This window comes from Roseomonas alba (assembly GCF_019430885.1).
Classification (GTDB): Bacteria; Pseudomonadota; Alphaproteobacteria; order Acetobacterales; family Acetobacteraceae; genus Neoroseomonas; species Neoroseomonas alba.
Genome location: NZ_JAHYBZ010000001.1, coordinates 794,134 through 849,608, shown reverse-complemented (window position 1 = coordinate 849,608; position 55,475 = coordinate 794,134). Strand labels below are relative to the sequence as shown.

Genomic DNA, 55,475 nt, shown 5'->3' with positions numbered 1-55,475 from the left:
GCGGATGGTCCGGTCGATCATGAAGGCGGCCTCGTCCAGCCGCGTCACCGTATGGTGCTCGATGCCCATGGAATCGAGGATCGGGCGCATGGTGCGGCAGACGATCGCCTGGCCCGGATTGAACTCGCCCATCGTGCCGCGTTCGGAGACGACCATCAGCACCGGCACCTGGAAAGCGACGGGCAGCGAGGCGAGCGCATTCGGCAGCGTGGCGAAGCCCGAGGTCTGCATCATGACGATGCCGCGCGTCCCGGCCATGTAGGCGCCGGTCACGATGCCGACGGCCTCTTCCTCACGCGCGCAGGGGAAGGTGGTGAAGTAGGGATCGGCGTGGCAGCCGTCGATCAGCGGACGCAGAACGTTGTCGGGAACATAGGTGACCAGGCGGACATCGTTGTCCTTCAGCGCCTGACGGAAAATGCCGTGCCAAGTCGTGGGTGGCGCATCGGTCGCGCTCGTCATCGGGTGGATATCTCCTCGCTGCGCTGGCCGGTATCGCACCACGAGATGCACCCGCCAAGACCGGCGCCCACCCGACAACCTGTGCCCGCGGTCACAGCGTCCGATGCGGTAGTGCAACAGCATCGCCCGGCACGCCCTGGAAGCCGGGGCGAACGATCCATCATGATTCGTTACGACTTGTTGCGATGCATCACGGAGCTTGTTACCGTTTCCGTAACGGTAGCGGCTCAGGCGGCGATCCGCGACCTGTCGGTTTGCGCCAGGGAAACCGCGCCGTGGTCCCGGCCCCCGGGGCCCATGTGCGCCAGCAGGAGAATGTTGGCATGGCTACGCGCGTGTATCTCGGCGACCTGCGCTACAATACCGGTGGTGTATTGGCGAATGACTGCATGCCACTCGGCGTCGCCTACATGAAGGCGGTGATGGACCGGGACAATGCAGACACGGTCAGCCGTCTCTTCGTCTATCCGGACCGGCTGATGCAAGCGCTGCGGGATGACCCGCCCGACGTGCTGATGCTGTCCAACTATGTGTGGAACGAGGCCCTGTCGCGCGCCTTCTTCCGCCTGGCCAAGCAGGCCAATCCGAACGTGCTGACGGTGATGGGCGGGCCCAACATCCCGATCGAGCCCGATCGGCAGATCGCCTATGTCGACCAGTATCCCGAGATCGACGTCTACATCACCGGCGAGGCGGATTTCGCCGCCGCCCAGCTCGTCTCGGTGTTCCAGGATTGCGGGCTCGACCACAAGGTGTGGGGCAAGCGCGGGATGGAGAGCACCATCTGGCGCAACCCGGAAGGCCAGCTCGTGCGCAGCGCGACCAAGCCGCGCCACCGCGAGGTGAACGAGATCCCCTCCCCCTGGCTCACCGGCATCCAGGACGAGTTCTTCGACGGGCGCCTCGCGCCGATGATCGAGACCAACCGCGGCTGCCCCTTCACCTGCACCTTCTGCGCCCAGGGCACGTCCTGGTACACGAAGGTGCATAATTTCGACGTCGAGCGGATGAAGGAGGAAATCCACTACATCGCCCGGCGCATCAAGGAACGCTCGCCCAAGATGGGCACGCTGCGCATCGCCGATTCCAACTACGGCATGTTCGAGCGCGACATCGACATCTCCGGCTATATCGGCCAGATGCAGCGCGACTATGGCTGGCCGACCTTCATCGATGCCACCACCGGCAAGAACAGGCCCGAGCGCATCATCAAGTCGGTCGAGCAGGTCTCCGGCGCGCTGGTGCTCTACCAGGCGGTGCAGTCGCTGGATGAGAATGTGCTGCGCAAGATCAAGCGCGACACCATCAAGCTCGACGCCTACAAGGCGCTGGAAGTCCATATGCGCGGGCGCGGGCTGAAGTCGATCTCCGACCTCATCCTCGGCTTGCCGGGCGAATCGCTGGAGACGCATCTGCACGGGCTGACCACCCTGCTCGATTCCAACATCGACCAGATGCACAACTTCCAGGCGATGATGCTCAAGGGCTCCGAGATGGAGAAGCTCGAGAGCCGCGAGACCTTCAAGTTCGATACGCGCTTCCGCGTGCTGCCGCGCAATTTCGGCGTCTTCGAGGACCGCAAGGTGTTCGATGTCGAGGAGATCATCGTCGCCACCGACACCCTGCCCTTCGAGGACTACATCACCTGCCGCAAATACCACCTAATCTCCAGCGTGTTCTGGAACGACGGGTGGTTCGCGCATGTGGTGGCGTTCTGCCGCGCGCACGGCATCACCAACGCCGAATGGTGGAAGGCGATGCTGCCGGCGCTGGAGGAAGGCGACGAGACGGTGCGAGGCTTCCTTGACGCCTTCGTCGGCGAGACCAAGGGTGAGCTGTTTCCCACGCGCGACGCCTGCATCGACTTCTATGCGCAGGAGGAGAACTTCCAGAAGCTCGGCCGTGGGGATATCGGCGACAACCTGATGTACCGGTATCGTGCCATCGCCTCCTTCTTCATCTGGGACGCGGTGTGCGACGCGGCCATGAAGGCATCGCGCGCGCTGCTGGACGCGAAGGGCGTGCCGGCGACCATCCCGGATTTCGACCGCTTCTGGGCCGACTTCCACAGCTTCATCCGCCTGATCCACGCCACGGGGCTGACGGAGGAGGAGATCCTCGCGCCCACCGAGGCGGTGCTGCACTACGACTTCCCGGCCTGGATCGCGTCGGGCGACTGGACTGGCCCGGCGGCGTTCCGGCTGGAGGAGCCGCAGCTCTACCGGTTCGAGCTCACCGAGGAAGGCGAGCGCGAGATGCGCATGTCACTGGCGACCTGGACGACGCATATCCGCGGGCTGTCGAAGCTGGTCACGCGCATCCGGGTGGAATCCCAGGTGCGACAGTGCCTGCCGGCGGACGGGTCGGCCGGGATGACGCGACGGGCGGGTGTGATCGCGGCGGAATGAGGTCGCTGGGGGCCGCCCCATATGGGTGCAGATGAGGCCCTGACGGCGGGAGCGCGCTGGGGCTTTGCCCCTTCCCCGATCCCTGTCCCAGCAAAGGCCGAGGGGCCTTTGCAACCCTCGATTTGGCGCCTGGCATCCCGGCCGGAATGCGTGCCGGGACTCGCTCTCGCGCCCGAAGCGCAGGGCTCGGCCTCGTGCGGCCGTCCTGCCATGAACCAGGTGCCGGTGATCCAGACCATCCGTGGCCTGGGAGCCCATCGACGTTGCCCTGCAACGTCAATGGGGCCCCAGGCGGGGTGAGGTTTGAAGCGGGCTCGTTCACCCCAGAGGGCTTCGGCCTCCCCAGCGGCACCGCACCGGGCAACGGACACCGCCCGCGAGACTTGCAAGAGGAGCGAAGCCCCCCTCCTCCAAGTCGCGCTGTCATATCGGGCAGACCCCGCTCGCGCAGGCCAGATGCGCCATGTCCAGCGCCTCATGCAGCGCGGGATCGCGGATCGCGGCGACGATCGCCTGGAACTCTTCCTCGGTGACTTCCTCCTCGGGCAGGTATTCGTAGCCGAGGGCCGCGTCCGGCGCCGACGGCAGCACCGCGCAGCAGCGCACATGCGGCTGATGCGTCAGCAGCATGTCGCGGAAGGCCTCCAGATCGTGCCGGTCGGTATAGACCTTCAGCGTGTAAGAGATCTGGTTCCCCCGCTCCGCCCCGATCCAGTGGCGTTCCATCAGGGCGAGCCAGCGATACTGGTCTTCCGGGCTCGCTTCCGGCGCGGTCTTCAGCCGGTCGCCGACGCCCAGGCGCTGGATCAGCGGCAGGGTCGGGAAGCCGACGATCGACATGCCGGGGAAGGAGCGCAGCGCCCGCACCGGATAGCCGCGCGCCTCGTAATCCGCGAGCAGCGGGTCGGAATCCGACAGCCAGTTGCCGGACTCGCCCTTGGTGCCCTTGAACTGCACCCAGCGCAGATACTGGCGGCGGGCCGGCAGGTGCGCGCCCTCGGTCAGGCCGAACAGCTTCGAGGTCGTGCCCGCCGGCTTCACCGTCGTCACCGTGAAGGGCCGCACCCGGCCGAGTTCCTCGGCATAGGCGTCCGCCTCGTCCTTCGCGGCCTCGGAGAAGCGGGCCAGCGCCTCCCAGAACGGTGCGGATCTGTCCTCGTCCAGCAGATCGTCGAAGCCGAGGCCGAACCGCGCCCAGGCCCATTCATGCAGACCGGTCGGGCCGATCCCCATGCGGTTGGTGCGCCGCACCTCCTCGCCATAGAGCGCATCCATGGAATTCGCCCGCATCAGGAAACGCACGCCAAGGCGCACGGCGTCCTCGACGCGGTTATCCCATTCCGCCGCCATGGCATCGGGCATGATGCCGGGCAGCACGCTCGCCGGATCGACCGGGCAGGCCAGCAGCGGCGCGAAATCGGCGATGACGCAATAGCCGCCGGTCACGTGCAGCACGATCTCGCCGCAGGGATTGGTCGTGCAGGGGAAATGCGCCTCGGCCGCGCGCGCCGACAGATCCGCGAGAAGTGCGGCGGCCTGGTCCACCTGGTAGCGCTGCGACCGGACGTCGCGACCGTCATGGTGCACGGGCTTTTCCCGCGCGCGGCCGGTGCGGTGGTCCTCCAGCATGTCGCCATTGATGAAGCCGGGCTCGCCATTGACGAAGGCGCAACGGGTGACTTCCTCGAAGACCTCCAGCGCGCGGCGGTCCTCGGCGCGCGCGGACCCGGCGCGGGCAGCCTGCACGCCGCGCCAGAAGGCGGCATCGACCATCACCGAGTTGTTCGCCGTCCACAGCCCGCCCTCGGACTTCGCCCGGATGAAGCGGATGATGCCCGGGTCGCGCCAGTTCTTCGTCGCCATGCGCGCGGCACGACGGGCGCCGCCGACCTGCACTTCCACCGACAGGAAGTGATCGACCAGCATCGCCTGTTCCCAGGCATCCGGCAGGCGGCCGTCGCGCGCGGGTTCGATGACATCACGCCGGATCGCCATCACCGCGCGCATCAGCGACAGCGGGCCCGAGGCCGGCCGACCCTGCATGCCGCCGATCGGCGCCCCACGCGGGCGGATGGCCGAGAAATCGAGCAGCAGCGTCCGGTCCTCGGCCCCTGCGAAGGCGAGGCTCTCAATGGTCTCGATCGCCTTGGCCCAACCTTCGCGGCTGTCCTCGATGATCACGCGGATCGCGTCGGCGGGGGCCGCATCCGTCCATTCGCGGTCGATGAAGGCGCGGATGGCGGCCTCGTCGGTGTCGGCCTCGGCCGCGCCCCAGGGCAGCAGGCCGAATTCGGTGCCGAAGCGGTGCAGCGCCGCGCGGTCGTGCGGAAAATCGGCATGGTCGCGCGACAGGCGCAGCAGCACGCGCGGCGCGCGCGCCCAATCCACCGCCATCAGCGCGTCGTCATAGGCCCGGCCGACGCCCGATCCGTTCAGCAGCAGGTAGAACTTGGTGAAGGAGGCGATGGCCGTCGCGCAATTGGTGAAGACCTCCATGTTGCGGCTGGCCTGCTGCGCATCGCCATGCTGGAGGTGCCGGCCGGAGGTGATCAGCGCGCCCGTGGCGATCGCGTTGCGCAGCCGGTCGCGCTCGATGCGATCCCGCGGCGAGAGCGCCCGGCCCAGCAGCGACATGTTGCCTTCGGAAACGCGGTCGGCGACGCGGCCGAAGCATTCGGCATCGTCCGGGCGGAACACGGTGCGGCGCGCAACGGCGAGTCCCATGCCGGCATCGAGCGGGCGCGGCGGCAGTTTCTCCTCCCCGAAGGCTCCCCCGGGCAAAGGCCGCACCATCCCGTTCGGCGCCCGAAGGGCACCGGCCTGCATACCGTCCATTGCATCTGTCCCCGTCAGGAGGGCGCCCCCTCGCGCCGCCCCGGTGTTGCGACACGCTATCAGTGATTCGCCGTCCACGTCACTACATATGGTGTCTGGCAGGCCAAGCCGCCACTAGAACTGGTTCACCTGTTGCGAATCGTGGTTCCCGGCCGGCTCCCGCCCGATGCCGGCGAAAAGCCCAGGCAGCCCCTGCCTTTGCCGCGCCGCGGCCGCTGTGGTGACCCCGCAGGCGGCCGGCCCGGCATGGACAACCATCGATCGCGGCCCGAATCTGGAGGCGCCGCCGCTGCGGATGCCGGATGGCGCGGGAGCAGGATGAAGACGTCGATGCCGCATGCCGCGCCACGCGCCGGGAAGACGATCGGCCTTGCGCTGGGCAGCGGCTCCGCGCGGGGCCTCGCGCATATCGGCGTGCTGCGCGCCCTGCACGAAGCCAGGATCCCGGTCGACGTCGTCGCCGGCACCAGCATCGGCGCGCTGATCGGCGCGGTCTATGCGGCAGGGAAGCTCGACAGCCTGGCGGCCACCTTCCAGTCCTTCGACCGCCGGCGCGTCGCCTCCTTCTTCGATGTCGTGCTGCCGAAATCGGGCCTACTCGACGGGGCGCGCATCAGCGAACTGGTCCGCAGTCATGTGCCCTCCGAAACCATCGCGGCGCTGCCGAAACCCTTCGCCGCCGTCGCCACCGATGTCGCCAGCGGCGAGGAAGTCGTCATCAGCAGCGGCGACGTGATCGACGCCGTGCGCGCCAGCATCTCGGTGCCCGGCATCCTCACGCCGGTCCGCTGGAACGGCCGTATCCTCGTCGATGGCGGGCTCGTGAACCCCGTTCCGGTCACGGCCGCGCGCGCCCTGGGCGCCGAGGCCGTCATCGCCGTGGACCTCAACCACGGCATCGTGGAGGGCAAGAACCTCAAGCCCATCCTGATGCGGGAGCCCTCGGCGGCGGAACCTGGCGCCTGGCCCGGCTGGGCACAGACCCTGCGCCAGGCGATCCAGGACCTCGCCGCGCGGCTCCAGGCGCCCGATGCCCCTCCTCGCGATCAGGCCGCGCGCCGACCACCGTGCGAGGAACCGATGCCCAACATCTTCGAGGTGCTCCTCGCCTCCATCAACATCATGGAAAGCCGCATCACCGAGGGCCGTCTGACCCTCGACCGCCCGGACCTCGTGATCCAGCCGCCGCTCGGCCATATCCGCTTCCTCGACTTCGACCGCGTCGAGGAGATCATCGAGATCGGCTACCACAGCGCGGTCCGGTCCCTCGCGGCCTTTGCCGCCGACGGTTCGCTGCGCGCGCCGTAGCCGGAATCGGTCCGGCCGCGGTCGCGGGGTTTCGCCCGGCAGCGGCCCGGTCCATCATTGGCTGCTTACCTCCCTTGGGATCTGCGACCATGGCCTTGCGCTGCGACCTCATCATCCGCGATGCGACGATCTTCGACGGCACGGGCGGCCCGCGCCGCCGCGGCGATGTGGGCGTGACCGGCGACCGGATCGTCGGCGTGGGCGACCTCGGCGGCGCGACCGCCGACCGCGAGGTGATGGCGAACGGCAAGGCCCTCGCCCCCGGCTTCATTGACGCCCATACCCATGACGACCGCGCGGTGATGTGCGGGCCCGAATGCATGACCTGCAAGATCAGCCAGGGTGTCACCACCGTGGTCGTCGGCAATTGCGGCGTCTCGCTCTCGCCGGCCACCTTCAAGCGCGTCCCGCCGCCCCCGCTCGACCTGATCGGCGAGGATGGCTGGTGGCGTTTCGACAGCTTCGGCGACTACGCGCATGAGCTGAAGAAGCGCGGTTCCGAGGTGAACACCTACGCCCTGGTCGGCCACCAGACGCTGCGCGTGGAGGCCATGGACGGCGACGTGATGCGCACCGCCAAGGATTCCGAGATCGAGCACATGCGCCTGCGGGTGAAGAACTCGCTGGCGGAAGGCGCCTCGGGCTTCTCCACCGGCCTGTACTACCCGCCCAACATGCATGCGACGACCGAGGAGGTCATCGCCGTCGCCGAGCCGCTGCGCACCTTCAACGGCCTCTATGTCACGCATATGCGCGACGAAGCCGACCGCGTCCTCGCCTCGATCGAGGAGACCGCGAAGATCGGCAAGCGCGTCGGCGTGCCGGTCTGGGTCAGCCACCACAAATGCTCGATGCCGGAGAATTACGGCCGCTCGACCCAGACCCTGCCGCTGATCGAGATCTACAACCAGACGCAGGACATGTATTTCGACATGTACCCCTATCCGGCCGGCTCCACCGTGCTGATGCCGGACCGGCTGCGCGACGACCTCAAGGTGATGATCACCTGGTCGATCCCGCATCCGGAAATGTCGGGCAAGTATCTCTCGGACATCGCGCGCGGCTGGAACACCGACATCCGCCAGGCCGCCCAGCGCCTGCTGCCCGCCGGCCAGGTGACCTGGCAGATGGATGAGGAAGACGTCCGCCGCATCATGGCCCATCCGATGTCGGTGATCGGTTCGGATGGCATCCCGCACGACGCGCATCCGCATCCGCGCCTGTGGGGCACCTTCCCCCGCGTGCTCGGCCACTATTCGCGCGAGCTGCGCCTGTTCAACCTCGAGACCGCCATCCACAAGATGACCGGCCGCACCGCGAACCTCTTCGGCATGATCGACCGCGGCGAGATCCGCGAAGGCGCCTATGCCGACCTCGTGCTGTTCGACCCCGACACCGTCATCGACAAGGCAACCTTCGAGGAGCCGAAGCAGGCCGCCGAGGGCATCGAGGAAGTCTGGGCGAACGGTGTGCCGGTCTTCGTGGCCGGCAAGGGCGCGACGGGCGAGAAGCCGGGCCGGCTGGTCACGCGCAACCGCGTCTGAGGCCCTTCGCTGCCGTGGGTTGCGCCGTCACGGCGACGGGCAGCGCAACCCCCCTCGGATCACGCGAATGTGAGCTTATTCATGCATCATCCCGCCAGCGGCATGGGTTGATGCAGGCGAAGTTATACGTCTCCATGCTACCCAGCGTTGTTCGGCGCCGCGCCCTGCTCCACCGGCAGGGCGTTGTTTTTTCACCGACTTTGCCGAGGGAAGAGAATGGCGGGCGAAATCGACGACGGGGCCAAGGGGGGGATCTACGGGGGCACCTTCGATTCCAGCGGCCTCGATGCGAACATCCGCGCGGTCATGGTGGACCTGCGCTGGACGACAAGCTTCGGGGGCGACGAGGCAGCCACGGTCATCAGCTACGCGTTCCCCACCACGACCGACGCCTACCTCAACACGCCGGGCGGCTATCCGGTCGACGGCGGCAGCGACGAGGATGACGACGACGGCGACGATCCCTTCGCGGGCTTCACGCCGCTCACCGACATCCAGGTCGATGCGGTCCGCAGCGCCTTCGGCCTCGTGTCGCTCTACACGAACCTCACCTTCCAGGAGCTCGATTCGAGCGAGGCGGCGAATGCCACCTTCCGCTTCGGGAATTTCACGGGAACCGGCTCCTTCTCCGGGTTTCCGCCGAATGCCGGCAGCTATTCGCCGCAGGACTACCGCACTGCCGCTGACACCTGGCTCGGCGGCAACGGCAATCCGCCGACCGCCACCTATTTCGGTACCGATCACTTCAACACCATCATGCATGAGATGGGTCATGCCTTCGGCCTGAAGCACGGCCACGACCCGAGCCTGAGCGGCGCGCTGTCGGACGACCGGAACGACAACGAGTTCGCGGTCATGACCTACGCCAGCTACTTCGGCGCCGATACCGAAGGGGCGACCGAGGCCTGGGTCGGCTCCGCGCCGCAGAGCTACATGATGTACGACATCGCCGCGCTGCAGGCCTATTACGGGGCCAATTTCAGCAAGGTCGGCACCGCGGCGGTCTACACCTGGGACGCCCTGACGGGGCAGCAGTACATCAATGGCGAGGCCGCCCCGTTCACCGGCGCCAGCGAGACCGGGAAGATCTTCTCCACGGTCTGGACCCAGGGAGCGACGGCTACCTACGACCTCAGCAACTTCGCCGACGACCAGTTCGCCGACCTCAGGCCCGGCCAATGGCTCCGCTTCTCCTCCGCCCAGATCGCGGATCTCAACGACGCGGCCCCGGAAGGCACGCCGGAATTCCAGGCGCAGGGCAACATCTACAACGCGCTGCTCTACAACGGCGACACGCGCTCCCTGGTCAGCAACCTCATCACCGGCAGCGGCAATGACCGGCTGATCGGCAATGATGCCGACAACCTGCTCAGCGCCGGGGCGGGCATCGACACGATCGAAGGTGGTATCGGCAACGACACGATCAGCGGCGGCGCCGGGGAAGATGTCATCACCTTCGGTGCAGGGCGCAGCCTGCTACGCGACACGCTGGCCGACCTCGACGGCGATCGGGTGCTCGATCTGGGCTTCGACAATGCGGTGCAGATCCTCGGCATCCGTGCGGCACGCGACAGCGTCCTTGTCACTACGGATGCGGACGGCGTGGCCATCGGCCTCGACGGCGGCAGCTTCCACCTGGCCGGCGATTTTGCGGGCGGCGACTTCGTCACCGCGATGCGTGGCCTCGGCGACGATGCCTTCACGCATCTCAGCTTCATCCCCTACCTGCCGGCGTTGTCGGAGGAAGTGACGGTCGATGCCGGCGCGATCAATGGCATCGCGGATGACATGCTCCTGCAGGGCGACGGCCTGGCGAGCTTCACGGTCACGCTGGACGGCGCCGTCACCGGCTATCGCAACACCATCGGCAGCTATCGCATCGCCCCCGATGGCACGATCTCCGACGTCTCGATCCTGTTCGGCAATGCGTCGGATGATGCGATGGCCGGCTCCACATCCTTCCTCGGCACCCCGCTCGCGGGCGAGAGCATCGCCTTCTTCCTCATCCAGGATGGCGATCGGGCCTATGGCGCGCTGCCGGACGACCTGTCCTTCCGCTGGGCGGATGACGACACGGGCTGGGTGCTGCACAGCGCCAGCGCGGGCGACCTGGCGGATGCGGCGATCTTCCATTCCATCGCCGCCTTCAACCCGGATGCCGCGACCCACGTGCTCTCGGGCCTGGCCCCCGGCAGCGACGGCCTGTGGATCGGATTTGAGGACGAGGTGAGCGGCGCCAGCGACAACGACTTCCAGGACGTCGTACTCACCATCCGGGAATACGACGCGCTGGTCACCTGACGCGCCCGCATCAGCAGGCTTCGGCGCTGAAGACGCGGGAGGGGGCGACGAACTCCTCCTGCGCCGCGACCGTCAGGATCTCCCGCGACCCCGCCTCGGCCGTCCGCCGCAGCAGCCCGAAGATGGACGACGCGGCCGCCGACAGCGCCGCATCCGCCCCGCCGCGCAGCCGGTGGAACAGGAACAGCGCGGCGATCGCATCGCCGGCCCCATTCACCGAGACCGGCAGCATCGGCGTGGCCAGCCGCCAGAAGCGCCCGCCCTCCCCGGCCAGCATGCCGATCTCGCCCTCCGGCGTATCGTTCAGGCGCAGGGAGGTCACCAGCACGCAGCGCGGCCCGCGCGCCTGCAACGCGGTCACCGCCGCCTTGGCCTGGTCGAGCGTCGTCACCGCGCGGCCGGTCAGCCATTCCAGTTCGAACTGGTTCGGCGTGATGATGTCGGCCGCCGGCAGGGCCTCGTCGCGCAGGAATTCCGGGATGCCCGGGCGGACGAAGATGCCGCGCCCGACATCCCCGATCACCGGATCGCAGCACCACAGCGCCGCCGGATTCGCCGCCTTCACGCGCCGCGCGGCCTCCAGGATCGCCGCCCCGATCTCGGCCGAGCCCATATAGCCCGACAGCACCGCGTCACAGCGCGGCAGCACGCCGCGCTCCTCGATGCCACTCACGCAATCGTGGATCAGTTCCGCGCCGAAGACCTGGCCGCGCCAGGCGCCATAGCCCGTGTGATTCGAGAACTGCACGGTGTGGATGCCCCACACCTCCGCCCCCAGGCGCTGCAACGGGAAGATCGCGCTGGCATTGCCGACATGCCCATAGGCGACCCAGGACTGGATGGAGAGGATCGAGGTCATGGCCTCCGCCGCATGTGAATGGCGCGGACGCTAGAGCATTTTTCGGTCAAACGGCACCAGCCCGCCCCTCCATCCGGCCGCCCCGCGACAGCATCCCGGATAGGGGTGGCCGACTGCGGCCGATCCGGCGCGAGCGAAGAATGCTCCGCGCAGATCCCGTCCGGATGAAATCGCCTGGCCGATCGGTTGGTGCGCGCAACATGCTTCACAGCGCCGCCCGGCCCGGTCATGCTGCGCGCGAACCTCCGGGACCAACCCGGAAACACCCTTGAGGGAGGGACCCATGACCGCGACCCTGTCGCGCCGCGAGGCGCTTGTTGCCGGATTCGGCGGCGTGCTGCTGCCGGCCACGCTCTCGGCGCAGCCGGCCCAGAAGCCTGCTGAGCTGAAGATCGGCGTGACCACCTTCCTCTCCGGTCCTGCCTCGGTGTTCGGCGTGCCGTCGCGCAAGGCCTGCGAGATGCTGGTGGACCAGATCAACGCCGCCGGCGGCATCGCCGGCGTGCCGGTCCGCGCGACCTTCGTGGACGAGGCCCCGGGCACCGACCATCTGGTGGGCGAGATGCGCCGCCTCGTGCAGTCCGAGGGCGTGAACGTCCTGCTGCAGTCGATCTCCTCCGGCTCCTGCCTCGCCTGCACGCCGCTGTCGCGCGAGCTCAACAAGGTGATGCTGCTGTGGGATTGCGGCACCCAGCGGATCTTCGAGGAGAACCGCTATGAATACGCCTTCCGCACCCAGGGCTACGGCACGCCCGAGGTGCTTGCCCCGCTGCTGTACCTGCTGAAGCACAAGCCCGACTTCCGCACCGTCGCGGTGATCAACCAGGACTACGCCTGGGGCCGCGATTCGTGGGAGCTGTGGAAGGCCGGCATGGACGCGCTGAAGCCCGGCGTGCGCGTGGTGGCCGAGATGTTCCCCCGCTTCGGCTCCACCGACTTCTCGACCGAAATCACCCGCCTGCTCGCCCTGCGCCCGGATGTGATCCTGTCCACCTCCTGGGGCGGGGAACTGGTCACGCTGATCCGCCAGGCGACCGAACGGCGCCTGTTCGAACGCTCGACCTTCGTGCTGCCGGTCGCCGAAGCCTCGCTGCCGACGCTCGGCCGCACCATGCCGGAAGGGCACATCATCGGCACGCGCGGCGATCACTGGAACAACCACCCCGCGCCGGCGAACCCCGAGCTGTTCCGCAGCTTCGTCAACGCCTATCGCCAGCGCAACAACGAGTACCCGATCTACCCCTGCCACCACATGGCCCAGGCGATGTGGGCGCTGAAGGCCGGCGTGGAAAAGGCGGTCGCGGCGAAGAACGGCGGCTGGCCGTCCGATGCCGAACTCGCCCATGCCTTCCGCGGCCTGACCTTCCCGACCCCTACCTCGACCATCACGCTGCGCGAGGATGGCCAGGGTCTCGAGGACCAGATCGTCGGCCTGTCCACCTTCAACGCCGACTTCGGCTTCTCCGTGCCGAAGGACATGATGCTCTACAAGGGCGAGACGGTCTCCGCCCCGGTCGGGCAGAAGAGCACCGACTGGCTGAAGACTCTGAAGCCCGACTTCGTCGCCTCCGCCGGCCGCTCGATCTGAGGCGGCGCGCGCCATGGCCGAGTGGTTCCAGGACAATGGCCTTCTGCTCGGCCTGGCCGTGCTGGACGGGCTCTCCTCCGCAGGGCTGATCTTCCTCGTCGCGGTGGGGCTCAACCTGGTCTTCGGGGTACTGCGCATCGTCAATGTCGCGCATGGCTCCCTCTATGCGATCGGGGCCTATGCGGCGGCCTCGATCGGCATTTTCCTCACGGGTCTCGGCCTGCCGAACTGGGCCTCGATCCCGACGCTGGTGCTCTCGGCGGCGCTGGTCGGCGCGATCCTCGGCCCGCTGATCGAACGCTTCCTGCTGCGCCGGATCTACGCGCAGGAGGAAGTGGTGCAGCTTCTCGTCACCTTCGCGCTCTTCATGATCCTCGAGGATGTGCAGAAGCTGGTCTGGGGCGTGCAGCCGATCCACCACGACACGCCGATGACGATGCTCGGGACCATCGACATCCCCTTCGGCCAGGACTTCATCCCCTTCACCAACTATCAGCTCTTCGTGCTGCCGGGCTTCGCGGTGGTGACGCTGCTCGGCCTCGCCTGGTTCCTGCGCCGCACCCTGACCGGGCGCGTCATCGTCGCCGTGACCACGGATCGCGAAGCCGCCACGGCGATGGGCATCGACGCGGCGAAGGTGTTCCTGCTGACCTTCACCTTCGGCGCGATGCTCGCCGCCCTCGGCGGGGCGCTGTCCTCGCCCACCGCGGCGCTGGTGCCGGGCATCGGCGCGCAGACCATCGTGCTGTCCTTTGCGGTCGTCGCGACTGCGGGGCTCGGGCAGATCGAGGGCGCGGCGCTCACCTCCCTGATGATGGGCATGGGCCGGTCCGTCGCCGTCTATTTCGAACCGGAATTCGAGGTCGTGGTCCCCTACATCATCATGGTGCTGGTGCTGCTGGTCCGTCCGCAGGGGCTGTTCGGCGTGACGGAGACGCGCCGGGTATGAGGAAGATCGAACCTTTCCTTGCGCTGCTGCTGGCGGCCGCGATGATCGCGGCCGCGGTGATGGCGCCCTGGCTGCGCTTCGTGCTCACCATCGCGCTCGCCAAGGGCATCGCGGTGCTCGGCATCCTGCTGCTGCTGCGCGCGGGCCAGGTCTCCTTCGGCCATGCCCTCTACATCGCCTTCGGCGCCTATGTGGTGGCCTTCCTCGCCCCGCAGGTGAATGACGCGGTGCTGCTGCTGGCGATCGCCGCGGCCGGGGCGGGGATGCTCGGCCTGGTCATCGGCCTGTTCGTCACGCGCTACCGGCAGATCTTCTTCGGCATGCTGAACCTCGCCATGGCCATGGTGTTCTATTCTCTGCTGGAGAAGCTCTACGCCATCACCAAGGGCAGCGACGGCATCCGGGTCGAGGCCATGCCCATCGCCGGCCAGCGCCTGGACCTCGCCACCTTCGAATGGACGATCTTCGGCATCGCCCTCGGCCTCGCCTTCGTCCTGGGGCTGTTGCTGCGCCTGTATCTCGCCTCCCCGATGGGCGAGGCGCTCGCCGGCATCAAGACGCGCGAGACGCGCCTCGAATTCATGGGCGTGCCGGCCCGCGGCGTCCTCCTCGCGGCCTATGTCATGTCGGCGGTGCTGGGGGGGATCGGCGGCGCGATCATCGCCATGACCTCGCGTCACGTCACGCCGCTACTCGCCTACTGGACCTCCTCCGGCGAGCTTGTCTTCATCGCCATCCTGGGCGGGGCGGGCGGCGTGCTCGGACCCTTCCTGGGGGCTGCCGCCTATGAGCTGGTGCGCGTCTATGCCGCCGCCTCCTTCGCCGATGCCTGGCAGATGATCCTTGGTGCGGTGCTTCTGCTGGTCATCCTCTTCGCCCCGGGCGGGTTGTGGGGCATGGCCGCGCGGGCCATTGGCGGGGGGCGTGGACGATGAGCGAGGTCCTCCTCCAGGCCAGCGGCCTGCGTCTCGCCTTCGGCGGTGTCCGGGCGGCGGATGGCATCGACCTCGCCGTGATGCGGGGCGAGTTCCTCGCCATCATCGGTCCCAACGGCGCCGGCAAGACCACCTTCATCAACATGACGACCGGCTATCTCCGCCCCAATGCCGGCGACATCGCCTATGAGGGCAGCCGCATCACCGGCCTGTCGCCGCGCGCCATCGTCAAGCGCGGCATCGCCCGGTCCTTCCAGCTACCGCAGCTCTTCACCGAGCATACGGTCGAGCAGAACATCGCCCTGGCCGTCGCCTCGCGCGACGGCATCTGGTCGCCGCTGACCCCACTGCTGCGCCCGCGCTACCGGGAGGAAGCGCGCGACCTGCTCGACCGCTTCGGCCTCGCCGGCATTGCGGCGACCCGCGCCGATGCGCTGAACGAAGGCGCGCGCAAGCTCGCCGACATCGCCATGGCGGTGGCGCTCAAGCCCCGCCTGCTGCTGATGGATGAGCCAACCTCCGGCGTCGCGGCGTCCGAGAAGATGGCGATCGTCGAGACGCTGGTGAACGTGCTGCGCGACGCGAAGGTCACCGCTGTCTTCGTTGAACACGACATGGACGTGGTCGAACGCTTCGCCGACCGCGTCGCGGTCTGGAGCCAGGGGCGCATCGCCGCCCTCGGCCCGCCGCAGCAGGTCCTCGCCGACCCCGCCGTGCAGCGCGACGTCATCGGGATCGAACGCCATGCTTGACCTTTCCGGCGTCTCCGTCGCCATCGCCGGCGTGCCGGTGCTGCGCAACGTCTCGCTTCACGTCCCCGCCGGCGGTCGTGTCGCGCTCATCGGCCGCAACGGGGCGGGCAAGACCACGACGCTGCGCACCCTGATGGGCCTGGTTCCCGCCAGCACCGGCCAAGTGATGATCGACGGGGAGGACGAGACCCGCCTGCCCCCGCACCACCGCCCCCGGCACGGCATCGGCTATGCCCCGGAGGAGCGCCGCCTCTTCGGCTCCTTCACCGTCGAGGACAACATGCTGTTGCCCGCGCAGGTGCTGAAGCTCGACCAGGCCGAGATCAGCCGCCGCCTCGAACGCGTCTATGCCCTGCTGCCGGAGCTGAAGGACCTGGCCCCGCGCAAGGCCGCCGGCCTGTCCGGCGGCCAGGGCAAGATGGTCGCCCTCGGCCGGGCGCTCATGGTCGGCACCCGTGCGGTGCTGCTGGACGAGCCCTTCCAGGGCCTCGCCCCGGCGCTGGCGCTACGGTATGCGGATGCGCTGAAACGCCTGCGCGCCGCCCTGCCCGACGTCGCCATCCTGATCACGGAATCCAACCCGGAGCTGCTCCGCCCCCTGGTCGAACAGACCTATGTGATCGAGCGGGGGGAGATCGCGGCGGACTGAGAGGCCGCCGCGGAAGTCCGGCACGGGCCCGTGCCGGACGTTCCATGCGGGCTCCGAGTTGCGTCCGCGCCGCCGCTCCCCTATACGCCCCCTTCCCTGCCCGCCGGTCGGCATCGTCGGGCGTTTCTGCATGAGTGTCGCCCCATGAAGCCCGATATCCATCCGGACTACCACGAGATCACGATCATCATGACCGACGGGACCGAGTACAAGACTCGCTCCTGCATGGGCAAGGCCGGCGACACGCTGCGCCTGGACATCGATCCGAAGTCGCATCCGGCCTGGACCGGCCAGCAGCGCGTGATCGACACCGGCGGCCAGATCGCGAAGTTCAACAAGAAGTTCGCCGGCATCGGCCTCGGCGCCCGCAAGAAGGGCTGACCCTTCCATGCCCCTGGGCGGCGAGGAGGTCGCGACCGACCCCGCCCAGGTGGCCCGCCTCTGGGAGGCGAATGCGCCCGCCTGGATCGCGCTGTCGCGCGCCGGCTGGGACCTCTACCGCGACCACGTCAACACGCCGGCCTTCCTGCGCATCCTGCCGCGGGTCGAAGGCCTGCGCGGCCTCGACATCGGCTGTGGTGAGGCGACCAACACCCGCGCCGTAGCCGACCGCGGCGCGCACATGACCGCGCTCGATGTGGCGCCTTCCTTCCTTGCTGCCGCCGCGGCGACCGAGGCCGCCGACCCGCGCGGCATCCGCTTCGTGAACGGCAGCGCCCTGTCCCTGCCTTTCCCGGACGGCGCCTTCGACTTCGCCACCGCCTTCATGTGCCTGATGGACGTCCCGCGCCCCGAACAGGCGCTGGCCGAGGCCGCCCGCATCCTCCGCCCCGGCGGCTTCCTGCAATTCTCCATTCTGCACCCGAGCTTCATGGGCCCCGGCCGCCGTGTCCTGCGCGACGCCACCGGCCACGCCTATGCCATCGAGTTGCGCGAGGCCGCCCTGCCCGACGGTGCGGTCGAACGCTGGCGCTTCTCCGGCGCCCCGCCGGCCCTGCGCGACGCCTGGCAGCCCTTCCAGGTCCCGCGCTTCGACCGGTCGCTCGCCTGGTGGCTGAACGCCGTGGCCGGCAGCGGCCTGCGGCTGGAAGCGGCCGAGGAGCCGGTCGCGGATCCGGAGACCGCAGAACGCGTGCCGGCGGTCGCCGACACCCGGATCGCGCCGCTGTTCCTGATCCTGCGCGCCCGGAAATGACGGCACAGGCGGGCACGCCCACCATCCTCGACACCGCGCGCGGCCCGATCGAGGCCGTCGTCAGCGGCGAAGGCCCGGCCCTGCTCGCGATCCATGGCGGCATGGGCGGGCATGACCAGTCCGGCCTCCTGGCGCGCGCCCTGCTCGCCGACGCGTCCGGCCATCGCGTGGTCGCGGTGTCGCGTCCCGGCTATCTCGGCTCGCCACTCCCGGTCGGCGAGAGCGCCGAGGACCAGGCCGACGCCCTCGCCGCCCTGCTCGACCGGCTCGGCATCGCCTCCGCCGCCGTCGCCGCGGTCTCCGCCGGCGGGCCCTCCGCGCTGCATTTCGCGATCCGTCACCCGGAACGCTGCCGCGCCCTGATCCTTGTCTCGGCCTGCACGGGCCGCCTGGAGACGCCACCCGCCATCCTCTCGCGGCTGCGCATGATGGCCCGGCTCGCCCGGCTGCCTCTCCTGCCGCCACTGCTGCGCTGGCGCACTCGCCGCAACCCCGCGGCCGCGGCCGCCCGGGCCATCCCTGACCCCGGCCTACGGGCGCGCACCATGGCCGACCCGACCGCCGGTCCGCTGTTCCGCGCCCTTCAGGCCGGCGTCTTCGACCACCTGGCGGACCGCCTGCCCGGCACGATCAACGACATCACCCGCTTCGGCACGCTCGCCCCCATTCCCTTCGACCGGGTCGCTGCCCCGACCCTCGTCATCCACGGGCGCGCCGACGACATCGTGCCGCCCTCCCATGGCGACGCCGCCGCACGGGGCATCCCCGGCGCCGAGCACCTCGCCATCGACGGCGCCGGCCATGTCGCCCTCTTCACCCATCTCGCGCCGATCCGCGAAAAGGCCGCCCGCCTCCTCGCCGCCGCCCCCACTTGAACGGCACGGCGCCGCCACCCAACTCCTCGAAGCCGGCGGCGCCCCAGAGGGCCGCCGGCGCGGAACGGCAGGGTCGCCCGATCGGGGGCCCAATGAGTCCGGATCCGCCCCGCAACGAACCTTGCTACCGCAGGAGGTTCTCGTATGAACGCGATCGACTTCTCCCCCCTGTTCCGGTCCGCCATCGGCTTCGACCGCCTCGCGCGCCTGATGGACAATGCGCGCAACGTCTCCGACGCGACCGGCTACCCCCCCTACAACATCGAGAAGACCGGCGATGACAGCTACGTGCTGACCATGGCTGTGGCGGGCTTCTCCGAGGCCGATATCGAGATCACGGCCCAGGAGAACACCCTCACCGTCGCCGGCCGCCCGCAGCCGCAGACCGAGGACCGCACGCGGTTCCTGCACCGCGGCATCGCCGGCCGCGCCTTCGAACGCCGATTCGTCCTCGCCGATCACATCGTGGTCGAGGGCGCAGACCTCGCGAACGGCCTGCTCCATGTGCAGCTGAAGCGCGTGGTGCCGGAATCCCTGAAGCCGCGCCGCATCACGGTCCAGGCGGGGCGCCCGGCGATCGAGGCGCAGGCGGAGACCGCTCAGGCGGCCTGACGCCGAAGGAAAGGCCGGGGGAGGAACACCTCCCCCGGACCCCCTCCGTTTTCTGTCTGTCAGCCTGTCAGGCTGACCCGACGCGGTCGTCCATCCAGGCTATGTGCCGCAGAAGGTGGCCGTGACACGTTCCTCGGGGCGCGCGGGCTGCGCGTAGCGCTCCCGACCCGGCTGCTCCTCGAAGGGGCGCTGGATCACCGCCAGCAACGCCTCGAAGGGGCCGAGATCGTCGCGGGATACCGCGGCCGCCAGCGCCTCCTCCACCAGGTGATTGCGCGGGATGTAGAGCGGATTGACCGCCCGCATCGCCAGCCCCCGCCCCGCCGGCTCCCGCGCCAGCCGCAGGCGCCATCCCGGCGCCCAGCCATCATAGGCCGCCGGATCCGCGAACAGTGCCCGCACCACACCATCCGCCGCGACATCATCCGCCGCATCCGCCAGCCGCCGGAAGGTCAGGGTGAAATCCGCCTTGCCATCCGCCATGCGCAGCAGCAGGTCCTGCAGCAGCTCCTCATCGCCGTCTTCCGCCGGCCCCAATCCGATCTTGCGCAGCAGTCCGTCCCGCCACGCTGCCCCGAACCGCGCAGCATAGGTCGACAGCGCGCCCTGCGCTGCCTCGATCGCGGCATTCTCGTCGGCATCGATCAACGGCAGCAGGCATTCCGCCAGCCGCGCCAGGTTCCAATGCGCGATCGCCGGCTGGTTGCCGTAGGCGTATCGACCCTGCTGGTCGATCGAGGAAAACACCGTCTCCGGGTGATACGCCTCCATGAAGGCACAGGGCCCGTAGTCGATGGTCTCGCCCGACACCGCACAGTTGTCGGTGTTCATCACCCCATGGATGAAGCCCACCAGCATCCAGCGCGCGATCAGCTCCGCCTGCCGCGCCGCGACGCCTTCGAGGAAGGCGAGCGCCGGATTGGCTGCCTCCCCCGCCGCCGGGTCATGCCGCGCGATCGCCGTGTCCAGCAGCACGCGCAGCGCATCATGGTCACGCCGTGCCGCGAAATACTGGAAGGTCCCGACGCGGATATGGCTGGCAGCCACACGCGTCAGCACCGCCCCGGGCAGCGCCCCTTCGCGGAACACGAAATCCCCCGTCGCCACCGCCGCGAGCGACCGCGTCGTCGGAATCCCGAAGGCCGCCATCGCCTCGCTGATCAGATACTCCCGCAGCACCGGCCCGACGGCCGCCCGCCCATCGCCCCGGCGCGAGAAGGGCGTCGGCCCCGACCCCTTCAACTGGATGTCGCGCCGCGCCCCATCCGGCGTCACGACCTCCCCGAGCAGGATGGCGCGCCCGTCGCCCAGGCTGGGGTTGAAATGCCCGAACTGGTGCCCGGCATAGGCCTGGGCGATGGGTTCGGCCCCCGGCGGCACCAGGTTGCCGGACAACATCGCAACCCCGGCCTCGCTGGCGAGCCAGTCCGGATCGAGCCCCAGCTCCTCCGCCAGCGCCCGGTTCAGCCGCAGCAGCCGTGGCGCGCTGACCGGGGTCGGCGGCAGCCGAGCGAACAGCCGCTCCGGCAGCCGGGCATAGCTGTTGTCGAAAACGGGGCGGATGCCGGCCTCGGCCAGCGGGACCATCGTATCCATGCTGTCCACATCGCCCCACCGCACTCCGCCGACAAGGGACCGGCGGCGGATTTGGGGCGTGCCGGACCTCTTCCCGAAGCGCACAACCGAGAGGCGCCTTGCCCCTGCCGGACCGGCCCCACCATGGGCCTCCCCTTCACGGTGCCTGGCGACGTGAATAGGGGCCCGCATAGGCCGCAAGACCTGTGGAAACCTCGACATGGCGCCTCGCGCCCCCCGCAGAATGACGCCGAGACCCGCCTCTGCGCACGAAGCGGGCTCGGCGGGAGCGGAATGCCTGTCGTGCCGGGCGCCAAAAGACCGCGGTCCAGGTGCTCCAAGCACCTGGCGGGGCGGCCTGGAGGGGCGGAGCCCCTCCAACTACGACAGCGGCGGTACGGGAGCCCTCTCGGCCTCCGGCAGCGCCATTGGAGGGCAACAGAATCCCTCTCCGCCCCTACCCGTCACGGCTTGCGGAAGAACGCCTCCGCCGCCGCCCGATGGTCGTTCCGCGCCCCGATGGCGGCCTCGGCCCGGGTGATTTCGTCCTTCAGCTCGGCGATGTAGTCCTGGAGCTGTGCCACGTCCCATCCGTCGAAGCGCGGCTTTTCCAGTGCCTGCCGCCGGCGCGGCAGTTCCTCGTCATGGATCGCGGGCATTGCGCTTCCTTTCCCATCAAGGCTTTGACCCTGCCACGGCGCCTCATTATACGAAGCGCCACATTTGTCGCGGGGGTTCGCTCCTGCCGCCCCTCCGGCCATCCGAGGTCCACCCATGCCCCAGCCGCTCATGCCGAAGGCCACTGCCGTTTGGCTGATCGACAAGACGTCGCTCTCCTTCGAGCAGATCGCCGATTTCGTCGGCATGCATCCGCTTGAGATCCAGGCTATCGCGGATGGTGAGGTGGCGCAGGGTATCGTCGGCTTCGATCCGGTCGCCTCCGGCCAGTTGACGCGGGAGGAGATCCTGCGCTGCGAGGCCGATCCCAATGCCCGCCTGCACCTGCTGGAAAGTTCCATCGTCCTGCCGAAGCAGCGTGCGAAGGGCGGCCGCTACACGCCGGTGTCCAAGCGCAATGACCGGCCGGACGGGATCGCCTTCCTGCTGCGCAACTACCCGATGCTGCCGGATGCCGTGGTGGCGAAGCTGCTTGGCACCACGAAGGACACCATCGCCAAGGTCCGCGACAAGACCCATTGGAACACCGCGAACATCAAGCCGCGCGACCCGGTGATCCTGGGGCTGTGCAGCCAGGGCGACCTGAATGCCGCCATCCAGGCCGCCGGCGGTAGCCTGACGCCGCCCCCACCGACCGAGGATGCGGCCTGAGACTGCAGCGCGTTGGGCAGTGCTGGCCACGCAGTCGGATCGCGGCACCGCCGCGATCCGGGAGCGCAAGGCGCGACCGCGCCCAGACCGACACGCGTCCTGGGCGCGCCCGGGCGGGGCGCGAAGGCAAGCGGCCCGGATGGGCCGCCCCCGCCGTCTGAGGGTCTAGGGAAAACTCAATGCGGCTTGCCCGACCGCAGACGTTGCATCTCTTCCTTCAGCCGGAGTTTCTCGAGCTTCAGGCGGGACAGTTCCATGTGGTTGGGCCGGGGCCTGTTGTCCTCATCGACGATCCGGCGTTCCAGCGCCGCGTGGCGCTGCTCGAGGGAAGCGATCCGGGCATTCATGGGCATGCTTGACGCGTCCTCTTCTCCATGGCCGAGCACGGCAGGTGACCGCGTGTCGGGCCGAGGGGCGCAGATCCGGGAATGGCCTGTCGCGCCCCGGCCCGATCATGTTAAGGGCGATGGTGGTGGGATTGCACCTTCAACTTCGTTCCGGGGCCGCCGGCCATGATTGCCGACCGTGACGCGATGCTGCGCCGCCTGCATGAACTGCGCAGCGAGCACCGCGACCTCGATACCGTCATCGCGCGACTGGACGGGTCGCCGGTGGATCAGTTGCAGTTGCAGCGGCTGAAGAAGCGCAAGCTGAAGCTGAAGGACGAGATCGCCTGGCTCGAAGGCCGCCTTGTCCCCGATATTATCGCGTAATTGTGCCCTGGACGCCGGGCGCCGCGGATCACCGCGGCAAGGCTTCGCGCCGTCCGCTGCCCGATCGGCAGCGACTGCCGGCAGGGATGCCTGCGCGCGCCGTGCGCGCGGTCCCGGGGCGTCCGCACGGGGCCGATGCCCCCTTCGACTGACGGTGAAGTGAATGACAGGTGACACGCCCCCGGCACCGCTGGTCGGGATCATCATGGGCAGCCGTTCCGATTGGGAGACGATGCGCCACGCCGCCGAGACGCTGGAAAGGCTCGGCGTGCCGCATGAGACGCGGGTGGTCTCCGCCCACCGCACGCCGGACCGGCTGGTGGCCTATGCGAAGGCGGCGGCAGGGCGCGGCCTCAAGGTCATCATCGCCGGCGCCGGCGGGGCGGCGCATCTGCCGGGCATGGCCGCGTCCATGACGGCACTGCCGGTGCTCGGCGTGCCGGTCGAAAGCCATGCGCTCAAGGGCATGGATTCCCTGCTTTCGATCGTCCAGATGCCCGGCGGCGTTCCGGTCGGGACGCTCGCCATCGGCAAGCCGGGCGCGATCAATGCCGGGCTGCTCGCCGGTGCCATTCTCGCCCTGTCGGACCCGGCGCTGGCGCAACGGCTCGAGGCCTGGCGCACGACCCAGACCGACGCCGTGCCGGACGCCCCGGCATGAGTGCCTTCCCCCTCCCCCCGGGATCGATCATCGGCATTCTCGGCGGCGGCCAGCTTGGCCGGATGTCCGCGCTGGCCGCGGCACGACTCGGCTATGCCTGCCACGTCTATGCGCCCGAGGCCGATTCGCCCGGCATGCAGGTCGCCGCGCACCGCACCGTGGCGGCCTATGAGGATCGCGAGGCGCTGGCCCGCTTCGCCGCCTCCGTCGCCGTCGTCACCTTCGAGTTCGAGAACGTCCCCGCCGCGGCGCTCGAGGCATTGGCCGGCCTGGTCCTCTGCCGCCCCGGCCTCGCCGCGCTCGCCACCTGCCAGGACCGCGCGGCGGAGAAGGCCTTCCTGGACCGCATCGGCGTGCCTGTTGCGCCCTGGCGGCTGGTCGAGTCGGAGGAGGATCTCCACGCCGCCGTCGCCGCACTCGGACTGCCCGCGGTGCTGAAGACGACGCGCCTCGGCTATGACGGCCGCGGCCAGGCCGTGCTGCGGGAGGCCTCGGACCTCGCCCCCGCCTTTGCGCGACTCGCACCCAAGCCGCTGATCCTCGAAGCCTTCGTGCCCTTCGCCGCCGAGGTCTCGGCCATCGCCGCACGCGGTGAGGACGGCACCATCGCCGTCTTCGACGCGGCCGAGAACCGCCACGCGCACCATATCCTCGACCTCTCCTTCGCACCGGCGCGCGTCCCCGCCGCCGTGGCGGAGGCGGCGATCTCCCATGTCGCCGCGGTTGCCGAGGGACTCGAACTCATCGGTCTCGTGGCACTCGAGATGTTCCTCCTTCCCGATGGCCGCCTTCTGGGCAACGAGATCGCCCCGCGCCCGCACAATTCCGGCCATTGGACGATGGATGCCTGCGCCGCGTCGCAATTCGAGCAGCACATCCGCGCCGTCGCCGGCCTGCCCCTGGCGAGCCCGGAACGCCATCACGACGCGGTCATGCGCAACCTCATCGGCCCCGAGGGACTCGCCGCCTGGCCGCGCCTGCTGCGCATGAAGGGCGTGGTCCCGCATCTCTACGGCAAGGCCGAGGCCCGCGCCGGACGCAAGATGGGTCATGCAAACCGCCTTCTGGCTCATGGCAGCCTGGCCGCGCTGTCGGATGAGGCCGCCCTCTCCGGCTTGTGACCGATTTGCCACCCCTGACCGTGGCAAAGCCGCAACACCGGACAGCGTTCCTGTGGCGAGCCCTGGCGCGGGCCGCACAGAGTGCTAAAAAGCAACCGTGTCGAGCCGGTTGCGCCACAGGCGGTCGGACTTCGAACAGATCTTCCGGCCCCGAAGGGCCCCGAGCAGGAGAATACCAATGAGCCTGAAGAAGGCGCTTCTTGCCGCGACGCTGCTGTCGCTGCCGATGGCCGCGACCGCGAACGCGCAGAGCTGGGATCCGCGGGTGCAGGGCATCTACATCGGTGCCGGCCTCGGGACCAACTATCTCGACACCGCCGATGGTGACCGCACCTCGATCTCCTTCGAGTGGGGCTGGGCCGGCGTTCTCTCGGTCGGCTACGGCTTCGGCAACGGCCTGCGCATCGAACTCGAGGGCAACTACCGCAACAACGACGTCGACACCATCAAGGTGAACGGCGTGAACACGCCGCGCGCCGGTGGCACCGCCACCACCTGGGGCCTGATGGTCAACGCGCTGTATGACTTCAACCTCGGCCCGGTGCTCCCCTATGTCGGCGTCGGCGCCGGCTATGCCTGGCACGACTACGACAGCGTCGGCTTCCGTCAGAACTCGGGCGGCAACTCCGGCACGGTGAATGTCGGCGGCACCAACGGCGCCTTCGCCTACCAGGCGATCCTCGGTCTCGCCTTCCCGATCCAGGCCGTTCCGGGCCTGGCGCTGACCGCCGAAGGCCGCTTCTTCGGCACGGCGAACGAGGACATCGACGGCCGCGCCAACGGCAACTTCTCGGTCAACGGGCAGGCCTACAATGCTCGTGAATCGGTGAAGTTCCCGGCTGACAACTACAACTGGTCGCTGCTGTTCGGCGTCCGCTACAACTTCGGCCGCACCGCCGCCCCGGTGGCCGCGCCCGTGGTTGCCCCGCCGCCGGCCCGCACCTTCCTGGTGTTCTTCGACTGGAACCGCGACAACCTGACCGACCGCGCCCGCCAGATCATCGCGGAAGCGGCGCAGGCCTCGCGCACCCAGCAGGTCACCCGCCTCGAGGTCAACGGCTACACCGACACCTCGGGTTCGGCGCAGTACAACATGGGCCTGTCGATCCGCCGCGCGAACAACGTGGCTGCCGAGCTGGTTCGCCTGGGCATCCCCCGCAACCAGATCGTCGCCCGCGGCTTCGGCGAGACCAACCTGCTGGTCCCGACCCCGGACAACACCCGCGAGCCGCAGAACCGCCGCGTGGAAATCATCCTCCGCTGATCACCGCATCAGCGTCGGAGACCGGAAGGGGGCGCCGCAAGGCGCCCCCTTCTGCATTGAAGCATCCCAAATGATCAGCCAGTGTCCGTCGCGATTCATGCGGTATAGTCGAACCATGCCTGCCGCCTCTCCCCGTCTGCGCCGTCGCCTTCCCGGCACGGCCCTCGCCTTCGCCTTGCTGGCCGCGCCTTTCGCCGCACAGGCCCAGTTCGTCGAGGGCCCCTATGTTGCCGGAGGCGCCGGCTTCAACCTTCTTCCCAATACGGGACTCGGCCTCGACTCGACGGCCGTGACCGGCCTCGCCGCCGCCGGCTACGGCAACCAGGCGACGGTCGGCTTCCAGCCCGGATTCGCGGGGGTGCTCAGTCTCGGCTGGGGCTTCGGCAACGGGCTCCGCGCAGAGATCGAAGGCAATTACCGCACCAACGACACGGACGGTGCCACGGGTGTTGCCGGCTGGTGGGCCGATGGCGGCATCAGCGGCCGTCAGGAGAGTTGGGGGGTCATGGGCAATGTGCTGGTCGATCTGATCCAGATCGGCCCGGTCATGCCCTATGTCGGCGTCGGGGCCGGCTACATGGTCACCGACTGGTCCAGCATACGCGGCTACAGCCAGAACGGCGCCCTCCGCATGACCGTCGACGACAGCGACGGCCAGTTCGCCTACCAGGGCATCGCCGGCCTCGCCTTCCCGCTGGAATTCCTGCCGGGCTTGGCGGTGACCGCCGAATACCGCTTCGTCGGCACGCTCCAGCCGCGACTGCAGGTTCGATTCGACAATCCCAACACGGGCGCCACCGTGGCCCGTGGCACGGTCGAGCCCGATTCCTACCAGCAGTCGCTGATGCTCGGCCTGCGCTATGCCTTCAACGCGCCATCGGCCCCCGCAGCGCCGCCCCCCGCCGCCGCCCCCGTGCAGCAGCGCAGCTTCATCGTCTTCTTCGACTGGAACAGCGCCACGCTGACCGAACGCGCCCGTCAGATCATCGCCGAAGCAGCCCAGCAGGTCCGCGCCCAGCGCAGCACCCGCATCGAGGTCGCCGGCCACGCCGATCGCACCGGCACCGTGCAGTACAACCAGGCCCTGTCGCGCCGCCGCGCGGACATCGTCGCCGCCGAGCTGGTGCGCCTGGGCGTCGCGCAGCAGGACATCGTGATCACCGCGCTCGGCGAAAGCCAGCCGCTGGTGCCGACGCCCGAGAATGTCCGCGAACCGCAGAACCGGCGGGTCGAGATCATCCTACGCTGAAGGTCGGGCGTCTTCCCGAACGGCGGAACCGGGAGAGGCTTTGCCCCTCTCGGATTCTCCCCAGCAAAGGCTGAAGGGCCTCCGCCCACCTCAGCCGAGAGCATTTCCGACGAACTTCCGTTCACCTGCAATGCTCTCGGTGTCTGTTCTTGCGGGCATCTTCACCTGTCCGGATGGCTTCATCCGGACAGGACCTGCTTGAGCGCCCTGCACTATTGCCAGAATGGCGCCGAAGGCCGGCAGTGCGCCTGAAGGGCGTTTGGAGCGGGCTCGTTCACCCCAGGGGGTTTCGGCCTACCGCGCGCCACCGCAGCCACGACCCGACCGGGCAACGGACACCGCACCCGAGACATACAACAGGGGCAGTACCTCTCTCCAATCGCCTGCGTCGAAAGAGCCCCCAACGAAAAAGGGCGGCCCGTTCCCGGACCGCCCCTCTCGTCTCAGCCTGGGCGCGATCAGCGGCCGCGGCGGGCCGCCGTGCGTGTCGCGCCGCGGGCCGGCGCCGCCGAGCAGTCCGGCACCGAGTAGCTCTGGATGATGTTGCGCTGCACGGCGAAGGTCGCGAGTTCCGTCGCCTGCAGCGTCACCACCTGCTGGAACAGCGGCTGGGCATCGCGGCAGAAGAAGGAGCCGGCGCGCATCGCATCCTCGGAATGCTCGTTCGCCATGACCGTGTTGTACTGGTCAAGGCGCCCGCCGCGCGACGCGCCGCCATAGGAGCGCTGGAAGTGCGTCGCCGCGATGCGGTCTGCCGCCGACAGGTCACTGCCGAAGCGGCGGAGGAAGTTGTTGTACCCCTCCGGCGCGTTGTAGACGGTCCGGCACTGCAGCGCCGCCACCATCAGGTAGGACCGCAGGGCGCGCATCTCGAGCGCGCTCCGCTCCTCCGGACGCAGGCAGGCATCGGCCATCGCCGGCCCGGCGATCAGGGCGCCGCACAGCGCGGCAACGACGGTCTTCGTCCTAGTCTTCATCATGGGCGCGGCGCGCTCCCTCGGTTGCATCGGGGTGGACCGCCCCGGCAACGCGCACCCCGATTCCCCCGGGCACGCGGCGAAGCGGTTCCTGCCTGCGTTCCATAGCGAGGACGACGCGCGGAGACTACGGAAAAATTGTTTCAATCGCCTGTTGTTGCAGGGATTTGCGGGGTGCACTGCATGTGGCGCCGCAGCTTACGCCGCTTCGGCCTTCTTGCGCGGTCGCCGGCAGCGCTGCACCCGCGCCAGATCGGCCAGGCGACGGTCCAGGAAGGCCAGGGTCGGGCCGATATCCTCGCTCTCGTCATGCAGGAAGAAGGCCAGCGTCGCGGCCAGGATCGCGGCGAGCGTCGCCCGCCGCGTGTAGCGGGACAGATCGTCCGAGACATCCCCCGCCGCCACCCAGATCGCATCTGCCGTCCGCGCCGCGCCGCGCAGCGCGGCGGGCGCGTTCCACGGCAGAGCCAGCAGCGCCGCCGCCTGGCGTGCCGCCTCCTTGTGCGGCGCGATCAGTGCCAGCCGCGCCGCCACGAGTGCCCGCACCCGCGCCGATACGCGCAGGGCCGAGACATCCCCGGCCGCCGCGACCATCTCCCGATCCGTCAGGTCCCGCCACGCCGCAATGGCCGAAAGGACGCCGCGGGGGAACAGGAAGCTCGCCTCCTCCTCCGGCAGCCCGGCCGCGTGCAGGCCGGCGGCGATGGTTCGCGCGGTCCAGCCCGTGGCCGGCACCAGGGGCAGCATCGCCCGGATGGCCGCGTCGCGCCCGGCGCGGTCGCTCTCGTTCAGGGCTTCCATCATGCCTCCTTCGCCGCCGCGCGCGCATTCGCCGCGCGCGACAGCTCCTCGGTGAAACCGAACAGGGACAGATCCTCCATGCGCATCGGGTAGAGGATGCCGTCGAGATGATCCGTCTCGTGCTGCATCACCCGTGCGACCAAGCCGGCAGCCTCACCCTCGATCGGCCTTCCGTCGATGTCGACGCCACGGAAGCGCAGCCGGCTGGCCCGCCGCACCGCCCCGCGCAGGCCGGGGATGGACAGGCAGCCCTCCCAGGCCGTCTCCGTCTCCTCCCCCACCTGCTCGAGTTCGGGGTTGATCAGGGCGGACACGCCGCCCGCCCCGGTGCGCCAGACGAACAGCCGCAGCGGCACATGCACCTGCGGCGCGGCGAGGCCGATCCCCCCCGCATCCTCCATCGTCTGCGCCATGTCGGCGACGAGGCGCCGGATCTCCGGGGCGGTCGGGTCGTCCACCTCCTCGGCGGGGGTGAGGAGGATCGGGTGGCCCATGCGGGCGATCTTGAGGAGGGCCATGGCGTCTCGGGGCTCGAAAAATGCGCTGCGATACTGCATATAGGGCCTTCGGCGCGTGCGGGAGGTCTTCCGGCGCGCCTTCGAATCGTGGTAAGCATCCTGCAACCGACGCAGACCGGGTGTCCGGTCGCGTCGATTGTCCATTGCCTTTCTTTCAATCCCAACGCGCAGGAGGTTGCGCCGCGTGCAAGTCGTCGTTCGTGACAACAATATCGATCAGGCGCTCAAGGCGCTGAAGAAGAAGCTCCAGCGGGAAGGTGTGTTCCGCGAGATGAAGCTTCGCCGGCACTATGAGAAGCCCTCCGAGCGCCGTGCGCGCGAGGCCGCCGAGGCCGTCCGCCGCGCCCGCAAGGTGGAGCGCAAGCGCCTGGAGCGCGAGGGCTTCTGAAGCCCCGCCATCCGCCCGGAAAGGCGGATCGCAGCCGGAAACCGCGGCACGGCGCCCCCGTGATCCGCGGTTTTTTGCTGTCCATCGTCCTGCTGGCCGGGGCTTGTCTGCCCGCCGCCGCCCAGCAATCCGCCCTGCTCCCCTTCCTGGTGCAGAGCATCTGCCTCGACGCCGCCGGGCGCCCGGAGCCCGGCCTGCTCCCCTTCGAGCCCGGCTGCACGCGCCGCGCGCCCCAGCGCCAGGATGCGCCCATGCCCTATCGCCGCCATGACTGGCCGGCGGCGCAGCAGGCGCGCAGCATCCCGCAGGGCTATCAGGCCTCGGACGCCGTGCTGGGCAGCCTGCTCGGCGTGCCGGCGGCCGTGCAGACTTTCGATTTCGGCGCCGGCGAGAATCGCCGCTTCGGCACCCACGACCGCGGCCGCGGCGATGGCGGGCAGGTCATCCCCCTCGGCCCCGGCCCGTCCTTCATCGCCATGACCGAGGATGCCGGCGGTGGCGTCCAATGGTTCCTCTCCCCCGATTGCCGCAGCGGCGGGCGCGGCTGGCAGGGCTGGCTGCTTGCCGGCCCCGGCGCCGGTGACGCCTGGACTACCCGCGTCATGCGCCTGCGCATCGCGCCCTCCCCCCAGGCCTGCCCGACCGCATTCGACGCCAGCCTGACCCGCTTCCGCCGCACCCGGCTCGCCCTGCCCTGGCGCGAGGCCGCGACCGGCCAGACCGGCAGCATCACCGTCGATGCCATCGTCTCCGAGCATTATGGCGGCGCCGACATCGCAACGGCCCATCACTTGGAACGTTTCGTGCTCGCCCGTGACCTCGGCATGGTGCGCTGGGAGAGGTGGGAGAATGCGGCCGTCACCCGCGACGCCGAGCTGCCGCGACAGGCCGAGAGGCTACGGCAGCAGCAGCGCTGCCCAGCACTGTCCGTCAGCACGGCGCCCGGACCTGGCTGGTTCCTGCGGGACTGCCGATTCTGGACGAATTTCGTGCGTGCCGCCCCTGGGCAGCCACTGGCGGCCCTGCCCTGGCCGCCACGGGATCTGCGCTGAACGCCCTGGCACGCGCCTTGCGATGCCCGCGGCATGACCCGCACCCTCACCCTCCCCGCCCGCCCCGAGCCTGTCACCGTCCGCGTGGACGAAACGGCGCTCATCATCGTCGACATGCAGAACGCCTATTGCTCGAAGGGCGGCTATATCGACCTGGTCGGCTTCGACGTCTCGGGCGCCGCCCCGGTGATCGAGGAGGCCGCCCGCATCGCCGAGGCGTGCCGCGCCGCCGGCATCCCGGTGATCTACCTGCAGAACGGCTTCTCCCCCGACCAGCGGGAAGCCCCCGAGACCGCCCCCGTCTTCCACAAGTCGAATGCGCTGAAGTTCATGCGCGCGAACGAGGCCTATGCCGGCAAGCTGATCACCCACGGCACCTGGGACCATGAGATCGTCCCGGAGCTGACGCCCCAGCCCGGCGACATCGTGGTGCCCAAGTCGCGCTATTCGGGCTTCGCCGGCACGGGTCTGGAGCAGATCCTCGCCGCGCGGCGCATCCGCACGCTGCTGATCTGCGGCGTGGCCACCAATGTCTGCGTCGAGAGCACCATTCGCGACGCTTATCACCGCGAGTTCTTCCCCGTGATGCTGGCGGACGCGACCATGGCGGCGGGCCCCGGCCAGCAGCAGGCGACCGAGTTCAACGTGGAAAAGTTCTTCGGCTGGCTGTCGAGCGGCGCCGAGCTGCGCGCCAGCCTGATGAGCAACGACGCCTGATCAGCCGAGCAGGCGTATCGCCTCCCGCACCAGGTTCGATCCGGCGAGCAGGGTGATCACCACGCCGACGACGCCCATCAGCGGGCGCGCCGGCATGTGGCGCGTGGCGAGCGCGGCGAAGGGCGCCGCGATCGCGCCCCCGATGACGAGGCCGAGCACGATCGGCCAGACGTCGAGGCCGATGGTGCTCAGGAAGGCGGTGGTGACCGCGGCGGTGACGAAGAACTCGGCGGCGTTGGACGACCCGATGGCGAATTTCGGATCGAGCCCCCGGCCGATCAGCGTGGAGGTGACGAGCGGCCCCCATCCCCCTCCTCCGACGGCGTCGAGGAAGCCACCGCCGAAGCCGATCCGCACCGCATCCTGGTCCGTGCGCCCGGCATCGGCGCCACGGTTGAACAGGGCACGGCGCAGGATGAGCAGCCCCATGAACACCAGATAGGCGCTGACGGCCGGCTTCAGCCAGGCCATGGGCAGGTGGCCCGCAATCAGCGCGCCGATGACCCCGCCCGCGATGCCCGGCAGCGCGAGGCGCAGCACCAGTCGCGGCAACACATGGCCGAGCCGCCAATGCGCCAGGCCGGAAAGCCCCGTGGTCGCCACTTCCGCCGCATGCACGCCGGCCGAGGCCATCGCCGGCGTCACGCCATGGGTCAGCATGACGGTCGTGGCGGTCAGCCCATAAGCCATGCCGATCGCGCCATCGACAAGCTGCGCTAGGAAGCCGACAGCCGAGTAGAACAGAACCTCCTGCAGCAGATGCGCCTCCATAAGTTGCATGATCCACTATCCATGGACTGCGACGGTGGCGACGCTTCTCCCTCCTTCAACTACCCTTCGCACGGCATGCAACGCAACATTGCCGACGCGGCGGCCCGCATCATGAAACGACGACGGCCGGCACAGGGGCCGGCCGTCGCGCAGAACGGGGGTATCATACCGACGAGCCTTGCTGATGACCTCGTCATCGGCAAGGCGGACGGTATGGCGCGCGGGGTTGGTGGGGCGGCCGCGCGCAAATCCACAAGACTCTGATACCGAGTCAGCCGAAAGGCTGGCTGGTATCAGGCGGCTATCTCTGCAGCGACTGCACGATCTCCTGGGTCACCTTCTTGGCGTCGCCGAACAGCATCATGGTGTTCGGGCGGTAGAACAGTTCGTTCTCCACGCCGGCATAGCCGCTCGCCATGCCGCGCTTGACGAAGAACACCGTCTTCGCGCGCTCCACATCCAGGATCGGCATGCCGTAGATCGCCGAGGACTTGTCCGTCTTCGCCGCCGGGTTGGTCACGTCATTGGCCCCGATCACGAAGGCCACATCCGCATCGGCGAATTCCGGATTGATCTCCTCGAGTTCGAAGACCTCATCATAGGGCACGTTGGCCTCGGCCAGCAGCACGTTCATGTGGCCGGGCATGCGGCCGGCGACGGGGTGGATGGCGTATTTGATCTCCGCCCCTTCCTTCTTCAGCAGGTCGGCCATCTCGCGCAGCACCTGCTGCGCCTGGGCGACCGCCATGCCGTAGCCGGGGACGATGATGATCTTCTGCGCGTTCTTCATCATGTAGGCGGCATCTTCCGGCGACCCGGCCTTGACCGGCGGCCGGTCCGTATCGCCGCCGCCCGCAGCGGCCGCCCCGCTCTCGGACCCGAACCCGCCCAGCAGCACGTTGATGATGCTGCGGTTCATCCCCTTGCACATGATGTAGGACAGGATGGCGCCCGAGGCGCCGACCAGCGCGCCGGTGATGATCAGCAGCAGGTTGCCGATGGTGAAGCCGATGCCCGCCGCCGCCCAGCCGGAATAGCTGTTCAGCATGGACACCACGACCGGCATGTCCGCCCCGCCGATGGGGATGATCAGCAGGAAGCCGAGCGCGAAGGACAGCAGCGCGATCAGCCAGAACAGCACGCCCGACCCGGTCGCGACGAAGGTGATGATCAGCACCAGCAGCAGGATGCCGAGCGCGAGGTTCAGCCAATGCTGACCCTGGAAGGTGATCGGCGCCCCCGACATCTTCCCCGCCAGCTTCGCGAAGGCGATGACCGACCCCGAGAACGTCACCGCACCGATCGCGACGCCGAGCGACATTTCGATCAAGGACTGGGTGTGGATGTGCTCATGCGTGCCGATGCCGAAGGACATCGGCGCATAGAAGGCCCCGGCGGCCACGAACACGGCGGCCATGCCGACCAGCGAGTGGAAGGCTGCGACGAGCTGCGGCAGCGCCGTCATCTGGATGCGCTGCGCGACGACGGTGCCGATGGTCCCGCCGATGGCGAGGCCCACGATGATCAGCGCGATGCCGCCGAAGCTCATCCCGTGGTGGGCCAGCGTCGCCAGGATGGCGATGCCCATCCCCACCATGCCGAAGGTATTCCCCTGGCGGCTGGTCTCCGGGTGGCTCAGCCCGCGCAGGGCGAGGATGAAGAGGACCGAGGCGACCAGATAGGCGAGGGTCGAAAGTGTCTCACCCATCGGCTCAGCTCCCCTTCTTCTTGAACATGGCGAGCATGCGCCGCGTCACCATGAAGCCGCCGAAGATGTTCACCGCGGCAAGCGTCACGGCGATGAAGCCGAAGATCCGCGCGATCGTCGTATCCGCCGTGCCGGCGGCGAGCATCGCGCCCACCACGATCACCGAGGAAATGGCGTTGGTGACGCCCATCAGCGGCGAATGCAGCGCCGGGGTGACGTTCCACACCACGTGGTAGCCGACGAAGCAGGCGAGCAGGAAGATCGTCAGCAGATAGAGGAAGGGCTCGGCCGCCGCGGCGACCGGGGCCACGGCCTCGGCGGCGATCCGCGCCTGCGCGGCCAGTTCCAGCGCGCGCTGCGCCGCGGCCTGCGCCTGGTTGGCGAGTTCGGTTGCGTTCATCGTCCCTGCCCCCTTATGCCGCCGACTTCATCGACGGATGCACCACGGCGCCGCCGCGGGTGAGTGTGACGCCCTTCACGATGTCGTCCTCCTCCGGCAGCTTCGGCGCCTTCGCCTCCTTGTCCCAGAAGGTGGACAGGAAGGTGAGCAGGTTGCGCGCATAGAGTGCCGAGGCCGCCGCCGGCAGCCGCCCCGCCCAGTTGGTGAAGCCGAGGATCTTCACCCCGTTCTCGGTCACGATCATCTCGCCCGGCCGCGTCAGCGCGCAATTGCCGCCGGCATCCGAGGCAATGTCCACGATCACCGATCCCGGCTTCATCGACGCGACCATGGCCGCGGTGACCAGCGTCGGCGCCTTGCGGCCCTGCACCAGGGCGGTGCAGACCACGACATCCTGCTTGGCGATGTGGGCGGCCACCACCTCGGCCTGCTTCGCATAGAACTCGGCCGAGAGCTGCTTGGCGTAGCCGCCCGCCGTCTGGGCCGCCTTGCTCTCCTCATCCTCGTAGCCGACGAAGGACGCGCCGAGGGACTTGATCTCCTCCTTCGCCGCCGGCCGCACATCGGTCGCGGAGACTCGCCCGCCGAGGCGCCGCGCCGTCGCGATGGCCTGCAGCCCGGCGACGCCCGCGCCCATGATGAAGGCATTGGCGGCGGGCACCGTGCCGGCCGCCGTCATCATCATCGGAAAGCCCTTGTCGTAGGCGGCCGCGCCCTCGATCACCGCGCGGTAGCCCGCGAGATTGGCCTGGGAGGACAGCACGTCCATCGACTGCGCCCGGGTGATGCGCGGTGCGAGCTCCATGGCGCAGGCATCGAGGCCGAGCCTCGCATAGGTGCCGGCCATCGCCGGATCGGCGCCCAGCGTGCCGATCAGCAGCGCCCCGCGCGGGATCAGCGCGAGCTCGTCCACCGCGTCTTCCCCGGTGCCGAGAGGTGCGCGGACCTTGAACACGATGCCGGCGCCGGACAGCACCGTCGCGGCGTCCGCCCCGATCGCGGCCCCGGCCTCGGCATAGGCGGCATCGGTGAAGCCGGAGGCCAGGCCCGCCCCGGCCTCCACCGCGACATCGAGGCCCATGGCGATGAGTTTCTTCACCGTCTCAGGCGTTGCCGCGACGCGGGTCTCTCCGCTCCGCCGTTCCTTCAGGACCGCAAGCTTCATGCGGGAGGTCTCCCTGCGCCCAATTCCGTCCCTGCGACCTACAGGGGGCGGTGCAGGGTGTCCAGCGCAACCGGAAGACGTTTTCCGCCCTGCGCTGCCTGGTTCCGCGCACCGCTCGGTGCCCATCCCCGTGGTCCGTCGCAGCCCGAAACCCTGTGGAGTGGAGCAGCCCCGGGATGGCGTCAGCCCGCCGCGCGACGTGCCCCGCCGCCCCCGACGAGAGCCAGGAACGGCGCTCTTGACGCCGGAATCCCGCACCCGTAACCGTATGTATCAGCCGCCGCCACCACCTCGTATCGGAAGCGCGCGCCTGCGTGCGGATGTTGGGAGCATCATGACAGTGTCCCGTGCCGTGCATGCGGTCGCGTGCGCGTTGCCGTTTCTCCTCGGCCTTGGAGCCGTGGGCCTGCATGCCTCGCTCGGCCGGCCGATCTGGATCGATGAATTCACGCATTTCGCCTACGCGGCCGAGCCCACGACGCGCGAAGCCTGGTCCCTTTTCCTGGCAACGGCCGACAACATCCAGCACGGCCAGACCGGGATCTACATCATCCTGAATTATTGGACGCTGAACTATCTCGGGCTCGACGCGACGCTGCTGCGCCTGCCGTCGATCCTGTCCGGCGTGTTCCTGTTCTCCTCAGCCATCATGCTGTTCCGGGTCCTCGGCTTCTCGGTCCTGTGGCAGATCGTCGTGGTCGCTGCCCTGACCGGCCAGCATCTCCTCATGTATCTTCTGGGCGAAGCGCGCCCCTATGCTCCGATCCCGGCCGCCTCGGCCGGCCTGCTGCTCTACTACGTCGCGAGGCCGCAGCATCCGGAAAGCTGGGGCATGCTCCTCTTCGGCATCTTCACGGCCGTCTTCGGTACGACCATGCATGTCTACTTCGCAGTCTATTGGCCGGTCGTGTGCCTCGTCGCCTATGTCCATCATCGGGCGGTGACACATGAGGCGTTCAGCCTGCGCTCCCTGATCCGCTTCGCCAATCCCGGCCTGGTGGCCCTCGGCGCCGGCCTGTATCTGCTGCTCGGCGCGCTCACCTGGCTGCGGGGCCAGCCCAATCTCGGCCTGGACCCCTTCGAATGGCTTCGCCAGCAGGGCCCGCTGGCGAATTTCACCAATTACAGCCACACGCAGTTCCTCGACGGCAGCTATGCCATCGCCGCCATCTTCACCGCCGCCGCGATGGGCGCGCTGCTGCTGCCGGCGGGCCTGCGCGGCAGCGCGGCGCGGCTGCAGGCCCCGGCCCTGCTCGTCCTGCTGTCCCTCCTCCTCTCGGTCCTGATCGGCTGGATCTCCTATATGGCGGATTACTGGATCCTGCCGCGGCAATGGGTCGGCTCGATCGCGCTGGTCGCCATCGGCGTCGTCTGGTTCTGGGCCGAAGCGGCACGTCTCTGGGCCCGCCTGACGCCGCTGCTGGGATGGGCGCTCTGCGGCATCGCCGCCCTGATCGTGTCGAGCCAGGCGCTGAACATCATCGGAGTCCGGCTGGCCGAGCTGCGGACCCGCCTCGCCGAAGCCCCCGCAGTGCCGCCGCCGGAAGCCTGCGAGCCCCCGGGTGCGCTCGATCTTGCGAACATGTCCAACGAGGACCGGAACGCGGTGATGGTCGATCTCGCGAACCGGAACATCGCCTGCGGCGGGCCGATCTGGGTCGTCTTCCGCGGCTACTACACGAGCCAGCTGGCCTATTGGGCGCGGTAGCGCCAGATGGCCCTGGCACGTCCACTGTAGAGGTGGAGGGACGCCGCCTCTCCAAACACCACCCCGCCAAAGGCCGAAGGGCCTTTGCAAACCTCCACATGGCGCCGTGCGCCACGGGAGGCATGAAACACCATGGCCCGCTCCCGCGCCCGAAACGCCCCGGGGCTCGAAGCACAACCTTCCCGTCCGGCGCCAACGGACTGCGGTCCAGGGGATCCAATCCCCTGGCGGGGTGGTTCGGAGGGGCAGAGCCCCTCCGATCTTCGCCCGCGGAAGCAAGCCGATCATCAACGGATGACGCGCCATGCCGCTGCTCCCACGGACATCGTCACGCGCCCAGAGCAGATCCTATCCGGATGAACTCATCTGGACGGGTGAAGATGCTCGCAAAAACAAATGCCTAGAGCATTGCAGCTGAACGGAAGTTCGCCGGAAATGCTCTAGGCTCCCGCCGGCACGCCCGCCTCGACCAGTGCCGCCGTCTGCCGCTCCGCGAGCTTCACCGCGTCGAAATCAGCGACCAGCTCGTGGAACAGATCGTGCCAGTTGAGCTTCGCGCCGAGCCGCAGGAACACCGACCCCAGCCCGATCGCCGCGCGGTCCATCAGCGGGAATTCGCGCGGCACGCGCACGCCGCCGGTCCGCTTCAGGCCGGCATGGACCTCCTCGGCGATCTTGCGGCCGTAGTTCGGATCATCCGTCACCTGGATCGGCCGCACCCGCGCATCGAGCAGCGGCTCGTAGAGGAAGCGCGCCCAGGTGTTCAGCACTTCCATCGTCTCGCGCTTCAGGTCGCGGAAGCCCCAGATGCGGTAGGCCTCGGCGGCCTTGTCGAAATCATCATCGCGCATCGCCTCGTAGAGCATGATGACGCCGCCGATGAAGGGTGCGGGGAAGACGCGGATCACCCCGAAATCGAGCAGGTTGATCCCGAACCCGTCATTCTCCGGGCAGTCGCCGCGGACCTGGTAGTTCCCCAGATGCGGGTCGCCATGAATGACGCCGTAGCGATACAGCGGCAGATACCAGGCACGGAACAGCGCGCGGGCATAGGCGTTGCGCTCCTCCTGCGGCGGGTTCTCGTCGATGCGCGCCTGGATGGCATGGCCATCGAGCCAGGTCATGGTCAGCAGCCGCTTGGTGCAGAAGCCCTCCACCGGGGTCGGGACGCGCACGCCGGGTGCATCCTTCAGCATCAGCCCATAGAGGCGCTGCTGTGCCGCTTCCCGCGTGTAGTCCAGTTCCTCCCGCAGCCGGTCGGACAGTTCGATATAGGCTTCGTCGTTCTCGAGCGTCGGGTCCATGCGGCGGTACAGCGCCATGGCGATCTTGAGCTGCCGCAGATCGGCCTCCACGACCGACGCCATGTCCGGATATTGCAGCTTGCACGCGACGCGCGTGCCGTCGGGCAGCACGGCGCGATGCACCTGACCGAGGGACGCCGCAGCAGCCGCCTCACGCTCAAAGGACGCGAACCTCGCTTCCCAGGCCGGACCGAGTTCGCTCGCCATGCGCCGCCGCACGAAAGGCCAGCCCATGGGCGGAGCATTGGCCTGCAGCGTTGCCAATTCCTTCGCATATTCGGGCGGCAGAGCGTCCGGCACGGTGGACAGGAACTGCGCCACCTTCATCATCGGGCCCTTGAGCCCGCCGAGGATGGCCTTCAGATCCTCCGCATGCGCGGCCTTGTCGGTCTTCATGCCGAACAGGCGCTGGCCGGCGACGCGCGCGGCGATGCCGCCCACCGCGCTCGAGGTGCGCAGCATGCGCCGCGCCTCCCCGAACAGCGTGCTGCCGTCCTTGTCAGCCATCGGCGCGTTCGATCTCGTCGATGAAGCCGCTGATCACGTCGAGGCCCTTGTTCCAGAACGCCGGATCGGCGGCATTCAGCCCGAAGGGCGCCAGCAGCTCCTTGTGACGCTTCGTCCCGCCGGCGCGCAGCATGTCGAGGTACTTCGCCTCGAAATCCGGCACCGACCCGTCGCGATACACGCCGTACAGCGCGTTCACCAGGCAATCCCCGAAGGCGTAGGCATAGACATAGAAGGGCGTGTGGATGAAGTGCGGGATATAGGCCCAGTAGACCGCGTAATCCGGGGTGAACTCGAAGGCCGGGCCTAGGCTTTCCGTCTGCACCTGCATCCACAGCTCGCCGATGCGCTCCGACGACACCTCGCCCTTGCGGCGCTCGTCATGCAGCAGCGTCTCGAAGCGGTAGAAGGCGATCTGCCGGACCACCGTATTCAGCATGTCTTCGACCTTGCCGGCCAGCATGGTGCGGCGAGCCCTGGGGTCGGTCTCGGCATCCAGCACGGCGCGGAAGGTCAGCATCTCGCCGAAGACGGAGGCGGTCTCGGCCAGCGTCAGCGGCGTCGAGGACAGCAGGTAGCCCTGCGCGCCGGCCAGGATCTGGTGCACGCCATGCCCCAGCTCATGCGCCAACGTCATCACGTCGCGCTGCTTGCCGTGGTAGTTCAGCAGCAGATAGGGATGCGCGGACGGCACGGTCGGGTGCGCGAAGGCCCCGCTCGCCTTGCCCGGCCGCAGCGCGGCGTCGATCCAGGGCTTGTCGAAGAAGCGCTTGCCGATCGCCGACAGCTCCGGGCTGAAGGCGGCGTAGGAGGTCAGCACGCGCTCCACCGCCTCGGGCCAGGGGATGCGGCGATCATCCTCGTCCGGCAGCGGGGCGTTGCGGTCCCAGTGCTGCATCTTCGGCAGACCGAGCCACTTCGCCTTCATCAGATAGTAGCGATGCGACAGCCGCGCATAGTTCGAGGTCACCGCACTCACCAGCGCGTCCACCACCTCGTCCTCGACCATGTTCGCGCGGTTTCGATACGATCCCGGGCGCGGATAGTGGCGCCACTTGTCGTCGATCTCCTTGTCCTTCGCGAGGGTGTTGGTGACCAGGCTGAACAGCCGCACCCGCTCCCCGAAGGCCGCGGAGACGCCCTTCGCCGCCGCCGCCCGCACATCCCGGTCGCGGTCGGACAGGCGGTTCAGCGCGGCGGAGACGGTCAGTTCCTCCCCATCCACCGGCACCTTCATGTTCGCGATGGTCTCGTCGAACAGGCGGTTCCAGGCGGAGGCCCCGGCGACCTCCTTCTCATGCAGCAGCTTCTCGACCTCGTCGGAGAGCTGGTGCGGGCGGAAGACGCGCAGATCGCGCAGCCAGGACTGCCAATGGGCCAGCGCCGCCGAGCCCTTCACCTTCGTCTCGAGCGCCGCATCCTCAAGTCGGTTGATCTCAAGGGTGAAGAACAACATGCGGGAGGAGATGGTGGTCACCCGCTCCTGCATCGTCTGGTAGAAGCGGCCATTCTCCGGGTTCTGCGCATCCGAGCTGAATAGCAGCCCGGCATAGGACGTCACCCGGCCGAGCCGCTCCCACAGCACTTCGTATTCCGCGATGGCGGCGGCGAGCGCGTCGCCGGTCAGGCCACCGAGCTTGCCGGCGAGCCGTGCCTCGAAGGCGGCGGCATCGGCCTCGGTGCGGTCGAGATCGGCCGCGAGCTTCGGATCGTCCGGCCCGGCATAGAGGTCGGAGAGGTCCCAGACAGGCAGCGGCGCCTCGGCGGCACCGGCATCCAGGGGGGCGAAGGCGGGGGTGGGGAGAGTGCGCATGATCACGCCCCCCATATAGGCGCCCCCATCGTAATGTGCGAACCACATCCCGATGTGACGGGAAACCGCGGGAGAGACGCAATCCGATGAGCCCATCGCCGGGACGCTGGCCGACGCTGCCGGCGATGATGCTGCAACTGGCCGCCGAAACCCCCGATCGTCCCCTGTTCCGCCACTGGAAGGGCGGCGCTTGGCACTCCCTGCGCTGGGGCGATTTCGCCGTGCAGGTCGCCTCCGTGGCGGCCTTCCTGCGGGCACGCGGCATCGGCCCCGGCGACCGCGTCATGCTGGTCAGCGAGAACCGGCCGGAATTCCCGGTCGCCGACACGGCCATCATGGCCATGGGCGGCGTGACCGTGCCGACCTACACCACCAACCTGCCCTCCGACCATGCGCATATCCTGCGCGACTCCGGGGCGCGGGTGGCGATCGTCTCGACCCGGAAGCTGGCCGAGAAGGTGCTCGCCGGCGCGGAACTGGCGAACGGCCTCGACCTGCTGATCTGCTGCGAGGATGCGCCCTCGGCGCCCGGCCTCGTCACCCATCACTGGGAGGAGGCGCTGGGGACCCCGGGAGACCCCGCCATGCTGGCCGCCGAGGCCGAGAATGCCCCGCGAGAGAGCCTCGCCTGCCTGATCTACACCTCCGGCACCGGGGGCGTGCCCAAGGGGGTGATGCTGCCGCATCGTGCGCTGCTGTCGAACCGGGACGGGGTGGCGCCGCTCGCGGAGCGGCTCGGCTTCGCGGGCAAGCCGTATCTCTCCTTCCTGCCGCTGTCGCATTCCTACGAGCATACCGTGGGCGGCTTCCTGCTGCCCTCGGTGGGGATGGAGGTGGTCTATTCCCGCGGCGCCGATCGGCTGGCGCATGAACTCGCCGAGATCCAGCCCGCCGTGCTGACCGCCGTGCCCCGCCTGTTCGAGGTGCTGCGCGGCCGCATCCTGCTGGGGCTCGAAAAGGAACCTCCGTTCAAGCGGAAACTGTTCGACCGGACGCTGGCCCTGGGCCTGCGGAAGATGGACGGGCCGAAGCTCGGCCTGCTGGAACGGCTGGAAGATGCCGTGCTGGACCGCCTGGTGCGGCAGAAATCGCGCGACCGCTTCGGCGGCAAGCTGCTCGCCATGGTCTCGGGCGGCGCGCGGCTCGACCCGGAGCTGTCCGGCTTCTTCCTCGCCCTCGGCCTGCCGGTGCTGCAGGGCTATGGCCAGACCGAGGCCGGGCCGGTCATCAGCGTCAACGTCCCCTGGGCCAATGACCGCCACACGGTCGGCCGCCCCCTCAAGGGCGTCGAATGCCGCATCGCCGAGGATGGCGAGGTGCTGGTGCGCGGCGAACTCGTCATGACCGGCTACTGGGGCAATGCCGAGGCCACCGCCGCCGCGCTGACGCCCCTGCCCGGCGACCCCGACCCCTGGCTGCACACCGGCGACATCGGCGCGCTGGAGAACGGCTTCCTGCGCATCACCGACCGCAAGAAGGATTTCATCAAGACGCTGGGCGGCGACATGGTCAGCCCCGCCAAGATCGAATCCCTGCTGATGGCCGAACCGGAGATCCACCACGCCGTCGTCGCCGGCGAAGGCAAGCCCGCCCTCGTCGCCCTGATCGTCCCGGCCGAAGGCATGGCGGCGAAGATCGGCGATGCGGTGCGGCGGGTGAACGGCAAGCTCTCGACCATCGAGCGCATCCGCCACTTCGCACCCACCGAGCCCTTCACCATCGAGAACGGCCTGCTGACGCCGACCATGAAGGTGAAGCGCCGCGCCGCGATCGAGGCCCGCCAGGCCGAGGTGGAGGCCATGTACACGGCCTAGCCTCCCCCCCCCTGGACGCCCGCGCCGCGCGGCGCGAGGCTCCGGGCATGAGGACATCGCCAGACATCGCGCTCGCCGACCTGCTCGCCCTGGGCGGCGTGCCGCCATCTGAGACCAGCCTGACCGGGGCCGACCCGGTGCAGCCCTCGACCTTCGCCGTGGGCACATCGGCGGTCGCGTCCATCGCCGCTTCCGCCGTCGCGGCGGCGGCCGTCCATCAGGCGCGCGGCGGGCCGGCGCAACGCGTGGCCGTCGACATGGCCCATGCCCTGACCGAATTCCATTCCGAGCGCCATCTGCGCGTCGATGGGCAGGAGGTGCATGAGGGCTGGGACCGCATCGCCGGCCTGTATCGCTGCGGCGACGGCCGCTGGCTGCGGCTGCACACGAATTTCCCGCATCACCGCGACGCGGTGCTCAAGCGCTTCGGCTGCACCTATGACCGTGAGTCGGTGACCGCCGCCCTGCAGTCCTGGCGCGCCGAGGACGCCGAGACGGCGGTGAACGAGGCGGGCGGGGTCGGCACCATGACCCGCAGCCTGGAAGAATGGGCCGCGCACCCGCATGGCCAGGCGATCGCTGCCCTGCCGCCGGTCATCCTGGAACGCATCGGGGATGCGCCGCCGACGCCACTGCCGCCGCTGGCCGCGCGGCCGTTGGCCGGCATCCGCGTGCTGGACCTGACGCGGGTGATCGCCGGGCCGGTCGCGGGGCGGACGCTCGCCGCCCATGGCGCCGATGTCCTGCACATCACCTCGCCGCACCTGCCCTCGCTGCCGCCGCTGGTGATGGATACGGGGCGGGGCAAACGGTGCGCCTCGCTCGACCTGCGCGATCCGGCGCAGCAGGAGACGCTGCGCGGCCTCATCGCCGGCGCGGATGTGTTCCTGCAAGGCTATCGCCCCGGTGGGATTTCCGGGCTCGGCTTCGGGCCGGAGGCGCTGGCCGCGCTGAAACCCGGCTTGGTCTGCGTGTCGCTGTCCGCCTTCGGCCATGTCGGGCCGTGGTCGGGGCGGCGGGGCTTCGATTCCCTTACCCAGAACGCCGACGGCATCAACGATGCCGAACGCATCGCCGCCGGAGAGGACAAGCCGCGTCCCCTGCCCTGCCAGGCGTTGGACCACGCCTCGGGCTATCTGCTGGCCTATGGCGCCATGGCCGCGCTGCTGCGGCGGGCGACCGAGGGCGGGTCGTGGCTGGTGCGCGTGTCGCTCGCGAGCACCGGGGAATGGATCAAGCGCCTCGGCCGGGTAGAGAACGGGCTGGCCGCCCCCGGCATCGACGACGCCGCGCCGTTCCTCGAGGAGTCCGACAGCGGCTTCGGGCGGATGACCGCGGTGCGCCATGCCGCGATCCTGTCCGGAACGCCGGCGCGCTGGGCGCTGCCGTCGATGCCGCTCGGCAGCCATCCGGCAGCCTGGGCCGGGTGACGTGACCCAGGCCACGCGGCCATGAGCGGCGCGCGCGACGCCGCAGGCGAGGCGATCGGGCGGCTCGTGCCGGCGGTGCTGGATGCGCTCGCGGTGCTGGAACACGCGGCGCGGCGGGTGGACCCGGAGACGCTGGGGGCATTGGCCGAGGCGGTGCGCCAGCGGGAGTCGCCCCTCGGCCCGGCGTTGGCTGCATCGCAGGCGTTGGACTGGCCCGAGGGGCTGCTGCCGGTCCGCGACAGCCTGCACGGTGCGGCCGAAGCGGCGATGCGCGGGATCGGGACGCTGGGCGGGGTGATGGAGACGCCCGACCCGCTGCGTGCCGTCTCCCGCGCCCTGCGGGAGTACGGGCCGGCCTGCGAGGCGCTGTATCCCCTCGCCGCCTTCCTGACGCCGGTGAACCGGTTCTTCCTGACCGAGGCGGCACAGCAGGATGCGGCGCTGGTCGTGGCGCTGTCTCGTCCCGGGCGCGAGGGCACGGGGACGATGGCGCTCGGCGGCCCGCCGGGAACGCGGGGCGGGGCGTCGCTTTATGTGCCCGAGACGTACGATACGGCGCTGCCGTCGCCGCTGATCGTCGCGCTGCATGGCGGCAGCGGCGACGGGCGGCGCTTCCTCTGGACCTGGCTGCGGGATGCGCGGTCGCGCGGCTGCATCCTGCTGGCGCCGACGGCGATCGGGCGCACCTGGTCCTTGCAGGAGCCCGATCTCGATGGGACGAACATCGCGCGGCTGATGGCGCAGGTGGCGGAGGGATGGTCCGTCGATGCGTCGCGCATCCTGCTGACGGGCATGAGCGATGGCGGCACCTTCGCCTATCTGCACGGCCTGTCGGCCGGAGCGCGCTTCACGCATGTGGCGCCGGTCGCCGCGGCGTTCCATCCGATCATGGTGACGCTTGCCGATCCACTGCGCTTGCGTGGCCTGCCACTGTTCATCCTGCATGGCGCGCAGGACTGGATGTTTCCCTGCGAGAGTGCGCAGCGTGCCGCGCAGATGCTCGCCGCTGGTGGCGCCGCGGTGCGCCACGAGGAAATCGAGGACCTCGCCCACACCTGGCCGCGCGAGATGAACGCCGCGCTGCTGGACTGGTTCCTGCCCTGCCCCTGATGGGCGATCGCTTCGCGTCGGTGCGCCCTGGTGACAGACAGAAAACGGAGGGGGTCCGGGGGAGGTGTTCCTCCCCCGGCCTTTGCCGTCAGTTCACGCTGATTCCCCGATCCCGGATGATCCCCGCCCAGCGCGCGCTTTCCGCCGCGATGCGTTCCGCGAAGTTGGTCCGCGTGTTCGGCAGGTAGATCAGCCCCTGCTCGGCGAGGAAGCTCTGCATCTCCGGCGTGGTCGCGACCTGCGTATAGACGTCGTAGAGCCTGTCGAGGATCGCTGTGGGCGTCCGCGCCGGCGCGATGACCGCGTACCAGCTTGCGACCGCGAAGCCCGGATGCCCGGATTCCGCCAGCGTCGGCACATCGGGCAGTTGCGGCACGCGGTCCGGCGTGGTCACCGCGAGGGCACGAACCCGTCCATCTCGGATGGCGGGCAGGATGGTGGGCAGTGTTTCGAACATGGCCTGGATGTCGCCGCCGAGCAGGGCGATCATGCTGTCGCCGGTGCCGCGATAGGGGATGTGCTCGATCTGCATCCGCTCGCCGGCGATGATCAGTTCGAAGGTCAGGTGCTGCGGCGAGCCGACGCCGATCGAGCCGTAGTTCATGCGCCCGGACGCCGACCGCACGCGCGCGGCGAATTCGGCGAGGGTGTTCACCGGCAGGCTGGCCGGCACGACGAGAACCAGGGGCGAGGCGGCGAACATCATCACCGGCGCGATGTCCTTCGCGACGTCGTAGGGCATGTCGCGGGTCAGGTGCGGCGCGATGGTGAGCGGGCCGAGATTGCCCATGCCGATGGTGTAGCCGTCGGGGTTGGCGCGGGCGACTTCGGCCACGCCGATGCGGCCGCCGGCGCCGGCCTTGAAGTCGTTGACGATGGTCTGGCCGAGGATCGGCCCGACCTTGTCGTTGAAGGCGCGGGCGAGCAGGTCGTTCAACCCGCCCGGCGGCCAGGGCACGACGAAGCGGATGGGGCGGGTCGGCCAGGACGCCTGGGCGGCGGCCGGGGCGGCGGCGAGCGCGGCCAGGGCCGGCAGGGCGCGTCTGGTGATCCTGGGCGTATTCATGCGGAGATCCTTGTTCCCGGAAGGCCGGCGGAAGGTTCCGTTCCGGGATGACACGGTCAACCGCCCGTGGCGATCAATCGGGCAAGGTGGCGGTGTCGAGGGCGAGCCGATCGCCCATCCAAAGGGCATGTTGCTCATGATCCAGCCTTTGCCGGCCAGTCTCCGGGTGCAGCAGGATGCTCAGCCCTTCGCGGTTCAGGGCGAGGAAGGGCGCCAGGGTGGGAAACAGCGCCGGCGGGAAGGCCACCTGGTACATGGCCCGGCTGTGCGGACCGACCGGGACATCGTGCCAGCGGCCCAGCACCGCCTCGGGGTAAGCTTGCGCGATCGCCTCCCGTAAGCGCTCGGCGGCGGGGCGGGACGCGGGATCGTAGTAGATGTGGGCATGCCAGCCGGTGATGGTGTCGGGGGCAGCCAGCATGGGGAGTCTCCTCTCGTGTTGGGCGGAAGATTGGAGGGGCTCTGCCCCTCCAAACCACCCCGCCAAAGGCCACAGGGCCTTTGGAAGCCATTACCTGGCGCCGGGCAGCGCAGGAATCCCATTCCCCTCCCAACGCGTTTCGGGCGCAAGAGCGGGCTTCGGCAGTCGCCGTGCCGAACGCGCCAAGCGCGAAGTCGAGGTTTGCAAAGGCCCTTCGGCCTTTGCTGGGATGAGTTCGAGAGGGGCAAAGCCCCTCTCGATCCGACACGGCCATCTATGGTGTGCCATAGCCGAGGCCGCCGATGGCGGAACGGACTGCCGCAAGCGATTGACGCTGCGGCCTCGCCTCGGCACGACTGACGCCGCGTTGCATGGGATGACCGGCGAGATGACAGACAGAACCCTCTGTGCGGAAGCAACTGTGAAGCACGGGGGACACGGGTCGTGACCGGCATCGCGGAGGAAAGCCTCTCCCTCCCCGGCCTCGACGCCGCGGCCGAGATCCTCGTCGACCGCTGGGGCATCCCGCACATCTACGCCGCGACCCAGCGCGACGCCTTCTTCCTCCAGGGCTTCAACGCCGCGCGCGACCGGCTGTGGCAGATCGACCTGTGGCGCAAGCGCGGGCTGGGGCTGATGGCGGGCGACTACGGCGCGGCCTTCGTCGAGCGCGACCGCGCCGCGCGGCTGCTGCTCTACCGCGGCGACATGGCAGCCGAATGGGCCTGCTACGGCCCGGATGCCGAGGCGCGGACCACCGCCTTCGTTGCCGGCATCAACGCCTATGTCGATCTGGTGGCGCGCGAGCCCGACCGCCTGCCGCTGGAGTTCCGCGCGACCGGCACGACGCCGGCGCGCTGGGCGCCGGAGGACGTGGTCCGCTGCCGGTCCCACGCCCGAGTCCGCAATGCGGATTCCGAGGTGACACGCAGCGCCATCGTCGCGCGCTTCGGCGTCGAGACCGATCGCCTGCATCGCGACCTGCAACCCGAATGGACCTTGCAGGTACCGGACGGCATCGCCCCGCACGTCATCCCGCCCGAGGTGATGCGCACCTACCTGATGGGCTGCGAGCCGCATCCGCTCGACACCACCGACCCGGCGGAGAAGCTGGCCTTCACCAGCGAATGGGGCAGCAACAACTGGGCGCTGTCGCCCGCGCGCACGACGACCGGCCGGCCGATCCTGGCGAGCGATCCGCATCGCGTCCATGACCAGCCCTCGCTGCGCTACGTCACGCATCTCTCGGCGCCGGGCCTCGACGTGATCGGCGCCGGCGAGCCGGCCATCCCGGGCGTGAGCCTGGGGCACAATGACCGCCTCGCCTTCTCGCTGACCATCCATCCCTCCGACCAGGAGGACCTCTACGTCTATGAGCTGAACGAGGCCGATCCCGACCTCTATCGCTATGGCGAGGGCTGGGAGCGGATGCGCGTCGTCACCGAGACCATTCCCGTGCGTGGCGGGGAGGACGCCACGGTGGAGCTGCGCTTCACCCGCCACGGCCCCGTGCTCCATGTCGATGCCGCGAACCGCCGCGCCTATGCTCTGCGCAGCGTGTGGTGGGAGCCGGGCACGGCCGCCTACATGGCGAGCCTCGCCTATCTGACCGCGACGACCGTGGCGGAGTATCGCACCGCGCTGGAAGGCTGGGGCGCGCCCTCGACCAACCATGTCGTCGCGACCGTCGATGGGCACATCGCCTGGCAGGCGGCGGCGAAGGTGCCGGTGCGGCCGAACTGGGACGGGCTGATGCCGGTCTCGGGCGACGGGCGCTACGAATGGGCGGGGACGATCCAGGCCTCGACCCTGCCCTCCCTCACCGATCCGGCGAGCGGCTGGGTGGGGTCCGCCAACCAAATGAACCTGCCGCCCGATTTCGACCATCGCCACCACAAGACCGGCTTCGAATGGACCGATGGCGCGCGCTTCTCGCGCCTGTCGGAATCGCTGAACGCCGACAGGCGCTGGTCGGTGGAGGAGACGCTGAAGCTCCAGACCGACGTGCTGAGCGTGCCGGCGCGCCGGCTCTGCGCGCTGCTCGCGACGGCGACCGGCAGCATGGCGGCGGAGGCGCGCGCCTTCCTCGTCGGCTGGGACCATCGGCTGGAGGCGACCAGCGGCCCCGCCGCGCTGTTCGAGATCTGGTACACCAATCACCTGATCCCCGCCGTGCCGAAGGCGCTGGGGCCGGAGGGCCTGAACCGCCTGATCACCGTGCCCGACACCGCGCTCTACGTGGACCTGCTGGAGAGCGCGGACGATCCGGGCCTCGGTCCCGATCCGAAGGCCGCGCGCGACGCGCTGCTGCTGACCACCCTCGCCGCAGCGTGGGAGGAGGCCGTAAAGCGCATGGGTGCGGACACCGCCCATTGGTCCTGGGGCCGCATCCACCAGGGCTATTTCAGCCACCCGCTGTCGCGCCTGGCGCCGCCCGAGATTGCCGCGAAACTCGATGTCGGCCCGGCGCCCAAGGGCGGGTCGAACCTCACCATCAACAACAACGGCTATCGCGGCAGCGACTTCCGCGTCATGTCCGGCGTGTCCTGGCGCATGGTGCTGGATGTCGGCAACTGGGATGGGAGCTGGACGATCAACTCGCCCGGGCAATCCGGCGATCCGGCCAGCCCGCATTACCGCGACCTTTTCCCGCTCTGGGCGAAGGATGAATACGTGCCGATGCTCTACAGCCGCGCCGCGGTGGAAGGGGCGGCCGAACGCCGCATCCACCTGCTGCCCGGCTGACAGCCCGTTCGGACATGGGCCATGCGGCGCATGTCCGTATCCGGCACCGGCCCTTCCAAACGGTCTCTGATCAGGTGCCGAGCAGCCTCGGCACCTCCTTGCGCAGATGCGCGACGAAGCGCGTCACCAGGGCCGAGCTCGGCGCCGACCGCGCCCGGATCAGCAGCGTCTTCATCTCGATGCGCGGCTTCAGCGGCCGCGCCACCAGCCCCGGCAGCGGCAATGTGTTGAGCAGGAACGGCTCGACCAGCGCGATCCCCGCCCCGTGGTACGCGAGCGCCATGCCGGTCATGGACATGCTGACCTGCACGCTGATGCGCGGCACCACCCCCGCATCGGACAGCGCCCGATCCACATAGCCGCGCAGCGGCGCGCGCGAGAGGAAGGTCGTGATCGACATGCCGTCGAGCTGGCCGATCGCCACCTCCTCCTGCGCCGCGAGCGGATGATCCTCCCGCATCACGCAGGCGACACCGGATGAGACGAGCACTTCCGTCTCCACCTCCGGATGGACGACAGGTTCCAGCCCGACGCCGAGTTCCACCTCCCGGCTGACTACGCGGTCGAGCAGCTCGGGCGAGGTGAGCGCCTGCAGCACGATCCGCACGCGCGGCCGTTCGGCCAGGAAGGAGGCGACCGCCGCCGCCAGGTAGCCATTGGCGATCGGGAAGGCGCCTGCGAGCGACAGCGTGCCCATGCTCCCGCCCTTCAGGTCGCGCAACTGGCGCCCGACGGAATCAAGCCGCGCGAAGATCGCCTCGATATCCGGCAGGATGGCCTCGGCCTCCGGCGTGGGATGCAACCGCCCGCCGACGCGGCGGAACAGCGGCATCCGAAGCTGGGTCTCGCAATGCTTCAGCACCTTGCTCGCCGAAGGCTGGGTGACGCCGAGCAGGCGCGCTGCCCCCGTCACCGTGCCGGTGCGCATGACGGCGTGGAACACTTCCAACTGACGCAGGTTCATTTCGCGTCCTCCCTGGGGCCGCAGCATAGACGCCGTCTATGGGTCCTGGCAGGCATTCCAGTGGACCGGGGGGGTCAGGGCTGGAATGCTCATCCCCAGGACGCCGAACGGCGACCCGACGGGATGGAAACGTTTCGACCGCTGGCTGCGCGCCGACCGGCCCTACGGCGTCGGCCGCCCATGGCCTGCCTTCGCCGCGTCCTCCGCCCGCCGTGCTTCCGCCCCGCGCCGCGGCCACCGCGACGCCGCACAGGAGACCGCCATGGCCGCCCCGCCTTCCGCCCGCCGCGACCGCATCAACCCGCATTTCCCCAAGCTCGTGGAAATGACCAACACCTATGTCTACGGCGATGTGTGGGAACGGCCGCAGCTATCCAAGCGCGACCGCAGCATCGTCACCATCGCGGCGCTCGTGGCGCTCGGCTGGCAGGACCAGCTCAACAGCCATATCGGCCGGGGCCTCGGCAACGGCCTGACGCGGGAGGAGGTGAGCGAGATCATCACCCACCTGTCGCTGTATTCCGGCTGGCCCTCCGCCATGACCGCCGCCCACGTCGCGGTCGATGTCTTCGAGGCCCAGGACAAGGCGAAGGGCTGACATCATGAAGGTGGGTTTCATCGGCCTCGGCACGATGGGGGCCTTCATGGCCGCCAATATCCAGAAGGCCGGCCATGCGCTCGTCGTCCACGACATCCGTCGCGAGGCGGGCGCGAACCGCCTCGCCGCCGGCGCCGTCTGGGCCGACACGCCGAAGGCGGTCGCCGAGCAATGCGAGGTGATCTTCACCTCCCTGCCCGGCCCCAAGGAGGTCGAGCCGGTCGTCTTCGGCGATGAGGGCATCCTCGCCGGCGCCCGGAAGGGCGCGGCCTATTTCGACCTCTCGACCAATTCCCAGGCGCTGGTGAAGCGCTTCGCCGCCGCACTCGCCGAGAAGGGCGCCTTCGGCTTCGACGCGCCGGTCAGCGGCGGGCCGAAGGGGGCGGAGACCGGCAAGCTCGCCATCTGGGTCGGCGGCGACAAGGCGGTCTTCGACAAGTACAAGCCGCTGCTCGACAGTTTCGGCGACCAGGCCGCCTATATCGGCCCGACCGGCAGCGCGACGGTCGCGAAGCTCGTGCACAACATGGCGGGCTACGCGATCCAGACCGCGATGGCCGAGGTCTTCTCCATGGGCGTGAAGGCGGGGATGGATCCGCTCGATCTGTGGAAGGCGATCCGCCAGGGCTCGCTCGGCCGGCGGCGCACCTTCGACCGTGTCACCGAGCAGTTCCTCATCGACAAATACGATCCGCCGGCCTTTTCGCTGAAGCTCGCGCACAAGGACGTCTCGCTCGCCGTGCAGATGGGCCGCGACCTCGGCGTGCCCATGCGCTTCTGCAACCTCACGCTCGAGGAAATGAACGAGGCGATGAACCGCGGCTGGGAGGCGCTGGACAGCCGCGTGCCGATGAAGCTGCAGCTCGAACGCGCGGGCGTGTCCATCGCCTGCGACCCCGCCGCGGTGCAGGCGGTGCTCGACGCGGACAAGGCGAAGTGACCATGCCGTCGCTGTTGCAGCAGCCGGGGATGATCGGTCCCCTTCGCATGAAGAACCGCCTCGTCATGGCGCCGATGGGGACCAACTTCAGCACCAGCGACGGCCTCTCGACCGAGCGCGACCGCGCCTACTACGAGGAACGCGCCAAGGGCGGCGTCGCCGCCATCGTCACCGAGGCGATGGCGGTCAGCGCCGGCGGCCGCGCCCACAACAATTCGCTGTGGCTCTACCACGACCGCTTCATCCCCGGCCTGGCGCGGCTGGTCGAGGCGATCAAGCGGCATGACTGCCTGACCATCGGGCAGCTCAACCATCGCGGCGGGTTGCTACGGCGGATGGTGCTGAACACCGAGCCGGTGGGCCCATCCCCCTGGCACAACCCGAACACCGGCGATGCAGTGCGGCCGCTGGACAAGGCCGAGATCGTCGAGATTCAGAAGGATTTCGTCGCCGCCGCGCGGCGCCTGTGGCAGGCAGGCTATGACGCGGTCGAGCTGCACGCCGCCAATGGCTACCTGTTCCAGCAATTCCTGACTTCGCGCATCAACAAGCGCGGCGACGAATATGGCGGCAGCCTGGAGAACCGCGCGCGACTGCTGCTGGAGACGGTGCATCGCCTGCGCGATGCGCTTCCCGACTTCCCGCTCTGGGTCCGCATCTCCTGTACCGAGTATTGCGAGGACGGCTATCCGATCGAGGAGATGGTCGAACTCGCCCGCATGCTGGAAGCGGCGGGGGTGACGGCGCTCGACCTGTCCGGCGGCACGAATGAGAGCCCGGCGCTGTCGCGCTTCTGTATCCAGCCGCCCTCGATGCCGCGCCGCACCCTCGAACCCCATGCACGCCCGATCACCGAGGCCGTGGACATCCCCACCATCATCGCCGGCCGCATCGTGACGCCCGAGGACGCGGGAGCCGTGCTGGCAAGCGGTGCGGCCGACTATGTCTCGCTCGGCCGCGCGCTGACGGCGGATGCGCATTGGGCGCGCAAGGCCTTCGGGGAATCGGCGGTGCCGATCCGGCTCTGCATCTCCTGCAATGTCTGCTTCGAGCGGCTGACCCTGGAACGCGACGTCGCCTGTGTCACCAATCCGATGCTGGGCACCGAGCTGGAAGCGCCGGAATTCGCCGAACCGCCGCTGGCCCCGGCAGCGCAACGGCAGCGCATCCTGGTGCTCGGCGCTGGTGTGGGCGGCATGGAAGTGGCCCGCCTCGCCGCCGCGCGCGGGCATGAGGTCGAGGTCTGGGAGAAGGCCGCACGCCCCGGCGGCCAGATCCACCTCGCCGTCGCCGCACCGGACAAGGAGGAGGTGCGCCCTCTCTGGACCTGGCGCTGGGACCAGGCGATCGCCGCCGGCGTGCGCGTCCGCTGCGGCGTCGAGGCGACGGAAGCCATGATCCGCGGCTTCGCGCCGGACCATGTCGTGGTCGCGACCGGCGCCCGCCCGCGCCCCTACGCCCTGCCGGGTGCCGCGCCGATCCAGGCCTGGGACGTCATCGCCGACCCGTCGCTGATCCCGGAGGGCGCCGGCGTCGCGGTGATCGGCGGCGGCATCGTCGGGCTGGAAGTGGCCGAGATGCTGACCCTGCGCGGCTGCCGCATTACCGTACTGGAAGCGCTGTCCGCCATCGCGCCCGCCATGGCGCGCAACAACCGCACCGACATGATGATCCGCCTGCGCGCGGCGGATGTGGCCTTCCACATCGGCGCGCGCGCGGACCGCCTCGACGGCGGCACGCTGCATTTCACCGAAGGCGGCACGGCGCACCGGATCGACGGCATCACCCATGTCATCGCCGCGGTCGGCGCCTTGCCGAACCGCGACGCCCTCGCCGCCGTCGAGGCGGCCGGCCTCCCCCACACCCTGGTCGGCGATGCCAACCAGCCCGGCGACTATCTTTCCGTGCTGCGCGACGCCTGGATGGTCGGGCTCGCGCTCGGCCTGCGCCCGACCGCCACGGCAACCCAGGAGAACGCGGCATGACCGAGCCCACCTATCGAATCTACGCCCTGCGCTACGCCAGGCGCGACGCCCGCCGCCACGAGCATTTCATCGGCGGCGACCCGCACGACGCACCGATGCCCATGGACTACTTCGTCTGGGTCGCGGTGAACGACGACCGCGCCGTGGTCATCGACACCGGCTTCACCGCCGAGGTCGCGGCCCGCCGCAAACGCGACTACCTCCGCTGCCCGATCGAAAGTCTGCCCCTGCTCGGCGTCGATCCCGATGCGGTGGAGGATGTCATCATCTCCCACCTGCACTACGACCATGTCGGCAGCTTCCACAAATTCGCCCGGGCGCGCTTCCATCTCCAGGAAGCCGAGATGCACTACGCCTGCGGCCACTTCATGAAGCACAAGAAGCTGCGCCATTCCTTCGAGGTCGAGGACGTGGTCGGCATCGTGCGCATGACCTATGCCGACCGCACCGTCTTCTACCTGGGTGACGGAGAAGTCGCGCCCGGCATCACCGTCCATGCCGTGGGCGGCCATTCCATGGGGCTGCAATGCGTCCGGGTGAACACCGAGCGCGGCCAGGTCGTGCTCGCCTCCGATGTCACGCACTTCTACGAGAACATGGACAGCGGCCGCCCCTTCACCACGGCCTTCCATGTCGGCGCCATGCTCGACGGCTTCGACACGCTGCGCGCCCTCGCCCCCAGCCCGAGGCACATCGTCCCCGGCCATGACCCGGAGGTGATGCGCCGCTACCCGGCCGTGCCAGGTCTCGAAGGGATCGCCGTGGAACTGCACCGCAATCCATCGGCCTGAGATCCAAGGCGCCACGCAACAGGGAGAGAACAGCCATGACGAACATGACCCGCCGCCTGCTGCTCGGCGCCGCGCTCGCCGCGCCGGCCATCGCCCGCGCCGAGGACTTCCCCACCCGTCCGCTGCGGCTGGTCGTCCCCTTCCCGCCCGGCGGCGCGGCCGACATCACCGCGCGATTGGTCGCCGAGCGCATGACGCCGCTGCTCGGCGGCCACCCGGTCGTGATCGACAACCGCCCCGGCGCCGGCGGCAACATCGCCGGCGAGGTCGTGGCCCGCAGCACGCCGGACGGCTACACGCTTTTCCTTGGCGGCGCGACGATCCTCTGCGCGAACAAGTATCTCTACCGCAGCAGCATGCCCTTCGACGGGCTGACGGATTTCGCGCACATCTCGCGCGTCTCGGTCGGCACGACGCTGATGGTCGCGCGCGCCGACAAGCCCTGGCGAGACTTCCAGGACTTCGTCGCGGATGCGAAGCGGCGCCCCGGACAGATCACCGCAGGGTCCTCCGGCCTCGGCACGATCAGCCATCTCAGCCTGTCCAAGCTGATGCGCTCCGCCGGCATCGAGATCACCCACGTGCCCTATCGCGGTCT

The 55,475-nt window shown here is 69.2% G+C and carries 51 protein-coding genes (2 of these 51 only partly in view); 33 read left to right on the top strand and 18 right to left on the bottom strand.

The features are described from left to right. Positions 1-462, bottom strand: the 5' portion of a protein-coding gene (locus tag KPL78_RS03870; protein ID WP_219761559.1) for a thiamine pyrophosphate-binding protein. Its footprint begins 69 nt before the window's first position; 462 of the gene's 531 nt are visible here — the first part of the coding sequence; it begins with the start codon at positions 460-462; its stop codon lies beyond the left edge, outside the window. 323 nt (positions 463-785) lie between these two features. Between KPL78_RS03870 and KPL78_RS03865 the strand changes: the two genes are divergently transcribed. Further along, positions 786-2,870: a B12-binding domain-containing radical SAM protein gene (locus KPL78_RS03865; protein ID WP_219761558.1), complete on the top strand. Its 2,085-nt coding sequence runs from the start codon at positions 786-788 to the stop codon at positions 2,868-2,870. Positions 2,871-3,293: 423 nt separating this feature from the next. Here KPL78_RS03865 and KPL78_RS03860 read toward each other — a convergent pair whose 3' ends face one another. Continuing rightward, on the bottom strand, positions 3,294-5,660 hold the full coding sequence (locus tag KPL78_RS03860; RefSeq protein ID WP_369412629.1) for a recombinase: 2,367 nt from the start codon (positions 5,658-5,660) through the stop codon (positions 3,294-3,296). Positions 5,661-6,023: 363 nt separating this feature from the next. Here KPL78_RS03860 and KPL78_RS03855 point away from each other — a divergent pair, with 363 nt between their 5' ends. The 3 genes from KPL78_RS03855 to KPL78_RS03845 all read left to right on the top strand — a co-directional run bounded on the left by KPL78_RS03855 (position 6,024) and on the right by KPL78_RS03845 (position 10,858). After that, positions 6,024-7,013: a patatin-like phospholipase family protein gene (locus KPL78_RS03855; RefSeq protein ID WP_219761557.1), complete on the top strand. Its 990-nt coding sequence runs from the start codon at positions 6,024-6,026 to the stop codon at positions 7,011-7,013. An 89-nt stretch (positions 7,014-7,102) separates the two neighbouring features. Next, a complete protein-coding gene (locus tag KPL78_RS03850) occupies positions 7,103-8,557 on the top strand; it encodes an N-acyl-D-amino-acid deacylase family protein (RefSeq protein ID WP_219761556.1) in 1,455 nt (484 codons plus the stop codon). A gap of 216 nt (positions 8,558-8,773) precedes the next feature. Further along, entirely contained in the window at positions 8,774-10,858 is a 2,085-nt protein-coding gene (locus tag KPL78_RS03845) for a DUF4114 domain-containing protein (RefSeq protein ID WP_219761555.1), read from the top strand. Between the two features lie 10 nt (positions 10,859-10,868). Here KPL78_RS03845 and pdxY read toward each other — a convergent pair whose 3' ends face one another. Next, positions 10,869-11,717 (bottom strand): pyridoxal kinase PdxY, encoded by an 849-nt coding sequence (pdxY, locus tag KPL78_RS03840; protein WP_219761554.1) that lies wholly within the window; start codon positions 11,715-11,717, stop codon positions 10,869-10,871. 283 nt (positions 11,718-12,000) lie between these two features. On the opposite strand from pdxY, the gene KPL78_RS03835 reads away from it, so the two are divergent. The 9 genes from KPL78_RS03835 to KPL78_RS03795 all read left to right on the top strand — a co-directional run bounded on the left by KPL78_RS03835 (position 12,001) and on the right by KPL78_RS03795 (position 19,272). Continuing rightward, positions 12,001-13,305, top strand: coding sequence for an ABC transporter substrate-binding protein (locus KPL78_RS03835; protein ID WP_219761553.1), 1,305 nt, complete (start codon positions 12,001-12,003; stop codon positions 13,303-13,305). Between the two features lie 13 nt (positions 13,306-13,318). After that, complete coding sequence (locus KPL78_RS03830) at positions 13,319-14,254, top strand: branched-chain amino acid ABC transporter permease (protein ID WP_219761552.1); 936 nt, start codon at positions 13,319-13,321, stop codon at positions 14,252-14,254. Continuing rightward, positions 14,251-15,189, top strand: a complete 939-nt coding sequence (locus tag KPL78_RS03825; protein ID WP_219761551.1) for a branched-chain amino acid ABC transporter permease — start codon at positions 14,251-14,253, stop codon at positions 15,187-15,189. The genes KPL78_RS03830 and KPL78_RS03825 overlap by 4 nt, the downstream gene beginning before the upstream one ends. After that, the gene (locus KPL78_RS03820) at positions 15,186-15,941 is read left to right on the top strand and encodes an ABC transporter ATP-binding protein (RefSeq protein ID WP_219761550.1); all 756 of its coding nucleotides are present in this window, start codon (positions 15,186-15,188) and stop codon (positions 15,939-15,941) included. Before KPL78_RS03825 ends, KPL78_RS03820 begins: the two co-directional genes overlap by 4 nt. Further along, complete coding sequence (locus KPL78_RS03815; protein WP_219761549.1) at positions 15,934-16,590, top strand: ABC transporter ATP-binding protein; 657 nt, start codon at positions 15,934-15,936, stop codon at positions 16,588-16,590. Before KPL78_RS03820 ends, KPL78_RS03815 begins: the two co-directional genes overlap by 8 nt. Positions 16,591-16,734: 144 nt before the next feature. Next, positions 16,735-16,971, top strand: a complete 237-nt coding sequence (rpmE, locus tag KPL78_RS03810) for a 50S ribosomal protein L31 (protein ID WP_219761548.1) — start codon at positions 16,735-16,737, stop codon at positions 16,969-16,971. Between the two features lie 7 nt (positions 16,972-16,978). Next, positions 16,979-17,785 carry a class I SAM-dependent methyltransferase gene (locus tag KPL78_RS03805; RefSeq protein WP_219761547.1) on the top strand — a complete coding sequence of 269 codons (807 nt, stop codon included), beginning with the start codon at positions 16,979-16,981 and terminating at the stop codon, positions 17,783-17,785. After that, entirely contained in the window at positions 17,782-18,660 is an 879-nt protein-coding gene (locus KPL78_RS03800; protein ID WP_219761546.1) for an alpha/beta fold hydrolase, read from the top strand. Before KPL78_RS03805 ends, KPL78_RS03800 begins: the two co-directional genes overlap by 4 nt. A gap of 144 nt (positions 18,661-18,804) precedes the next feature. Next, positions 18,805-19,272 carry an Hsp20 family protein gene (locus KPL78_RS03795; RefSeq protein ID WP_219761545.1) on the top strand — a complete coding sequence of 156 codons (468 nt, stop codon included), beginning with the start codon at positions 18,805-18,807 and terminating at the stop codon, positions 19,270-19,272. A gap of 99 nt (positions 19,273-19,371) precedes the next feature. Here KPL78_RS03795 and KPL78_RS03790 read toward each other — a convergent pair whose 3' ends face one another. Both KPL78_RS03790 and KPL78_RS03785 read right to left on the bottom strand, forming a co-directional pair. Then, a complete protein-coding gene (locus KPL78_RS03790; protein ID WP_255568543.1) occupies positions 19,372-20,868 on the bottom strand; it encodes a protein adenylyltransferase SelO in 1,497 nt (498 codons plus the stop codon). A gap of 443 nt (positions 20,869-21,311) precedes the next feature. After that, positions 21,312-21,506: a DUF1192 domain-containing protein gene (locus KPL78_RS03785; RefSeq protein ID WP_219761544.1), complete on the bottom strand. Its 195-nt coding sequence runs from the start codon at positions 21,504-21,506 to the stop codon at positions 21,312-21,314. Positions 21,507-21,621: 115 nt separating this feature from the next. Between KPL78_RS03785 and KPL78_RS03780 the strand changes: the two genes are divergently transcribed. Continuing rightward, positions 21,622-22,176: a DUF1013 domain-containing protein gene (locus KPL78_RS03780; RefSeq protein ID WP_219761543.1), complete on the top strand. Its 555-nt coding sequence runs from the start codon at positions 21,622-21,624 to the stop codon at positions 22,174-22,176. 176 nt (positions 22,177-22,352) lie between these two features. On the opposite strand, the gene KPL78_RS03775 is transcribed toward KPL78_RS03780, so the two are convergent. Next, positions 22,353-22,529 carry a YdcH family protein gene (locus KPL78_RS03775; protein ID WP_219761542.1) on the bottom strand — a complete coding sequence of 59 codons (177 nt, stop codon included), beginning with the start codon at positions 22,527-22,529 and terminating at the stop codon, positions 22,353-22,355. 159 nt (positions 22,530-22,688) lie between these two features. Here KPL78_RS03775 and KPL78_RS03770 point away from each other — a divergent pair, with 159 nt between their 5' ends. From KPL78_RS03770 to KPL78_RS03750, 5 genes are all read left to right on the top strand, one after another. Then, positions 22,689-22,889: a YdcH family protein gene (locus KPL78_RS03770; protein ID WP_198376663.1), complete on the top strand. Its 201-nt coding sequence runs from the start codon at positions 22,689-22,691 to the stop codon at positions 22,887-22,889. Positions 22,890-23,052: 163 nt separating this feature from the next. Further along, entirely contained in the window at positions 23,053-23,550 is a 498-nt protein-coding gene (purE, locus tag KPL78_RS03765; protein ID WP_255568541.1) for a 5-(carboxyamino)imidazole ribonucleotide mutase, read from the top strand. After that, positions 23,547-24,671 carry a 5-(carboxyamino)imidazole ribonucleotide synthase gene (locus tag KPL78_RS03760; protein WP_219761541.1) on the top strand — a complete coding sequence of 375 codons (1,125 nt, stop codon included), beginning with the start codon at positions 23,547-23,549 and terminating at the stop codon, positions 24,669-24,671. The genes purE and KPL78_RS03760 overlap by 4 nt, the downstream gene beginning before the upstream one ends. Before the next feature lie 178 nt (positions 24,672-24,849). Continuing rightward, entirely contained in the window at positions 24,850-25,935 is a 1,086-nt protein-coding gene (locus tag KPL78_RS03755; protein WP_219761540.1) for an OmpA family protein, read from the top strand. A 115-nt stretch (positions 25,936-26,050) separates the two neighbouring features. After that, positions 26,051-27,184: an OmpA family protein gene (locus KPL78_RS03750; RefSeq protein WP_219761539.1), complete on the top strand. Its 1,134-nt coding sequence runs from the start codon at positions 26,051-26,053 to the stop codon at positions 27,182-27,184. A 458-nt stretch (positions 27,185-27,642) separates the two neighbouring features. Here the strand turns inward: KPL78_RS03750 and KPL78_RS03745 are convergent, their stop codons facing one another. The 3 genes from KPL78_RS03745 to def form a co-directional block, all read right to left on the bottom strand. After that, positions 27,643-28,164, bottom strand: coding sequence for a hypothetical protein (locus tag KPL78_RS03745; RefSeq protein ID WP_219761538.1), 522 nt, complete (start codon positions 28,162-28,164; stop codon positions 27,643-27,645). Positions 28,165-28,359: 195 nt separating this feature from the next. Further along, on the bottom strand, positions 28,360-28,965 hold the full coding sequence (locus KPL78_RS03740; RefSeq protein ID WP_219761537.1) for a COQ9 family protein: 606 nt from the start codon (positions 28,963-28,965) through the stop codon (positions 28,360-28,362). Continuing rightward, positions 28,962-29,480 carry a peptide deformylase gene (gene def / locus KPL78_RS03735; RefSeq protein ID WP_219761536.1) on the bottom strand — a complete coding sequence of 173 codons (519 nt, stop codon included), beginning with the start codon at positions 29,478-29,480 and terminating at the stop codon, positions 28,962-28,964. Before def ends, KPL78_RS03740 begins: the two co-directional genes overlap by 4 nt. 184 nt (positions 29,481-29,664) lie before the next feature. On the opposite strand from def, the gene rpsU reads away from it, so the two are divergent. Genes rpsU through KPL78_RS03720 form a run of 3 tightly spaced genes read left to right on the top strand, consistent with a single transcriptional unit; the run spans position 29,665 to position 31,637 of the window. Next, positions 29,665-29,868 carry a 30S ribosomal protein S21 gene (rpsU, locus tag KPL78_RS03730; protein WP_007006360.1) on the top strand — a complete coding sequence of 68 codons (204 nt, stop codon included), beginning with the start codon at positions 29,665-29,667 and terminating at the stop codon, positions 29,866-29,868. Between the two features lie 59 nt (positions 29,869-29,927). After that, positions 29,928-30,920: a hypothetical protein gene (locus KPL78_RS03725; RefSeq protein WP_219761535.1), complete on the top strand. Its 993-nt coding sequence runs from the start codon at positions 29,928-29,930 to the stop codon at positions 30,918-30,920. Positions 30,921-30,953: 33 nt separating this feature from the next. Then, on the top strand, positions 30,954-31,637 hold the full coding sequence (locus KPL78_RS03720) for a cysteine hydrolase family protein (protein WP_219761534.1): 684 nt from the start codon (positions 30,954-30,956) through the stop codon (positions 31,635-31,637). Here the strand turns inward: KPL78_RS03720 and KPL78_RS03715 are convergent, their stop codons facing one another. Then, on the bottom strand, positions 31,638-32,417 hold the full coding sequence (locus KPL78_RS03715; protein ID WP_219761533.1) for a sulfite exporter TauE/SafE family protein: 780 nt from the start codon (positions 32,415-32,417) through the stop codon (positions 31,638-31,640). It lies immediately after the preceding gene. A gap of 12 nt (positions 32,418-32,429) precedes the next feature. On the opposite strand from KPL78_RS03715, the gene KPL78_RS03710 reads away from it, so the two are divergent. Beyond that, positions 32,430-32,672 (top strand): hypothetical protein, encoded by a 243-nt coding sequence (locus tag KPL78_RS03710; protein ID WP_219761532.1) that lies wholly within the window; start codon positions 32,430-32,432, stop codon positions 32,670-32,672. Positions 32,673-32,709: 37 nt separating this feature from the next. On the opposite strand, the gene KPL78_RS03705 is transcribed toward KPL78_RS03710, so the two are convergent. Genes KPL78_RS03705 through KPL78_RS03695 form a run of 3 tightly spaced genes read right to left on the bottom strand, consistent with a single transcriptional unit; the run spans position 32,710 to position 35,681 of the window. Beyond that, positions 32,710-34,116 (bottom strand): NAD(P)(+) transhydrogenase (Re/Si-specific) subunit beta, encoded by a 1,407-nt coding sequence (locus KPL78_RS03705; protein WP_219761531.1) that lies wholly within the window; start codon positions 34,114-34,116, stop codon positions 32,710-32,712. 4 nt (positions 34,117-34,120) lie between these two features. Next, the gene (locus KPL78_RS03700; RefSeq protein ID WP_219761530.1) at positions 34,121-34,516 is read right to left on the bottom strand and encodes a proton-translocating transhydrogenase family protein; all 396 of its coding nucleotides are present in this window, start codon (positions 34,514-34,516) and stop codon (positions 34,121-34,123) included. Between the two features lie 13 nt (positions 34,517-34,529). Next, entirely contained in the window at positions 34,530-35,681 is a 1,152-nt protein-coding gene (locus KPL78_RS03695; protein ID WP_219761529.1) for a Re/Si-specific NAD(P)(+) transhydrogenase subunit alpha, read from the bottom strand. Positions 35,682-36,015: 334 nt separating this feature from the next. On the opposite strand from KPL78_RS03695, the gene KPL78_RS03690 reads away from it, so the two are divergent. Further along, on the top strand, positions 36,016-37,389 hold the full coding sequence (locus KPL78_RS03690) for a hypothetical protein (RefSeq protein WP_219761528.1): 1,374 nt from the start codon (positions 36,016-36,018) through the stop codon (positions 37,387-37,389). A 440-nt stretch (positions 37,390-37,829) separates the two neighbouring features. On the opposite strand, the gene KPL78_RS03685 is transcribed toward KPL78_RS03690, so the two are convergent. Further along, positions 37,830-39,200, bottom strand: coding sequence for an ABC1 kinase family protein (locus KPL78_RS03685; RefSeq protein ID WP_219761527.1), 1,371 nt, complete (start codon positions 39,198-39,200; stop codon positions 37,830-37,832). Beyond that, positions 39,193-41,013: a M3 family oligoendopeptidase gene (locus KPL78_RS03680; protein WP_219761526.1), complete on the bottom strand. Its 1,821-nt coding sequence runs from the start codon at positions 41,011-41,013 to the stop codon at positions 39,193-39,195. The genes KPL78_RS03685 and KPL78_RS03680 overlap by 8 nt, the downstream gene beginning before the upstream one ends. An 86-nt stretch (positions 41,014-41,099) precedes the next feature. Between KPL78_RS03680 and KPL78_RS03675 the strand changes: the two genes are divergently transcribed. The 3 genes from KPL78_RS03675 to KPL78_RS03665 are packed head-to-tail and all read left to right on the top strand — an operon-like array spanning position 41,100 to position 45,367. Then, positions 41,100-42,827 (top strand): AMP-dependent synthetase/ligase, encoded by a 1,728-nt coding sequence (locus tag KPL78_RS03675; RefSeq protein ID WP_219761525.1) that lies wholly within the window; start codon positions 41,100-41,102, stop codon positions 42,825-42,827. Positions 42,828-42,874: 47 nt separating this feature from the next. Continuing rightward, the gene (locus KPL78_RS03670) at positions 42,875-44,257 is read left to right on the top strand and encodes a CoA transferase (RefSeq protein WP_219761524.1); all 1,383 of its coding nucleotides are present in this window, start codon (positions 42,875-42,877) and stop codon (positions 44,255-44,257) included. Between the two features lie 21 nt (positions 44,258-44,278). Next, positions 44,279-45,367 carry an alpha/beta hydrolase gene (locus KPL78_RS03665; RefSeq protein ID WP_219761523.1) on the top strand — a complete coding sequence of 363 codons (1,089 nt, stop codon included), beginning with the start codon at positions 44,279-44,281 and terminating at the stop codon, positions 45,365-45,367. A gap of 88 nt (positions 45,368-45,455) precedes the next feature. Here the strand turns inward: KPL78_RS03665 and KPL78_RS03660 are convergent, their stop codons facing one another. Both KPL78_RS03660 and KPL78_RS03655 read right to left on the bottom strand, forming a co-directional pair. Then, positions 45,456-46,433: a Bug family tripartite tricarboxylate transporter substrate binding protein gene (locus tag KPL78_RS03660; RefSeq protein WP_219761522.1), complete on the bottom strand. Its 978-nt coding sequence runs from the start codon at positions 46,431-46,433 to the stop codon at positions 45,456-45,458. 73 nt (positions 46,434-46,506) lie between these two features. Continuing rightward, positions 46,507-46,854, bottom strand: a complete 348-nt coding sequence (locus KPL78_RS03655) for a DOPA 4,5-dioxygenase family protein (RefSeq protein ID WP_219761521.1) — start codon at positions 46,852-46,854, stop codon at positions 46,507-46,509. Between the two features lie 444 nt (positions 46,855-47,298). Between KPL78_RS03655 and KPL78_RS03650 the strand changes: the two genes are divergently transcribed. Next, entirely contained in the window at positions 47,299-49,599 is a 2,301-nt protein-coding gene (locus tag KPL78_RS03650) for a penicillin acylase family protein (protein WP_219761520.1), read from the top strand. Between the two features lie 70 nt (positions 49,600-49,669). Here the strand turns inward: KPL78_RS03650 and KPL78_RS03645 are convergent, their stop codons facing one another. After that, complete coding sequence (locus tag KPL78_RS03645; RefSeq protein WP_219761519.1) at positions 49,670-50,563, bottom strand: LysR family transcriptional regulator; 894 nt, start codon at positions 50,561-50,563, stop codon at positions 49,670-49,672. 262 nt (positions 50,564-50,825) lie between these two features. Here KPL78_RS03645 and KPL78_RS03640 point away from each other — a divergent pair, with 262 nt between their 5' ends. The 5 genes in view from KPL78_RS03640 to KPL78_RS03620 are tightly spaced (at most 35 nt apart) and all read left to right on the top strand, a layout consistent with a single transcriptional unit that may run on beyond the window. After that, positions 50,826-51,161 (top strand): carboxymuconolactone decarboxylase family protein, encoded by a 336-nt coding sequence (locus KPL78_RS03640; RefSeq protein WP_219761518.1) that lies wholly within the window; start codon positions 50,826-50,828, stop codon positions 51,159-51,161. A 4-nt stretch (positions 51,162-51,165) separates the two neighbouring features. After that, positions 51,166-52,101, top strand: a complete 936-nt coding sequence (locus KPL78_RS03635) for an NAD(P)-dependent oxidoreductase (protein WP_219761517.1) — start codon at positions 51,166-51,168, stop codon at positions 52,099-52,101. 29 nt (positions 52,102-52,130) lie between these two features. Further along, entirely contained in the window at positions 52,131-54,086 is a 1,956-nt protein-coding gene (locus KPL78_RS03630) for an oxidoreductase (protein WP_219761516.1), read from the top strand. Continuing rightward, positions 54,083-54,877, top strand: a complete 795-nt coding sequence (locus tag KPL78_RS03625) for an N-acyl homoserine lactonase family protein (protein ID WP_219761515.1) — start codon at positions 54,083-54,085, stop codon at positions 54,875-54,877. Before KPL78_RS03630 ends, KPL78_RS03625 begins: the two co-directional genes overlap by 4 nt. Before the next feature lie 35 nt (positions 54,878-54,912). After that, positions 54,913-55,475 carry the 5' portion of a Bug family tripartite tricarboxylate transporter substrate binding protein gene (locus tag KPL78_RS03620; protein ID WP_219761514.1) on the top strand. It continues 427 nt past the right edge of the window, so 563 of the gene's 990 nt are visible here — the first part of the coding sequence; its start codon is at positions 54,913-54,915; its stop codon lies off the right edge, out of view.

What these genes read in the sequence shown, in the direction of transcription:
- KPL78_RS03865 (WP_219761558.1), top strand. Translation starts at nt 786, where the DNA reads ATGGCTACGCGCGTGTATCTCGGCGACCTGCGCTACAATACCGGTGGT.
- KPL78_RS03855 (WP_219761557.1), top strand. Translation starts at nt 6,024, where the DNA reads ATGAAGACGTCGATGCCGCATGCCGCGCCACGCGCCGGGAAGACGATC.
- KPL78_RS03850 (WP_219761556.1), top strand. Translation starts at nt 7,103, where the DNA reads ATGGCCTTGCGCTGCGACCTCATCATCCGCGATGCGACGATCTTCGAC.
- KPL78_RS03845 (WP_219761555.1), top strand. Translation starts at nt 8,774, where the DNA reads ATGGCGGGCGAAATCGACGACGGGGCCAAGGGGGGGATCTACGGGGGC.
- pdxY (WP_219761554.1), bottom strand. Translation starts at nt 11,717, where the DNA reads ATGACCTCGATCCTCTCCATCCAGTCCTGGGTCGCCTATGGGCATGTC.
- KPL78_RS03835 (WP_219761553.1), top strand. Translation starts at nt 12,001, where the DNA reads ATGACCGCGACCCTGTCGCGCCGCGAGGCGCTTGTTGCCGGATTCGGC.
- KPL78_RS03830 (WP_219761552.1), top strand. Translation starts at nt 13,319, where the DNA reads ATGGCCGAGTGGTTCCAGGACAATGGCCTTCTGCTCGGCCTGGCCGTG.
- KPL78_RS03825 (WP_219761551.1), top strand. Translation starts at nt 14,251, where the DNA reads ATGAGGAAGATCGAACCTTTCCTTGCGCTGCTGCTGGCGGCCGCGATG.
- KPL78_RS03820 (WP_219761550.1), top strand. Translation starts at nt 15,186, where the DNA reads ATGAGCGAGGTCCTCCTCCAGGCCAGCGGCCTGCGTCTCGCCTTCGGC.
- KPL78_RS03815 (WP_219761549.1), top strand. Translation starts at nt 15,934, where the DNA reads ATGCTTGACCTTTCCGGCGTCTCCGTCGCCATCGCCGGCGTGCCGGTG.
- rpmE (WP_219761548.1), top strand. Translation starts at nt 16,735, where the DNA reads ATGAAGCCCGATATCCATCCGGACTACCACGAGATCACGATCATCATG.
- KPL78_RS03805 (WP_219761547.1), top strand. Translation starts at nt 16,979, where the DNA reads ATGCCCCTGGGCGGCGAGGAGGTCGCGACCGACCCCGCCCAGGTGGCC.
- KPL78_RS03800 (WP_219761546.1), top strand. Translation starts at nt 17,782, where the DNA reads ATGACGGCACAGGCGGGCACGCCCACCATCCTCGACACCGCGCGCGGC.
- KPL78_RS03795 (WP_219761545.1), top strand. Translation starts at nt 18,805, where the DNA reads ATGAACGCGATCGACTTCTCCCCCCTGTTCCGGTCCGCCATCGGCTTC.
- KPL78_RS03790 (WP_255568543.1), bottom strand. Translation starts at nt 20,868, where the DNA reads ATGGATACGATGGTCCCGCTGGCCGAGGCCGGCATCCGCCCCGTTTTC.
- KPL78_RS03785 (WP_219761544.1), bottom strand. Translation starts at nt 21,506, where the DNA reads ATGCCCGCGATCCATGACGAGGAACTGCCGCGCCGGCGGCAGGCACTG.
- KPL78_RS03780 (WP_219761543.1), top strand. Translation starts at nt 21,622, where the DNA reads ATGCCCCAGCCGCTCATGCCGAAGGCCACTGCCGTTTGGCTGATCGAC.
- KPL78_RS03775 (WP_219761542.1), bottom strand. Translation starts at nt 22,529, where the DNA reads ATGCCCATGAATGCCCGGATCGCTTCCCTCGAGCAGCGCCACGCGGCG.
- KPL78_RS03770 (WP_198376663.1), top strand. Translation starts at nt 22,689, where the DNA reads ATGATTGCCGACCGTGACGCGATGCTGCGCCGCCTGCATGAACTGCGC.
- purE (WP_255568541.1), top strand. Translation starts at nt 23,053, where the DNA reads ATGACAGGTGACACGCCCCCGGCACCGCTGGTCGGGATCATCATGGGC.
- KPL78_RS03760 (WP_219761541.1), top strand. Translation starts at nt 23,547, where the DNA reads ATGAGTGCCTTCCCCCTCCCCCCGGGATCGATCATCGGCATTCTCGGC.
- KPL78_RS03755 (WP_219761540.1), top strand. Translation starts at nt 24,850, where the DNA reads ATGAGCCTGAAGAAGGCGCTTCTTGCCGCGACGCTGCTGTCGCTGCCG.
- KPL78_RS03750 (WP_219761539.1), top strand. Translation starts at nt 26,051, where the DNA reads ATGCCTGCCGCCTCTCCCCGTCTGCGCCGTCGCCTTCCCGGCACGGCC.
- KPL78_RS03745 (WP_219761538.1), bottom strand. Translation starts at nt 28,164, where the DNA reads ATGATGAAGACTAGGACGAAGACCGTCGTTGCCGCGCTGTGCGGCGCC.
- KPL78_RS03740 (WP_219761537.1), bottom strand. Translation starts at nt 28,965, where the DNA reads ATGATGGAAGCCCTGAACGAGAGCGACCGCGCCGGGCGCGACGCGGCC.
- def (WP_219761536.1), bottom strand. Translation starts at nt 29,480, where the DNA reads ATGGCCCTCCTCAAGATCGCCCGCATGGGCCACCCGATCCTCCTCACC.
- KPL78_RS03720 (WP_219761534.1), top strand. Translation starts at nt 30,954, where the DNA reads ATGACCCGCACCCTCACCCTCCCCGCCCGCCCCGAGCCTGTCACCGTC.
- KPL78_RS03715 (WP_219761533.1), bottom strand. Translation starts at nt 32,417, where the DNA reads ATGCAACTTATGGAGGCGCATCTGCTGCAGGAGGTTCTGTTCTACTCG.
- KPL78_RS03710 (WP_219761532.1), top strand. Translation starts at nt 32,430, where the DNA reads ATGGACTGCGACGGTGGCGACGCTTCTCCCTCCTTCAACTACCCTTCG.
- KPL78_RS03705 (WP_219761531.1), bottom strand. Translation starts at nt 34,116, where the DNA reads ATGGGTGAGACACTTTCGACCCTCGCCTATCTGGTCGCCTCGGTCCTC.
- KPL78_RS03700 (WP_219761530.1), bottom strand. Translation starts at nt 34,516, where the DNA reads ATGAACGCAACCGAACTCGCCAACCAGGCGCAGGCCGCGGCGCAGCGC.
- KPL78_RS03695 (WP_219761529.1), bottom strand. Translation starts at nt 35,681, where the DNA reads ATGAAGCTTGCGGTCCTGAAGGAACGGCGGAGCGGAGAGACCCGCGTC.
- KPL78_RS03690 (WP_219761528.1), top strand. Translation starts at nt 36,016, where the DNA reads ATGACAGTGTCCCGTGCCGTGCATGCGGTCGCGTGCGCGTTGCCGTTT.
- KPL78_RS03685 (WP_219761527.1), bottom strand. Translation starts at nt 39,200, where the DNA reads ATGGCTGACAAGGACGGCAGCACGCTGTTCGGGGAGGCGCGGCGCATG.
- KPL78_RS03680 (WP_219761526.1), bottom strand. Translation starts at nt 41,013, where the DNA reads ATGCGCACTCTCCCCACCCCCGCCTTCGCCCCCCTGGATGCCGGTGCC.
- KPL78_RS03675 (WP_219761525.1), top strand. Translation starts at nt 41,100, where the DNA reads ATGAGCCCATCGCCGGGACGCTGGCCGACGCTGCCGGCGATGATGCTG.
- KPL78_RS03670 (WP_219761524.1), top strand. Translation starts at nt 42,875, where the DNA reads ATGAGGACATCGCCAGACATCGCGCTCGCCGACCTGCTCGCCCTGGGC.
- KPL78_RS03665 (WP_219761523.1), top strand. Translation starts at nt 44,279, where the DNA reads ATGAGCGGCGCGCGCGACGCCGCAGGCGAGGCGATCGGGCGGCTCGTG.
- KPL78_RS03660 (WP_219761522.1), bottom strand. Translation starts at nt 46,433, where the DNA reads ATGAATACGCCCAGGATCACCAGACGCGCCCTGCCGGCCCTGGCCGCG.
- KPL78_RS03655 (WP_219761521.1), bottom strand. Translation starts at nt 46,854, where the DNA reads ATGCTGGCTGCCCCCGACACCATCACCGGCTGGCATGCCCACATCTAC.
- KPL78_RS03645 (WP_219761519.1), bottom strand. Translation starts at nt 50,563, where the DNA reads ATGAACCTGCGTCAGTTGGAAGTGTTCCACGCCGTCATGCGCACCGGC.
- KPL78_RS03640 (WP_219761518.1), top strand. Translation starts at nt 50,826, where the DNA reads ATGGCCGCCCCGCCTTCCGCCCGCCGCGACCGCATCAACCCGCATTTC.
- KPL78_RS03635 (WP_219761517.1), top strand. Translation starts at nt 51,166, where the DNA reads ATGAAGGTGGGTTTCATCGGCCTCGGCACGATGGGGGCCTTCATGGCC.
- KPL78_RS03630 (WP_219761516.1), top strand. Translation starts at nt 52,131, where the DNA reads ATGATCGGTCCCCTTCGCATGAAGAACCGCCTCGTCATGGCGCCGATG.
- KPL78_RS03625 (WP_219761515.1), top strand. Translation starts at nt 54,083, where the DNA reads ATGACCGAGCCCACCTATCGAATCTACGCCCTGCGCTACGCCAGGCGC.